We start from the raw sequence: 57,671 nt of genomic DNA, 5'->3' as shown, positions 1-57,671 counted from the left end.
CGGTGAACTCGTCCTCGGGCGCGCCGCCGGGCTCCTGGGTGCACAGGATCGGCGTGTAGCCGTGCTGGATCAGCGACTTCTCCATCGCCTGGGCGAAGGCCGGGAAGATCGGGTTGCCGAGCTCGGGGATCACCAGGCCGACCAGGCCGTTGCTGCGCTGGCGCAGCCGCTGGGGCCGCTCGTAGCCCATCAGGTCGAGGGCGGTGAGCACGGCCTGGCGGGTGGCCGGGGCGACCCCCGCCTTGCCGTTGAGCACGCGGCTCACCGTCGCCTCGCTGACTCCGGCCTGAGCAGCGATGTCAGCGAGGCGCGTGTTGTGCATGACCATCATTTTAGGCATTGTCCCTGGTCCACCAGGTGGCGGAGTCGGGGGCCAGCCGGATCGCGCCGCCGGAGGTCTTCGGTCCGCCGCTGGCCAGCAGCAGCCCGCCGTACGCCGCGGCGTGGTCGTGCGGGATCTCCACCCACTCGGCCGTCATGTTCAGGACGCAGGCGAAGGTGTCGCCGCGCCGGAACGCGAGGGTGCCGGGCGGGCTGTCGAGCCAGGTCAGCGTGCCGTCGCCCAGCTCCGGGCGCTCCCGCCGGAGGGCGAGGGCGGCCCGGTAGAGGCTGAGCATCGACGCGCCGTCCCTCACCTGGGCCTCCACCGACAGGTCGCGCCAGCCGGCCGGCACCGGGAGCCAGCTCTCCCTGATGCCCGGCGGGCTGAACCCGTACGGCGGCTCGCCCGCGTCGGTCCACGGCAGCGGCACCCGGCAGCCGTCCCGGCCGCTGTCGGGGTCGCGCAGCCGCTGGGGGTCCTGGAGGTACCGCTCCGGCAGGTCGAGAACCTCGGGGAGCCCCAGTTCCTCCCCCTGGTAGACGTAGGCGGAGCCGGGCAGCGCGAGCATGAGCAGCGCCGCCGCCCGTGCCCGGCGCAGGCCGCGCTCGCCGCCGCCGTACCGGGTGACGTGCCGCTTGACGTCGTGGTTGGACAGCACCCAGGTCGCCGGCGCGCCCACCAGCGCCGACGTGCGCACCGACTCGTCGATGACCTCGCGGAAGCGCGCGGCGTCCCACGGGGTCTTGAGGAAGTGGAAGTTGAACGCCTGGTGCAGTTCGTCCGGGCGGACGTAGTTGGCCAGCCGCTCGGGCGAGGGCGCCCAGGCCTCCGCCACGCCGATCCGCTCTCCCTCGTACGAGTCGAGGATGCGCCGCCAGGCCCGGTGGATCTCGTGCACGCCGTCCTGGTCGAAGAACGGCACGACCTGCGCGCCGATCATCTCGGCCTGCCCGGCGGCGCCCACGTCGGGCAGGCCGGGGGCCTTGACCATCCCGTGCGCCACGTCGATCCGGAAGCCGTCCACCCCCAGGTCGAGCCAGAAGCGCAGCACGTCGGCGAACTCCTCGTGCACCTCCGGGTGCTCCCAGTTGAGGTCGGGCTGCTCGGGGGCGAACAGGTGGAGGTACCACTGCCCGTCTCCGACGCGGGTCCAGGCGGGCCCGCCGAAGATCGACTCCCAGTCGTTGGGCGGCAGTTCGCCGGCGACGCCCTTGCCCTCGCGGAAGATGTAGCGCGCCCGCTCGGGGCTGCCCGGCGCGGCCCGCAGCGCCGCCTCGAACCAGGGGTGCCGGTCGGAGGTGTGGTTGGGCACCACGTCCACGATGATCCGCAGGCCGAGCCCGTGGGCGTCGTCGATCAGCGCCCGCGCGTCGGCGAGCGACCCGAAGATCGGGTCGACGTCCCGGTAGTCGGCGACGTCGTAGCCGAAGTCGGCCATCGGCGAGGGATAGAACGGCGTCAGCCAGATCGCGTCCACGCCGAGGTCGGACAGGTACGCCAGGCGGCTGCGCACGCCGAGCAGGTCGCCGACTCCGTCGCCGTTGCCGTCCGCGAAGCTGCGGACGTACACCTGGTAGATCACCGCGTCGCGCCACCACCGGGTGGTGACCGCCGGCGGCGGAACGGCGAGTTCGGTCATGGGGATCCCCCGATTCTCATGGTGGGTCACGCCTTCGTCGCGCCTGCCGTCAGGCCGGTGACGAGGTGACGCTGGACGAGCAGGAAGACGGCGGCCGCCGGGATCGCGATCAGCACCGACGCGGCGGTGAGCAGGCCCCACTCCGCCTTGTGCTGGCCGACGAACTGGCTCAGCCCGACCGCGAGCGTGTACTTGTCGTCGCCCGTCATGAACGCGGTCGCGTACGCGACCTCCGCCCACGCGGTGAGGAACGAGTAGAACGCGGCCACCGCCAGGCCGGGCTTGGCCAGCGGCAGGATCAGCCGCCAGAACGTGCCGAAGGGGGTCAGGCCGTCCACCCGGCCCGCCTCGTCGATCGACACGGGGACCGTGTCGAAGTAGCCCTTCATCATCCACGCGCAGAACGGCACGGTGGAGGTGAGGTACGCGACGACCAGCGACGGGAACTGGTTGATCAGCCCGAGCCCGGCCATCAGGTTGTAGATCGGCACGATGAGGATCGCCACCGGGAACATCTGCGTGATGAGCAGCATCCACATCACCGAGCGGAACCCGGGGAAGCGGAACCGGCTGACCGCGTACCCGGTGGTGGCCGACAGCAGCACGCCGAGCACGGCCGTGATGAGCGACACGATCACGGAGTTGGCGGCCCAGGTCAGGAACCTGGTCTCCCCCAGGACCTGGGCGTAGTTGGCGAGGGTGGGGTGATCGACCGGCGCGACCGAGGCGGTCTCGATGACGGTCCTCGGCTTGAGCGAGGTCAGCACCAGCCACGCGACCGGGAACACCGACACGATGCTCGCGGCGATCAGCGTGAGGTGCAGGGCGACCGACCTGACCGGGGTGCGCCGTTCGCGGCTCCACGTCCCGGCCGGAGCGGGAGCGGGTGCCGGGGCGGTCCCGGTGGCGGGTGCGGGGGCGGCGGGGCTCACCATGCCTCCCCCTGCCGCCGCAGCGCGCGCTTGTAGACGGTGGCGAGGACGACGAGCAGCGCGAGGATCACCAGGCCCCAGGCGGCGGAGCCGGAGTAGTTCCTGATGCCCTCGAACGCCTGGCGGTAGGCGTACGTCACGAGGATCTCCGTGGAGCCGCCCGGTCCTCCCTTGGTCAGCAGGAAGATGACCGGGAACTGGTTGAACGTCCAGATCGTGCCGAGCAGCACGACCGTGCTCGACACCGGGCGCAGGCTCGGCAGCGTGATGTGCCGGAACCGCTGCCAGGGGCTCGCGCCGTCGACCTCGGCCGCCTCGTACAGCTCTCTCGGGATGGACTGCAGGCCGCCGAGCAGCGCGAGCATCATGAACGGCACGCCGAGCCAGACGTTGCAGGCGATCACCGAGACCTTGGCCCAGAACGGGTCGTCGAGCCAGGCGACGCCGGCGAACCCGGCGGCCCGCAGCATGGCGTTGATCACCCCGAACTCGCCGTTCAGCAGGTAGCGCCAGATGAACGCGGACACGAAGGCCGGCACCGCCCAGGGCAGCACGAGCAGCATCCGGTAGAGCGACCTCAGCCGCAGCGGGCGGTTGAGCAGCAGCGCCAGGCCGAGGCCGATGCCCACGTGCAGGGCGACGCACACGACCGTCCACACGATCGTCCAGCCGAGCCGGCCGAGGAACTCGGCCGAGGTGAGGATGGCGGTGTAGTTCCGCAGGCCCACGAACTCGTAGGTGGACGGGATGACGTTCATCCCGATCGTGCGGCCCATGGTGGCCTCGGTCGCGTCGGTCAGCGACAGGTACACGCCGCGGGCGAGGGGATAGCCGACCAGCACCAGCGTCACGATGACGACCGGCGCCGTCATCGCCCAGGCGTACCAGTGACGCGACAGGAGGCGCCGCGCCCCGTTGCGGGGCGCGGCCCTTCTCGTCGCGACGACGTCAGCCGTCATCGCCTACAGGCTCCAGCCCTTGAGGATGCCCTGGTACGCGGTGGCGACGTCCTTGAGCATGGGCTCGGTGGTCGTCTGGCCGCCCGCGAGCTTCTGGTAGCCCTCGACCAGCGGCTGGAACAGCGAGGCGGCCTCGGGGATCCAGGGACGCTCGACGGCCGACTCCATCGGCTTCTGCCACTGGGCGATCTTCGGGTTGGCCGTCGCGTCGGAGGCGCTGTAGGCGGGCTGGCGGGTCGGCAGCAGGCCGAGCTTGCCGGCGATCTTCGCCTGGCTCTCCGCGCTGTCCATGAACTGGACGAAGAGGTAGGACGCGTCGAGGTTCTTCGAACCGGCGTAGACGGTGTAGTCGTGGCCGCCCAGCGGCGCGCCCGCCTTCGCCGAGCCGGCCGGAACCGGGGCGACGCCGAAGTTGTCCGGGTTGTCCTTGAACACCTTTCCACCGAGGTTGTCGGCGTTCGACCACGGACCGTTGAAGATCATCGCGACCTTGCCGTCCTTGAACGCGGTCTCCGCGTTCGTGTAGCTGTCCTGCAGCGCGGGCTTGACGGCGGCGCCGGACGTGATCAGGTCCTCGACGACCTTCACTCCCGCCACGCTCTGCGGGGACGAGATCGTGATCTTCTTGTTCTGGACGTCGACGAAGTCGCCGCCCTCGCCGTAGATGAACGGAAGCAGGAAGTAGGCGTCCACGTTCAGGGCGAGCCCGCCCGCTCCGGTCTTCGACTTGACGTCGAGCGCCGCCTTCTTCAGGTCGGCCATCGTGGCCGGAGGCTGGTCGTAACCCGCCTTCTTCAGCAGCTCCTTGTTGTACAGCAGGCCGAGGGTGTCGGTCACCTGCGGCACGCCGTACGTCTTGCCGTTGTACTTGCCGCTCGCGGCCGGGACCGGCAGGAACTCGTCGGGCTTGTCGACCGCCGGGGTGCCGTCGAGCGGCGCGAGGTAGCCGAGGGAGGCGAACTCCGCGACCCAGCCGACGTCGGTGCGCAGCACGTCGGGGGCACCCGACCCCGACTGCGCGGCGGTCTTGAACTTGTCCCGCGCGTCCGCGAACGGCACGTTGACGTACTCGACCTTGATCTTCGGGTACTTGGCCTCGAAGTCCTTGATGAGTTCCTGGAAGACCGGACCCTCGGTCGTGGCGTCCGAGGTGTCCCACCAGGTGACCGTGCCGGACACCTCGGCGGGAGCGGCGCTCCCGCCCGGCGCCGATCCCGCGTCGCCCGAGTCGTTGCCCGAGTCGTTGCCACAGGCGGTGACCGCCAAAGCCAGCGCCGCGGCGACCACCGCGGACGTGAGGACTCGCCTCATCTGTGTCGCACTCCTTGCTCAGGGGATTTGACCGGAAGGTAACAGGGGGCCCCAGGGGATGAAAGGCCTTACAGAAAGTTTCAGCAATTTCGTTACCTTTGACCCCTCCCGGAGCGCGTCAGGGAGGTCACGGCATAACCCTGACACGCGGCTTTAGCAAGGGGAAAGTTTGGAGTAACGGCAAGTTGCAGGCAGATGCCGGATCTTTCACGACACGTATGGACATGAGTGCCCGCGACGCGATGTACTACCTCATCATTTACATCGGCGGCTGGGGATCCGGGCTCTCCTGCCCGGGAGGAACGAGCTTGGAATGAGCACCGTCGTCCTCGACAACGTGACGAAGATCTACCCGGGGGGGTACCTCGCGGTCGACCGCATGAACCTGCGTGCGGACGAAGGCGAGCTTCTCGTCCTGCTCGGCCCGTCGGGCTGCGGGAAGTCCACGCTGCTGCGCATGATCGCGGGACTGGAGGAGATCACTTCCGGCGACCTGTGGCTGGGCGGGCAGCTCGCGAACCACCTCGCTCCCCGGGACCGGGACGTCGCGATGGTGTTCCAGAACGGCGCCCTCTATCCGCACCGGACGGTGCGCGGCAACCTGTCGTTCCCGCTGGAGATCGCGAAGGCCGACCCCACCGCGGCCAAGCAGCGGGTCGTCGAGCTGTCGCGGGCGCTGCACATCGACGAGACGCTGGACCGGCGTCCGGGCACGCTGTCCGGCGGCCAGCGCCAGCGCGTCGCCATGGGCCGCGCGATCGTGCGCCAGCCCTCGCTCTTTCTCATGGACGAGCCGCTCTCCAACCTCGACGCCGGCATGCGCACCGAGTTGCGCATGGAGATCTCCTCACTGGTCCGCGCGCTCGGGGTCACCACGATCTACGTGACGCACGACCAGGTCGAGGCCCTGACCCTGGCCGACCGCATCGCGATCATGAACAGAGGCGTGCTGCAGGACCTCGGCACCCCCGCGCAGGTCTACAACGACCCGGCGACCGCCTTCACCGCCGCGTTCCTCAACTCCCAGCAGCTCAACCTGCTCGCGGCGACCGTGCGCACCCCGCAGAACAAGTTCATCATGCTCGACTTCGGCCCTCACCAGATCACCATGCCGTGGACCGATCCACGCGCGTACGCCGTCTCCCAGCACACCGGCATGCAGATCATCGTGGGCATCCGGCCGGACGGGCTCGTCCCGGTGCCGGAGAAGACCGAGGGCCCGACCTTCTTCGGCCGGGTCAGGACGCTGGAGTACCACGGTCACGAGTGGCTCGCCTACCTGGAGGCCGGGATTCCCGCCGTCACCGCGCCGGAGCCGCCGGACCGCCGCCAGATGAACGGCACCAACGGCGGCGGCAAGGCGCGGTCGATAGTGCGCCGCCTGCTGAACGGCTCGCAGGCGCCGGAGGAGGAGGAACCGCCGCCGATCTCGACGTCGTCGGGCACGCACCGGCGCGCCGACCTGATCGTCCGGCTGGGCAACCGGCCGGTGTGGCGCGCGGGAGAGCACGGCCGGGTCGCCGTCGACGTCTCCCGCCTCATGCTCTTCACCATGGACGGCAACCGCATCGACCCGCCGCGCCGCTGACGCCGCGGCACCGCCGTCACGCCGCCGCCGGCCCGGCGCGAGGTCCGTAGCGCGCGCCCACGCCGTACGGCTCACACCGTACGGCTGACGCCGCCGGCCAGCACCGAGACGATCCCCGCCAGCCGGACGATCTTGTCGACCTCGGCCCGGTGGAACGCCGGGCCCTGGGAGCGGGCCACCACCAGGTGGACGCCGTCCATCGGCACGCTCACCAGGTGCAGGCCGCCCTCGTCGAACGCCGTGGCGCGCAGCGGGGTCAGCTCGGCCGCGGGCACCGACTCGGGCGCCTGCCAGCTCCCGTGGACGATCGCGCCGCCGGCCGAGTCGACGGCCACCGCCCACTCCGCGCTCACCAGGTCGGCCACCGCGTCCACGAGGGTGACGTACGCGCGGTCGGGGTCGCCGGCCACGTGGCCGAGAAGGTCGTAGTCGAGGCTCGCGCCGGGCACCTCCCGGGTCGGCCACACGCCCTCCACCCGTGTGCCGGGCACCACCCCGATGCGGTCGCGCAGTTCGGCGGGCTCGAACACGCCCGACCAGGAGACGGTGAAGTCGTCCACGGCCCGGCCCGCCTGCCGTTCGAGCACGGTGACCTGGAGAATGTCGGCGCCCATGACCCCGAACGCCCGCGCCACCTGGCCGAGCACCCCCGGCCGGTCGGGGAGCGAGACCCTCAGTCGCAGCAGCATCCCCACCACCTCCTCCTCGATCCGCGCGGGCCGACGCGACACCAACAGTGTCGGACACAGGTTTCACGGCTGTTACGGCGGCGGGTCACGGGACGACTGGAATGTTTCTGGAAATTTCAGCAATTGCTTGCACCATCGTGGGCAGGACAGTAGCTTCCGCGTCATGGTGACCCCCCAGCACCGGCGCGCGCCCGTCGCGGCCCTGACGGCCGCGGCACTCGCCTCGACACTGGCCGCCGCGCTTCTCGCCGCCCCTCCCGCCACCGCCTCAGCCACCGCCTCCGCCACCACCCCCACCGCTCCCGCCGTACCGCCGGACGCCGAACTCGCCCGGGACGCGCTCCGTGTGGATCTGTCCCGGGAGCGGCTCTACTTCGTGATGACCGACCGCTTCGCCAACGGTGACGCCTCCAACGACCGCGGCGGGCTGGCCGGCGACCGGCTGACGACCGGGTTCGATCCCGCGGACAAGGGCTTCTACCAGGGCGGCGACCTCGCCGGGCTGATCTCCAGGCTCGACTACGTCAAGGGGCTCGGCAGCACCGCCATCTGGCTCACGCCGTCGTTCAAAAACCGCCCGGTGCAGGGCGCCGGGGCCGGCGCCAGCGCCGGCTACCACGGCTACTGGATCACCGACTTCACCAGGATCGACCCGCACCTTGGCACCAACGCGCAGATGAAGAGCCTCGTCAAGGAGGCGCACAAGCGCGGCATGAAGGTGTTCTTCGACATCATCACCAACCACACCGCCGACCTCGTGGACTACGCCGAGAAGACGCACGGCTATCGCGGCAAGGCGGCCTATCCCTACGTGGACGCCTCCGGGCGGGTCTTCGACGACCGCGACTACGCCCTGCGCGACGACTTCCCGAAGGTCACCGCGAAGTCCTTCCCGTACACGCCGGTGGTGCGGGAGAAGTCGAAGGTGCCGTCCTGGCTGAACGACCCGACGATGTACCACAACCGGGGCGACTCGACCTTCTCCGGCGAGAGCTCCGAATACGGCGACTTCTCCGGCCTCGACGACCTGTGGACCGAGCGTCCCGAGGTCGTCAGGGGGATGACGGACATCTACCGGACGTGGGTGAAGGAGACCGGGATCGACGGTTTCCGCATCGACACCGCCAAGCAGGTCAACCTGGAGTTCTGGCAACGCTTCGCGCCCGCGCTGCACACGTACGCCGCGAGGCTCGGCAACGACAGGTTCTTCATGTTCGGGGAGGTCTACACCTCCGATCCCGCCGTGGAGAGCCGCTACTCCACCACGGGCACGCTCGACGCCACGCTCGACTTCGGCTTCCAGGAGGCGGCCCGCTCGTACGCGGCCGGCGGCGACGCCGCGGGCCTGAGCCGGCTGTACGCCGCCGACGACTACTTCACCGACGCCGACTCCAACGCCGCGTCGCTGCCGACGTTCCTCGGCAACCACGACATGGGCCGCATCGGCTACTTCCTCAAGCAGGCCGACCCCCAGGCCGGGGACGCCGCCCTGCTCGCCCGCGACCGCCTCGCCCACCAGCTCATGTATCTCACCCGCGGCCAGCCGGTGGTCTACTACGGTGACGAGCAGGGCTTCACCGGCGACGGCGGCGACAAGGACGCCCGGCAGACCATGTTCGCCTCGAAGACCGCCGACTATCTCGACGACGACCTCATCGGCACCACCGCCACCCACGCCGCGGACAACTACGTCACCACCCACCCGCTCTACACCTCGATCGCCGAGCTGGCCCGGCTCCGCGACCGCTATCCCGCGCTGGCGGACGGCGCACAGGTCGAACGGCTGGCCGACGGCGACGTCTACGCGTTCTCCCGGCTCGGCGCCGGGGAGCGGGTCGAGTTCGTGGTGGCGCTCAACAGCGGCACGGCCGCCAGAGCCGTCCAGATCCCCACGTACTCCGCCGTGACCTCCTTCACCCAGGTGTACGGGGGCACGCAGGCGCTCACCAGCGCGGCGGACGGGAGGCTCGCCGTGACCGTGCCGCCGTTGTCGGCCGTCGTCTACCGCGCGGGCAAGGTCCTCGCCGCCCCGGCGGCGGCTCCGCGGATCTCCGTCACACTGCCGGGGACGACGCTGCGCGGAACGGCGGATGACGGCCGCGTGCCGATCTCCGCGGAGGTGCCCGGCGACGGCTTCGCCCAGGTCACGTTCGCCGTGAAGGCCGGGGACGCGCCGTGGCGGGTGCTCGGCACCGACGACGCCCCCACCGGCCGCGTCTACCGGGTCTTCCACGACCTGACCGGCGTGCCGGAGGGCACCCCTCTCACGTACCGCGCCGTGGTCAAGGACGCGGCGGGCAGGTACGCGGGCGCCACGGCGACCGCGACGGCCGGTCCCGAACCCGCCGAGGAGGAGCCGGGCGCGGTGAAGCGCGACCACCTGGTGGTCCACTACCGGCGCGACGGCGGCGACTACGACGGCTGGGGCCTGCACGCCTGGGGAGACATCGACCAGACGGTCGAGTGGGGCTCGCCGGTCGCCTTCGAAGGCGAGGACGCCTTCGGCCGCTTCGCCTGGCTCAAGCTCAAACCGGGCGCCACCGAGGTCGGCCTGATCACGCACCGGGGCGACACCAAGGACCAGGGCGACCGGACGGCCGACCCCAGGCGGACGGGCGAGGTGTGGCTCACCGAGGGGAAGCCCGGGGTGTACGCCTCCCGGGCCGCCGCCCAGGGCTACGCCACGATCCACTACCGCCGCCCGGACGGCGCGTACGACGGCTGGGGCCTGCACCTGTGGGGCGACGGGCTCGCGGACGGCGCGGGCACCGAGTGGGCCACGCCGCGCCCGCCGGACGGCACGGACTCCTTCGGGGCCTTCTGGCGGGTGCCGCTGAAGAACGCGGACGCGCCGCTCGACTACATCGTGCACAAGGGTGACACGAAGGACCCCGGGCCGGACCAGTCGTTCGTCCCCGCCCGGCAGCCCGAGGCGTACGTCAACGCGGGCGAGAACGCGGTCCACGCGAGCGCGGCGGCGGCCCGGCACGTCGCGGTGTTGCACTATCACCGGGCCGACGGCGACTACGACGGCTGGGGCCTGCACTTCTGGGGCGACGCGGCCGGGTCGGTCGAGTGGGGCGACCCCCTGAAACCGGCGGGAAAGGACCTCTTCGGGGTGTACTTCGAGGTGCCGCTCAAGGACGGCGCGAGGTCGATCGGGTGGATCGCCCACAAGGGCGACGTCAAGGACCAGCAGGCCGACCAGTCGCTCGATCTCGCCGTCACCGGCAACGAGGCGTGGAAACTGTCAGGTGTGGACGGATACCTGCTGCCCCAGCCGCCGGCCTCCGGGGCGGACGCCGACCTGTCGAAGGCCACGGCCCAGTGGATCGACCGCGACACCGTGGCCTGGAAGGGCGAGGTCGCGGCGGCGAACCACTACGCGCTGGCCTACTCCCCCACGGGCGACATCGCGTACGAGAAGGGCGATCTCACCGGGGACGTCCATCTCGTCCGGCTGACTCCCGGCACGCTGACGGACGCGCAGAAGGCCGCCTGGCCGCACCTGGCCGCGTACGGCGCGCTGAAGGTGGACCCGCGCGACGCCGGTCTCGTGCGCGACGCGCTGCGCGGCCAGGTGGTGGCGGTCGAGCGCGGACCTTCGGGCGCGCTGCTGACCGCCACCGGCGTGCAGATCCCCGGCGTGCTCGACGACCTCTACGCCGGAGCCGCCAAGACCCCTCTGGGGCCGAGCGGCGGCACGCTGTCGGTGTGGGCGCCGACGGCGCGGAAGGTCGAGCTGGCCCTCTACGACGGCCCGTCGGCCGCCCGCCGGACCGTTCACCCGATGCGCAGGGACGACGCGACCGGCGTGTGGTCGGTCACCGGCCCGTCGTCCTGGCGGGGCAGGTACTACACCTATCTCGTCACCGTCTACGCCCCGGCCGCCGGGAAGATCGTGACGAACGAGGTGACCGACCCCTACAGCCTGTCGGTGTCGGCCGGGTCCGGGCGCAGCCAGATCGTGGACCTGGACGACCGGGCGCTGCGGCCGGACGGCTGGGCGGCGCTGCGCAAGCCCCCGGCGGTGCGGCAGGACCGGGCGTCGATCTACGAGCTGCACGTGCGCGACTTCTCCGCCTCCGACGCCACCGTCCCGGCCGCGGAACGCGGCACGTACAAGGCGTTCACCGAGACGGGCAGCGCGGGGATGACCGAGCTGCGGAGCCTGGCGAAGGACGGGCTGACCCACGTGCACCTGCTGCCGGTCTTCGACTTCGCGACCGTGCCCGACCTCGTGGCCGACCGCGCCGAGCCGGGCTGCGACCTCGCCGCGCTGCCGCCCGACTCCGACCGCCAGCAGGCATGTGTGATGGAGACGGCCGCCAAGGACTCCTTCAACTGGGGATACGACCCCCTGCACTACACCGTGCCGGAGGGGTCGTACGCGACCCACCCCGACCGCCGGATCAGGGAGTTCCGCGAGATGGTCGCGGGGCTGAACGGCGCGGGGCTGCGGGTGGTCATGGACGTGGTCTACAACCACACACACGCCGCCGGGCAGGACCCGGGCAGCGTGCTCGACCGCGTCGTGCCCGGCTACTACCAGCGGCTCATGGACGACGGCACGGTGGCCACCTCCACCTGCTGCGCGAACACCGCGCCGGAGCACGCGATGATGGGCCGCCTCGTGGTCGACTCGATCGTCACCTGGGCGAAGCAGTACAAGGTCGACGGGTTCCGGTTCGACCTGATGGGTCATCACCCCAAGGCGAACATCCTCGCCGTACGGAAGGCGCTCGACGCGCTCACGCCGGGCAGGGACGGCGTGGACGGCAGGTCGATCATCCTGTACGGCGAGGGCTGGGACTTCGGCGAGGTCGCCGGTGGCGCCCGGTTCGAGCAGGCCACGCAGGCCGCCATGGCCGGGACCGGGATCGGCACGTTCAACGACCGGCTGCGCGACGCGGTGCGCGGCGGCACGCCGTTCGACGCCGACCCGGGCGACCAGGGCTTCGGCTCCGGCCTCGCGGACCGGCCCGGCGACCGGCTCGCCCAGTACGAGGACCTGATCAGGCTGGGGCTCGCGGGCAACCTCCGCGACTTCACGTTCACCGGGTCGGCGGGCACGCCGGTGAAGGGCTCGCAGATCGACTACAACGGAAGCCCCGCGGGGTACGCCGCCACGCCGGGCGACGCGGTGTCGTACGTGGACGCGCACGACAACGAGACGCTGTTCGACGCGCTGGCCTACAAGCTGCCGAAGGACACCCCGATGGCCGACCGGGTCAGGATGCAGACGCTGTCGCTGGCCACGGCCCTGCTCGGCCAGGGCACGGCGTTCGTCCACGCCGGCAGCGAACGGCTGCGGTCCAAGTCGCTCGACCGCAACTCCTACGACTCGGGCGACTGGTTCAACCGGCTGCTGTGGGACTGCCGCCAGGGCAACGGCTTCGGGGCCGGCCTGCCCCCCGCGAAGGACAACGAGGTGCACTGGCCGTACGCGCGGCCGCTGCTGGCCGATCCCGCGCTGCGGCCGGACTGCGCGGCGATCGGGGCGGCCCGGGCCGGGTTCGGCGAGCTGCTGCGGATCAGGTACTCCTCCCCCGCGTTCTCGCTGGGCTCGGCGGCGGAGATCGCCCGGCGGGTGACGTTCCCTCCCTCGGGGACGCCCGGAGTGATCGTCATGCGGATCGACGCGGCCGGCGCCGACCCCGCGGTGAAGGCGCTCTACGTGGTCTTCAACGCCACCGGGAAGGCCGCCGCTCCGGCCGTGCCCGGCGTCAGGGGCGCCCGGGTCGCGCTGCACCCGGTGCAGGCGGCGTCGGCCGACCCGGTGGTGCGCCAGGCGGCGGCCGACCCCGCGAGCGGCGTCCTGCGCGTGCCCGCCCGCACGGTCGCGGTCTTCACCGACTCCGGCACCGCGCCCTCCACGAACACCGGGACCTCCACGAACACCGGGACCTCCGCAGAGACCCCGACCTCCACGGACACCGGGACGCCCGCCCCGGCCTGAAGCCCGGAGCCGCATGACCGGGCGCGCAGCCCCGCGCCCGGCTATGCGGCATAAATCCGACTTTGGATAGTTTTGGCGTTCTATTGCCACCGTTGCGAGTTTTTCGCCTAATGACCATGAGTAGCCTCGGGTGATGCTCGTTCCCAAGCACCCCCGCTCGCTCCGGGCCCGGCTGACACTGATCGCCGCCGGGCTCGCGGCGTGCCTGCTGATCCCCATCGCGGTCGTGCTCAACGTGCTCGTACGGCACGCGGTCGCCGAAGGGATCTGGAACGAGAGCCTCGACGCCGCGAGCCGCGTCGCGGCCTCGATCCGCGACGGCACCCTGACCGATCCCGTGCCGACCGGCGGCAACGGCATCGACCTGGTGGAGGTGGTCAGCTCCGACGGCCGCGTGATCGCGGCCAGCGCGGCGGCCAAGGGCGTCCACCGGCTGAGCCCGTTACACCCCGCCGCCGACGGCGACGTGACCCAGACGACCTCCTGCGCCCCCCACGGCCGCGACTGCATCTACGTGACGGTCGTGCGCGTCCTCCCCGGCCCCGGCTCCGACTTCGTCTACGCGGGCCGCGCCGCCCCGGCGATCCTCACCAGCCCCCTGGCCCTGCCGTTACTGGTCCTGCTGGCCCTGCTGCTCGCCGCGCTCTCGGGATGGGCCGCCTGGAAGTCGGCCGGCCGCGTGCTGCGCCCCGTCGAGGCCATCCGCTCGGAGCTCGCGGGGATCAGCGAGAAGAACCCCGGCTCGCGGGTGCCCGAGCCACCCGGCGACGACGAGATCGCCGTCCTCGCCAGGACCGCCAACGACACGCTGGCCCGGCTCGACACCTCGATCCAGCGGCAGCGGCAGTTCGCCGCGGACGCCTCGCACGAACTGCTCACCCCCATCGCCGGGATCCGCGCCCAGCTGGAGAGCGCGCGGCTGCATCCCGAGGACACCCCCGAGGCGGTCCTCGCGGCGCTGCGCGACACCGAGCGCCTGGAGGCGATCGTCTCCGACCTGCTCCTGCTCGCCCGCATCCCCACGGTCCCCGAGACCGCGAGGGAGGATGTCGACCTGTCGCATCTGGTCGTCGCCGAGGTCGACCGGCGGCCGGGGCGGTTGCCGACCCAGCTGCACGAGACGCCGGGGGTGGTGATCAGGGGCATGCGGCGGCACCTCGCCCGGGTGGTGGCCAACCTGCTCGACAACGCCGAGCGGCACGCGCTGACCCTGGTGTCCGTACGGATCGAGCGGGCGGAGGACGAGGCGGTCCTCTGCGTGCGCAACGACGGCGGGTGCATCCCGGAGGCGGACCACGAAAGGATCTTCGAGCGGTTCTACCGGACCGACGCGGCGCGCAGCCGCAGCCGGGGCGGCACCGGGCTCGGCCTCGCCATCGCCCGCGAGGTGGTGGAGGCCCACGGCGGGTCCATCCGGGTGGAGAACGTCGAGGACGGCGTGCGGTTCGTGCTGCGGCTGCCGCTGGCGCCCGATCACCCGGACGACCCGGACCCCGGCGGCCGGGACGCGCCGCCCGGCACCGCGGACACGCGTCACGGCACCGCGGACACGCCTCACGGCACCGCGGACACGCGTCACGGCACCGCGAACGCGCGACCCGGAACCGCGGACACCCAAAGTTAAGACCGGCGCCCCTGCGCGTTCAGCCGCGCAACCCCCAACGGGACAACCTGCTGGCTAGTTTTCTCGGCACCCCGCCCCCCAGAACCTCCGGGGTTCCCGATGTCGCAGGTGAAGGAGTCACTCGTGCGAGTGCTGGCAGTCGTCCCCGCCAGAGGTGGTTCGGTGGGAGTCCCGCTGAAGAATCTGGAGAAGGTGGGCGGCATTCCGCTCGTGGCCCGCGCGGTCGACGCCTGCCTGCGCGCCGAGCTCGTGGACGAGGTGGTCGTCAGCACCGACCACGACCTGATCGCCCGGGCGGCCGAGGCCGCCGGGGCGCGGGTGGTGCGCCGGCCCGCCGACCTCAGCGGCCCGACCGCCTCCAGCGAGTCGGCCGTGCTGCACGCCCTGTCCGAGACGCCGGGCGAGGACCCGGAGATCGTCGTCCTCGTCCAGTGCACCAGCGCGTTCATCGACCCCCGCGACCTCGACGCGGCCGTGGCCAGGGTGCTCGGCGGCGAGGCCGACTCGGTCTTCTCCGGCGTCGAGACCTACGAGTTCGTCTGGACCGGCGCCGGTCACGGGGTGAACCACGACCCGTCCGTGCGCCCGCGCCGCCAGGACCGCGAGCCCCACTTCCGGGAGACCGGCGCGTTCTACGTCATGCGTACGGCGGGCCTGCGCGAGCGCGGCCACCGGTTCTTCGGCACCGTCGCGGTCCAGCCCGTGCCCGCCCGGCACGCGGTCGAGATCGACGTGCCGGAGGACCTGGAGATCGCCCGGGCGCTCGCGCCGTTCGTGGACGAGCCGCTGCCCATCGACGTGGACGCGGTCGTCACCGACTTCGACGGCGTGCACACCGACGACCGCGCGTTCGTCGACTCCGAGGGCCGCGAGATGGTCGCCGTCAGCCGCTCCGACGGCATGGGGATCGCGCTGCTGCGCCGGGCCGGGGTGAGGACGCTCGTGCTGTCCACCGAGCGCAACCCGGTCGTCGCCGCCCGCGCCGCCAAGCTCGGCGTGCCGGTGGTGCAGGGCCTCGGCGCCAAGGACGCCGCGCTGCGCGCCTGGCTGGCCGCCGAGGGCCTGGACCCCGAGCGGGTCGCCTACGTCGGCAACGACGTCAACGACCTGTCCTGCATGGCGATGGTCGGCTGGCCGGTCGCGGTGCCCGACGCCCACCCCCGGGTGCGCGCCGCCGCCCGCGTCGTGCTGTCGGCCCCCGGCGGGGCGGGAGTGGTGCGCGAGCTGTCCGACCGGGTGCTCGCCGCCCGCCCGGCCGTCTCTCCCGAAACCGCCCCCGAGGCCGCACCCGCCCCCCTCTTCCCGGCGTACGGCGCGGCCCCGCTCGCGGAGCCCCGGCCGGTGCGGATCGGCCGGTCGCTGGTCGGGCCCGGGCAGCCGGTCTACGTGATCGGCGAGATCGGCATCAACCACAACGGCGACGTGGAGATCGCGCGGAGGCTGATCGACGTGGCCGCCGACGCCGGCTGCCAGGCGGTCAAGTTCCAGAAGCGGACGCCGGAGATCTGCGTGCCGCTGGAACAGCGCGACCAGATCCGGCAGACGCCGTGGGGCGAGATGACCTACATGGAGTACAAGCTCCGCACCGAGTTCGGCGCCGACGAGTACGCCCACATCGCCAAGTACTGCGAGGAGCGCGGCGTCGACTGGTTCGCCTCCCCCTGGGACGTGCCGTCGGTGGAGTTCCTGGAGAAGATGGACGTCGTCGCGCACAAGGTGGCCTCGGCCTCGGTGACCGACCACGAACTGCTCCGGGCGCTGGCGGCGACCCGCAAGCCGGTCATCCTGTCCACCGGCATGTCGACGCTCGAGGAGATCGACGCGGCGGTGGAGATCCTCGGCACCGAGCGCCTGGTGATGATGCACGCCACGTCCACCTATCCGCTGCCCCCCGAGGAGGCCAACCTCCGCATGATCACCACGCTGCGGCAGCGGTACGGCGTGCCGGTCGGCTACTCGGGGCACGAGCGCGGGCTGCAGATCTCGCTCGCGGCCGTGACGCTGGGCGCGGTCACCGTCGAGCGGCACATCACCCTCGACCGCACGATGTGGGGCTCCGACCACGCCGCCTCGCTGGAGCCGAGCGGCCTGGAGCACCTCGTCCGCGACATCCGCATCATCGAGGAGTCCCTCGGGGACGGCGTCAAGCGGGTCTACCCCGGTGAGGAGGCCCCGCGGGCCCGCCTGCGCCGGGTCACGGCGTGATCACCCTTTCCGTGATCGTGCCCGTCAGGGACGGCGAGGCGTACCTCGGGGACGCCCTCGCCTCCCTGGCGCGCAACCGGACGCGCGCGTTCGAGACCGAGGTCGTCGTCGTCGACGACGGCTCGGCCGACGCGACGGCGGACGTCGCCGAGGACTTCCGGCGCGACCTGCCGGGGCTCACGCTCGTCCGCAACGCGGCGCCGCTGGGGCTCGCCGACGCCCGCAACACCGGGCTCAAGCTGGCCTCCGGCCGGTACGTCACCTTCCTCGACGCCGACGACTGGCTCGCGCCGGGCTACCTGCCCCGGCTGGTCGCGGCGATCGACGGGCTGGGCTGCGACTTCGTCCGGGTGGACCACGTGCAGGCCGAGGGCCGCAAGCGGGAGACGCACCGGGCGCCGCAGCCGCGCCGCGGGGTCGTGCTCGACCCGCGCGAGGGCATCCTGCCGGCCGGGCTCAAGACCATGGTCGACTACCCCTACGCCTGGGCCGGGATCTACCGGCGTGAGCTGGGCGACCTGCTGACGTTCCCCTCGGGCCTGCACACCGCCGAGGACCGCCCGTGGATCTGGCGGCTGCACCGCCTCGCCCGGTCGTACGCCGTGGTGTCCCTCGCCGGGCTGTTCTACCGGCGGGGGCTCCCGGCCTCGCTCACCCAGATCGGCGACGAGCGGCAACTGCACTTCTTCGACGCCTACGACATCGTGCTGGACGAGACCGAGCCGCGCTACCTGCCCAAGGCGGCCCGCAACCTGTGCGCGCTGCTCGCCCACCACGCCGAGCTGACCGAACGGTTCACCCCGGCCGTACGGGCCCGGTTCGACGAGCGGGCGCGGGCGGCGCTCGCCCGGCTGCCGCGCGAGACGCTGACCGAGGCGGTCGGCGGCCTGGAGCCCGAGCGGGCCGCCCTGCTCGGCCCCTACCTTCCCGGAGGCCCGCGTGCCTGACCCGACGCTGTTCTACGCCTCCACGCTGTTCGGCGCGATGACGCTCGCCGCGGCGATCGACGAGGGACGGTTCGGCGGCGGGCCCCGGGTCCTGCTGGTGTCCAACAACGCGGCGATCCCCGAGGTGACCCCGGCGCTGGACGAGGCGCCGGGGTTCGCCGCGCTGCGCGGGACGTTCGACCGCGTGCTGTCCTGGAACGAGATCATCGCGCCGCTGCACCCGTCGGACTGGAAGCCTCGATCCATCGAGACGCCCATGCTCGGCCGCCTGCTGCGCGACCTGCTGGGCGAACCCGGCGAGCTGGTCCTGGAGTCGATCGCGGTGCCGCCGTCGCGGACGCTCGCGGGCCTGGTGAAGGACTGCCCGATCACCGTCTACTCCGACGGGCTGATGAGCTACGGGCCCACCCGCGACCCGTTGCCGCAGGAGATCGCCGGCCGGATCGGCCGGCTGCTCCACCTCGACCTCGTCCCGGGCCTCGCGCCCCTGCTCCTGGCCGAGTACGGCGTGCCGGCCGAGGCGCTCACGGACGCGTCGTTCACGGAGGTCGTGGGCCGGGTGACGGAGGCGGCCGAGGCGGCCCCCCGCGCCGAGGCTATGATCCTCGGGCAGTACCTGTCCTCGCTGGGCCTGCTCACCGCCGCCGAGGAGGCCGGGCTGCACGAGCGGATGCTGCGCGGCCTCGCGGCGCGCGGCCACCGCACGGTGCTGTTCAAGCCGCACCCCGCCGCCGGGCGGCGGCACGCCCGCGAGCTGCGGCCGGTCGCCGCGGAGCTGGGCGTCGAACTCCTGGTGGCGCCCGAGACGACGCCCGCCGAGGCGTGCTTCGCCGCGCACCGCCCCGATCTGGTCGCGGGGTGCTTCTCCACCGCGCTGGTGACCGCGCGGCGGCTGTTCGGCCTGCCCGTCGCGGCGGCCGGAACCGATCTCGTGCTCGAACGGCTCACGCCGTACGAGAACAGCAACCGGATCCCAGTGACGATCGCGGACGCGGCGCTGCCCCGGCTGGAGGCCGACGGCACGGTCGCCGAGCCGCCCGCCCTGGACCTGCCCGCCCTGGTTGGGGCGGTCGGCTACTGCATGCAGAGCGCCGCCCATCCCGGGTTGCGCGAGACCGCGGCGGCCTATGTGCGCGACCACGGCCCCGCACGCTATTTCAAGAAGCGCAGGCTGGAGGCGCTGGGGCTGATCGAGCCCCCGCCTCCCCCGCCCGCGCAGCCGGCCTCACGCCTGCGCCGCCTGCTCACCCGCTGAGCTTCGCCGACGCGCTGCGCAAGGCGAGCAAGGGCGACTTCGCCTGGTTCGGCGAGCAGGTCCTGGGCATCTCCGCGAGCTGGAGCTCGCCGGGCGCGGCGGCGACCCGGTGCCCGGACGGCCTGGTGAGGCTGGGGTACGAGGCGCTCGTCAGCGACCACCGTTACAGCGAGCGGATCTCCCGCGACTTCGGCGGTATGGTTTGCCTCACCTTCACCCGGGATGTCTGGGCCATGTCGTCGAGCCGTGCCGCTCTCTAGGGTTGGCGCATGATCACTCCCTGGGATCGGATTCGCGGCCACTGGTCGTCGCCGACCTGGCTCCGTACCCTCCACGTGACGGCGGGCGCCCCGATCGCGCTCGTGTCGATGGCAGCGATCCTGGCGCTGGGCGCGCTGTCGGTAGCGCTGGCGTGGACAGTCGTCGTCCCCCTGGTCGCGCTGCTGATCCTCACCTGGACGGTGCCGCTGCTCACCTGGCTGCAGCGCTCCCGGTTCGCCGCCTTCCTCGGCCACGGCATTCCCCCGATACCTCGTTTCCCCCGGGACGGGAGCCCGCTCAGACGGCTTCTCCTGCAGGGGCGCTCGCACAGCCTGTGGCGGCAGGTCGCCTATCACTTGGCGATCGGGCCCCTGATCGGCGTGGTGGGCTTCCTGAGTGGGGCCGTGGCGTGGTCGGCGTGCCTGGTCGCGGTCATCGTCGCCGTGCAACTCCTGATGGCCGGAGGCGGCTGGACCGCCTCCCTGCCCGCGGCGGCCGCGCTCGCGTTGTTCGTGGTGGTGCCGTGGCTGCTTAGGGGGATCACCGCGCTCGACGCGGTCGCGGCGCGTGCGCTGCTCGGTCCCAGCGTGAAAGACGAGCTGGCCCGGCGGGTGAAGACGCTGCGGGAGAGCCGGGCCGAGGTGATCGAGGCCGCCGACGCGGAACGCCGCCGGATCGAACGCGACCTGCACGACGGCACACAGCAGCGGCTTGTGTCGCTCGCCCTGAACCTCGGCATGGCCCGCACCGCCTTCACCGACCTGCCGGAGCCCGCACGGCAGGTCATCGCGCGGTCGCACGAGGAAGCCAAGCAGGCGTTGAAGGAACTGCGCGACGTCGTGCAGGGGCTGCACCCGGCCGTGCTCAACGACCAGGGGCTGGACGCGGCGCTGTCCGGTCTCGCGGCGCGTGTCCCCTTCCCCGTACGGCTCAGCGTTGACGTGAGGGAACGGGCCGCTCCCGTGATCGAGGCGGTCGCGTTCTTCGTGGTCTCCGAGGCGCTGACGAACGTCGCCAAGCACGCGCGGGCCTCCGAGGCCGACGTCACCGTGAGCCGCGACGCGGACATGCTCCGCATCGTCATACGCGACGACGGCTGTGGGGGTGCCGAGCCCACCAAGGGGTCGGGCCTGCGCGGCCTCGCGCAGCGGGCGGGATCGGTGGACGGGACCCTGCGCATCGACAGCCCGAGCGGTGGCCCGACGACGATCGAGGTGGAGTTGCCGTGCGTGTAGTGCTCGCCGAGGATTCCGTCCTTCTCAGGGAGGGCCTGGTCTGGGTCCTCGGATCAGCCGGCATCGAGGTCGTGGCCGCGGTGTCCGACGCCGAAGGGCTGCTGCGGGCGGTGGACGAACACGAGCCCGATCTCGTCGTCACGGACGTGCGGATGCCGCCGACGCACACGGACGAGGGACTGCGCGCGGCGCTGCTGCTGCGGCACCTGCGGCCGAAGCTGCCCATCCTCGTGCTCTCGCAGTATGTCGAGGAACGCTATGCGACTCGACTGCTGTCCACGGCGACGACCGGCGTCGGATATCTGCTCAAGGACAGGGTGGCCGACGTCGCCGAGTTCCTGGACTCGCTGCGGCGGGTCGCCGCGGGCGGCACGGCCCTGGACCCCGAAGTGGTCGCCCAGCTGCTGCTGCGCCGGCGCAGCGATCCGCTGGACCTGCTGACCCGCAGGGAGCACGAGGTGCTCGCGCTGATCGCGGAGGGACGGTCCAACGCCGGCATCGCCGAGGCCCTCGTGGTCTCGGAAAGCGCGGTCGGCAAGCACATCAACAACATCTTCGCCAAGCTCGGGCTTACCGGTGCCGAGAAGGATCACCGGCGAGTGCTGGCCGTACTGCGATTCCTGAAGATTCGAGAGGCGACATGATGAAGAGAGCGGTGCGGACCAGATGGATCGCCGCCGGCGCTGCGCTGACCGTGTCCGCGGTGGTGGCGATGGCGTTGGCGGCGTGGTCGGAGATCCGCGTTCCCCACGCCAGCGACTTCTCCTTCCCCGGCTCCTACCGGTCGTCGGTCCTCGATCAGCGGGGGACCGAGACGAGGACCGTGACCTACGCCGTCACGACATCCCGGATCATCGTGGATGTTCGGGGCAGGATCGACGTGCGGGTCGCTCCGGGGCTCCCCGGACGCCTCTCTGTCAGGCGGGAGACGACCTGGCACGGCGGCCCACCCTCGCTGAGCGAGTCCTGGGAGTCGGGGAAGACGCTGCGGGCCGAGGTGACCTGCTCCCGGGACCTGGGGCAGGCGGATACCGGCTGCCGCACCGTCTACACAGTTAGTGCGCCACCCGGTGTCGGCGTGCTGGTGATGACACCTGACCGGACGGTGCCGTGCCCGCCGGCCACGGCGGAGGTGACCTGCGCCGCCGCCTAGACATTCGGGGATCGGAGGGGAGGGCTGTGGGGGGTGCGGATGAGGAGGATCGCCTGCGCCTCGTCGCCGCCGAGGGCCGCGTAGACGTGGGGGGCGTCCGCCGCCCAGGAGAGGTGCTCCCCGGCGGCGGCGGTCAGCGGCGCGGCGGCCGGGCCCGTCCTGATCGTCCCCCGGATGACCGAGAGGTGCTCGGTGACCCCGGGCGGATGCGCGGGCGAGGTCTGCTCGGCCCCGGGGAGGATCCGCAGGCGGAACATCTCGTAGGTCGCGCCCGGCTCCCGGAACACCTCCAGCAGGGTGGAGACGACGGCCGCGCCCCGCACCGGTGAGGCGGCGCCGGCGGGAGCGCCGGGGTCCAGCGTGAGCGCGCTCATCGGGACCGACAACGCGGCCGCGATCGCGTACATCGTCTCCAGCGTGGGGTTGCGGGTGCCGTGCTCCAGCCCGGACACGGTGGCCTTGCCGACGCCGGCCCTGCGGGCGAGCTCCGACAGCGACAGCCCGCGTGCCTCCCGCAGCCCGCGCAGCCGCCGCCCGATGGCCGGATCGAACCGGCTTGTCCCGTCTGCACCCACCTGGTTATGGTGTCACCTGAAATCGTTCCGTAAACGGAACGATCGGGTCGCGGGGAGGGACGGGTGCGGAATCTGCAGCCGGTGCTCGCCGGACTGGTGAGCGCCGTCGTCGGGTACGCAAGCTCGTTCTCCGTGGTCCTCGCCGGCCTTCAGGCGGTCGGCGCCGACTCGCGGCAGGCGGCCTCCGGCCTGCTCGCGCTCTGCACCGGCATCGCCGTCTCCGCCGCCGTCCTGTCCGTGCGGTATCGGATGCCCGTCGCGATCGCGTGGTCCACTCCGGGCGCCGCGCTGCTCGTCTCGGCCGGGCAGGTGACCGGCGGCTACCCGGCCGCGATCGGGGCCTTCGCCGTGTGCGGGGTCCTGACCGTGCTCGCCGGGCTCGTCCCGTGGCTGGCCCGCGGCGTCGCCGCGATCCCCGGCCCCATCGCGGCCGCCATGCTCGCCGGCGTCCTGGTCCCGCTGTGCACCGCCCCGCTCCGTGCGATGGCCGACGTCCCGCTGCTGGCCGGGCCGGTCATCCTGACCTGGGCGGTGCTGATGCGGTACGCCCGGCAGTGGGCGGTCGCCGGGGCGCTGGCCGCGGCCGTGGCCGGGCTCGCGATCAGCGGCGCCGCGTTCCCCGCCGCGTCCCTGCGCCCCGACCCGGTGTTCACGATGCCCGCCGTGACCCTGCCGGCCCTCGTCGGCATCGCGCTGCCGCTGTTCCTGGTGACCATGGCGGGACAGAACGTGCCCGGGGCGGCCGTCCTGTCCACCTACGGCTACTCGGTGCCGCTGCGCGGCGCACTGGTGACGACGGGGCTCGTCAGCACGGCCGCCGCGCCGTTCGGCGGGCACGCCGTCAACCTCGCCGCCATCACCGCCGCCATGACCGCCGGGCCCGACGCCCACCCCGACCCGGCCCGCCGCTGGGTCGCCACCCTGGCCCTCGGCGCCGGGCAGCTCACGCTGGGGCTGGGCGCCGCCTTCGCCACCGCGCTCGTCGTGGCCTCACCCCCGGTCCTGGTCACCGCCGTGGCCGGGCTCGCGCTCCTCCCGGCCCTCGCCACCTCGCTCGCCACCGCCTTCACCGGGACGGACCGGCGGGAGGCGGCCGCGGTCACCTTCGTCGTCACCGCCTCGGCTACCTCCATCGCCGGCATCGGGTCGGCCTTCTGGGGACTGATCGCCGGATCGCTCGCGCTCCTGCTCACCCGGCGCCGTACGGCACCGCGGCCGCCCGAACAGCCGGCGGCGCCGACCGGGCCCGCGCCGCACGCGGAGACCTCGGCGGCGCGCCCGGCTTAGGTGACGGACGTCCCGGCGATCGAGAATCACCGGCCTGGAGTGTGGAGCCGGGCCCACCGGCGCCGGGCCCGCCCGCGCGCCGTCATGAGGTGGTCAACGGCTTCGGGCAGGAGCCATCGGGGCGACGCCGAGGCCGGCGAGCACTGCCTCGCCGCGCCCGGCATGGTCACCGCCGGCGAGCACCATGGTCCGCGCGGACTGGTAGCGGCAGCCGGCGGCGTCGAACGCGTCGGCCGTGGCCAGCAGCGCCTCCTGGTCGCCGTCGAACAGGGCTCCGGCACGCTCCACGATGGCGCCGGCGACCGGGTTGCCGGCCACGATGGTCCGGGCCTCGTCCAGACGGTCGCGGGCGTCGGGGCTCCCGGCGAGCACGGCGGCCTCGGTGCGGAGCGCGACGTACCAGTGGTGCCAGATCCAGGTGACCCACTTCCACACCTGCCCGGCCTCGGGGGCCATCCGTTCCAGCGCCTCCGGCGCCTGCCCGCGGTGCAGCAGGAGCAACGCGTCGAAGACGGCCCCGTAGCCGTAGGCGCCCTCCAGCGGGGTGCCGAGCTGTCCCAGGATCTCCTGCCATTCGCGCCGGGCCCTCTGGTCGTCGCGCATGCCGTGGATCATCGCCACACCGGCCACCGCCGGGCGGAGGATCGACCGGGCGGGGCTGCCCGCCCGCCGCCACGCGTCGAGGAACCGCACGCTGCCGGTGAGCACCTCACCGACGTTGCCCGCCAGCGCGTCGACCATCAGCAGCCGGCACGTGGCGCGGTGACCGACCTCCGCGAGCGATGGGTGGTCGGCCAGCCGGCGTGCCCATCGGCGGGCGCCCGGCACATCCCCCGCGCCGAGGCCGGCCTCGGTGACCATGGCGAGCGCGTCGATCAGCTCGTGAGTGCCGGACGGCGAGATCGGCAGGGACGACAGGAGCGTGATCCGGCGCCGGGCCGTGCCGGCGGCGCCGAAGGCGTCACCAGCCCAGCTCAGAGCGCCGGTCAGCGCGTCGAGCGCCGCCGACTCGGCGAGCGGGTCGCCGGACCGGCGGGCGAGCTCGACCGCGCGCTCGGCGCGCGCGATCGTCTCCGGCACCTCGTTCTCCGACGGGCCCTGGGCGGCGCCGAACGCGTCGGTGAGCACCCCCGCCTCGGCCAGCGCCACCGCCGCCCGCGCGGCCGGATCGTCACCGGCGCGCTCCCGCGCCTCACCGACCAGCGCGAGCGCCTCCTCCCGGGGCGGGAGCCGCACGAACGTGGTCGAGAACCGGAACGCGACGGTGGCGGCGGTCGCCAGGTCGGCGGCGGCGCCGGCGCCGTCCCCCGACCTGCGGGCGGCATCCGCGGCCGCGCGGCGCAGGCGGTACATGTCATCACCGATCGTCCGGCAGCCGGCCACGGCCGCGGCCTGCCGGAGCATCGACGCGCTGTCGGCGGGGTCACCGGCGAGTTCGGCCGCCTGCTCGTAGCGCCGCTGGGACTCGCCGGTCAGGTGACGGGTGAAGGTCAGCTCCGCCAGATGCCGGGCGAGCTCGTACGCGTCCGCGCGCCGCTCCGGCCGATCGGCCGCCCACGCCAGGGCCGCGCGGAGGTCGTCGGCCACCAGGTCGAACCGGGCCCGCCAGTCCGCTCGTACGACCGTCAGGCCGGCGGCCTGGGTCAGGCACCAGCGCAGGTGCCGGGACCGGGCGTCGGCCAGCTCACCGGCCTCGGCGAGGCGCTCCGTCCCGTACTGCCGGATGGTCTCCAGCGCCCGGTACGCGGTCCCGGCCGGGGACGCGGTGACCATCAGCAGGCTCTGGTCGGCGAGCCGGGCCAGGCCGTCGGCGACGATGCCCTCGTCGGCCGTGCCCGCCTCGGCCGTGCCTCCCTCGAACCGGGCCACCTCCGCGGCCGCCGCGGCGGTGAACGGCGCCATGAACACCGACACCTGGCGAAGCAGCGCCCGGTCGGGCGGCTCCAGGAGTGCGTGGCTCCAGTCCAGTGCCGCCCGCACCGAGCGGTGCCGTTCGTCGGCGCGGGAGCCGCCGGTGAGCATCCGCAGCGGGTGGGACAGGGCGGCGGTGATGCCGTCGAGCCCGAGCGTGGGATACCGGGCGGCGGCCAGCTCGATCGCCAGCGCCATTCCGTCCAGCCGCGCGCAGATAGCGGCGATCTGGTCGCGCAGCGGAGGATCCAGCGGCCAGCCGACCGCCGCCGCCCGCTCCATGAACAACGCCACCGCGTCCGACTCGCCGTCGACGGCCAGCGACAGAGGCGGAACCGGATAAATCCGCTCGAACGGCACCATCAGCCGGGCCCGGCTGGTCGCCAGCACCGTCACCCGAGGGCACGTCGCCAGCAGCCGTCCGAGAAACAGCGCCACCCCCTCCGTCACGTGCTCGCAGTTGTCCAGCACCAGCAGCACATGACGGTCGGCCAGCGCGGCGACCACGGAATCGGTCATGTCACGGCCGGGCTGCTCACCGAGACCGACCGCCCCGGCGACCGCGGTAGCGATCATGCCCGAATCGGTGACCGGGACGAGGTCGACGAACCACACCCCGTCGGAGTACTCGCCGGCGGCTTCCGCCACCACCGCCAGCGCGAGCCGGGTCTTGCCCACTCCGCCGGGGCCGACGGCGGTCACCTGCCGATGCGCCTTGATCATTTCGGTCAGCGCGGCCCGCTCGCTCACCCGGCCGACGAACGAGGTCAGCGGGGCCGGCAGGACCGGCGCCGGATGCGAAGGAGCGGCACCGGCCGCCTCGGGCGCACGCCGGGCGAGCGCCCGCCGATCCGGCGCCCGCAGCTTGCGGAGCAGCGAGGAGACGTGACTCTCCACGGTCCGCACCGAGACGCACAGCCGTGCCGCGATCTCGGCGTTGCTGAGATGGGCGCCGACCAGTTCGAGCACATCGGCTTCCCGAGGTGAGATCTCCGCTCCTGTACCCATTGGGCTCATTTTGGCGTATCCGCTCCGCCTCCCCATCCGCGACGGCCACCGGCCTCGATCCGTGGCCCCGATCCGTAACCCCGATCCGTGGCCGGTTCCGTGGTCAGCACGGATGTGGCCCCGCCAGGCCGGGAGGAAGCTGTGACCACGCATCCAGCGGGCCGATGTGACCCACCACCACAGGAGTGACCATGACCGACGTCTCCCCCAACGTGATCAGGACCGTGCTGCACCCCGTGTCCGACCTGGCCAGGGCCAAGGCGGTGTACGCGGCCGTGCTCGGCATCCCGCCGCAGGCCGAGTCGCCCTACTACGTCGGCTTCGACGTGGAGGGCCAGCACATCGGACTGGTGCCGGACGGCGGACCGCAGGGCATGACCTCGCCGGTGGCCTACTGGCATGTACCGGACATCGAGGCGAAGCTGGCCGAGGTGATCGCCGCTGGGGCCATCGTGAAGGAGGCCGCGCACGAAGTGGGGGGCGGCCGCCTGGTGGCCACCGTCACCGACCCCGACGGCAACGTCCTCGGGCTCCTGCAGGACCGGTGAGCCGCCGGCCTCCCCCTGCCGATCCCCGGCCCGGCCGCCACCACGCCGAACCCACCTCACTGAAAGGACCCGCCATGACCTCCTTCACGTCCATCACCCTCGAAGTTCCCGACCCCACGGCCGCCGGCGCCTTCTACGACGCCTTCGGTCTGGGCCCGTACGTGAACGTACGCACCTCGGACGCGCCGTCGACCGGCTTCCGCGGGTTCGCGCTGTCGCTCGTGGCGTCGCAGCCGGGCGACGTCGACGCCCTCATCGGCGCCGCCCTCGACGCCGGCGCCACGACACTGAAGCCCGCCGCGAAGGGGTTCTGGGGCTACGGCGGCGTCGTACGCGCCCCGGACGGGGCGATCTGCAAGATCGCGACCTCGAACAAGAAGGACACCGGCCCCGCCGCCCGGCACGTCGGCCAGGTCGCGCTTCTGCTGGGGGTGGCGGACGTCAAGGCCAGCAAGCGCTTCTACGTCGACCGCGGTCTGGCCGTGGCCAAGAGCTTCGGCGGCAGGTACGTCGAGTTCGACACCCCGGCGTCGGCCGTCACGCTGGCGCTCTACCCGCGCCGCGCCCTCGCCAAGGACACCGGCGTCTCCCAGGAGGGCACGGGATCACACCGGATCGTGATCGGCGGTGACGCCGGGCCCTTCACCGACCCGGACGGGTTCGTCTGGGAGGCGGCATCCGCCTGAGACAGAGGCAGGCCGACACCGCTCTTCTGAACGGCGGGAGAGCGGCAGGCTTCCGGCCCGCAGCCGCCAGATGTCGTATCACCTGCGGCTATTTCTAGGCGTTATATGGCTGGACGGCGTTTCAGCCGTGTTAGGCCGGGAGTCATTCCCACTGTCAAACATCCCCAGTGGACGTTCGCCTCGACGCCACCACTGGGGAAATCATGGATCCCGCCGTCAGCCGCCGCGCCTTCCTCCTCGCCTCCGGAGCGACCGCCTCAGGCGTCGCACTGGAGATCGCCCTCCCCGCCGCCCCGGCCGCCTCCTCGGTCGTGACGTCCTCGGTCGTGACGTCCTCGGCCACGACGCCGATGACGACGGTCCGCACCGTCGCCCGGCCGCACGGCGCCGGCGCATACCGGAGGCTGGCCGACGGCCCCGGCTGGCGGCGGGTGACCCGCACCGACCTGGCCGACGCCGGGAAGGACAGAGCCGAACGCCGTACGGTGCTGGCCTGCTTCGTCCAGTTCACCGACCTGCACATCACCGACGCGCAGAACCCCCAGCGCTACGAGTTCCTGCGCGCCGGAGACCTGGGCTCCTGGCGCCCGCAGGAGGCGCTGACCGCCGTCGGCGCCGTCTCGCTGATCGAGCAGATCAACACCCTGCGGTACGGCCCGGCCACCCGCGCTCCGATCGGTTTCGTCATGACCACCGGCGACAACACCGACAACAACTCGCGGATCGAGATGGAGTGGTTCCTCACCGCCATGACCGGCGGCCGCTTCACCCCGAACACCGGCGACCCCGGCGCGTACGAGGGCGTGCAGAACTCCGGCCTGGGCCTCTACTGGCAGCCCGACTCCGGCCTGCGCGACGTCGACAAGCGGGCCGGATTCCCGCACCTGGAGGGCTTCCTGAAGGCGGCCGTCCGCGAGGTGAGCAGCCCCGGCCTGGCCGTGCCGTGGTATTCCACCATCGGCAACCACGACCAGCTCTTCGGCGGCGCCTACTCCGGGGCCGGCGGCTTCTTCGCCGACCTGGCGACCGGCTCGCGCAAGCTCTTCGACCTGCCCGCGTCCGAGGCCGGCGCCGTCTACCGGGCGCTGCGCCGGGGCGACCCCACGGGCGCCCGCTTCCGAGCCGCGTGGAAGCGCTACCGGGGCCGGACCCGCACGGTCACCGCCGACGAGCGCCGCGCCCCCCTGAGCCCGCACGCCTACGTCGCCGCCCACCTCGACCCGGCGTACACCGGCTCGGGACCCGTCGGCCACGGCTACACCCGGGACAACCTCGACAGCGGCCGGCTGGACTACTCCTTCCGGATCGCCGACGGGGTCGTCGGCATCAGCCTGGACACCACCGACCGCGGCGGCGACTACCGCGGATCGGTCGGCACCCGGCAGCTCGCCTGGCTGGAGCGGACCCTGAAGGCCCACGCCGACGACACCGCGCTGATCTTCAGCCACCACCCGAGCTGGGCCATGACCAACCTCACCCCCAACCCGGCCCGGCCCGGCGAGAAGCGCCACAGCGGGCAGGAGCTGCTGGCGGTGCTGAGGAAGCACCGCAACGTGGCCGCGTGGATCAATGGGCACTCCCACCTCAACAGGATCGTCCCCCATGGCGGCCTCTGGGAGATCTCCACCGCCTCCCACGTCGACTACCCCCAGCTGGCGAGGGTCGTCGAGCTGGCCGACAACCACGACGGGACGCTGTCGCTGTTCACCACGCTGGTGGAGTCGGCCGCGCCGCACCGCACCGACTTCACCGACCTGTCCCAGAGCGGTCTGGCCGCGCTCTACCGCGAGCTCTCGTTCAACTCCCCCGGCATCCGGAGCGGCCTCGCGGGCCTGCCGGGCGATCGCAACACCGAGCTCCTGCTGAAGAAGCACTGAAGCGGGGCCGACTGGCGGGGACCGGCAGGCGACGGCGCGGAACGCACATCCCGCAGGACCTGCCTCATGGCAAGTGTTGTCGTAGACGGCCGGTTGCCGGAGCGTAATCTTGTCAGTGACAAGTTGGGTCGGGCGGCGTGACGCCCCGGACCCGGGACGACTCCGCCGACCGGCCAGTTCCCGCTACGCGACAAGGACGACCATGTCAGAATCACCCGTCGCCGCCCCGTTCACCGCACCGTACTTCCAGAATCCCCATCCCACGTACGAATGGCTCAGGGACCACCATCCCGTCCACCCGGTGACCGTCCCGGGGACTGGCGTGCGGGTATGGCTGATCAGCCGTCACGACGACGTGCGCGCGGCCTTCACGGACGAGCGGATCAGCAACGACGCCAGGTGGGCGACCGAGCGGTTCCGTAAGGCCGGACTGGTCCTGGGCGCCGGTGGGGACATCGACCGCTCGATGTCCACCGTGGATCCGCCCGAGCACACCCGCTACCGGAAGCTCGCGGCGAGCACCTTCACGGCGGCCCGCGTCCGGCGCTGGGAGCACATCGTGCAGGAGATCGTGGACGACCTGCTCGACGACCTGCTCGACGACCTGTCCGGCGATCCTCGGCCGGAAGCCGCGGTCGACCTTCTGGACCGCTTCGCGACACCGATGGCCGTGTCGGTCATCTGCGAGGTGATGGGCATACCGTCCGCTGACCGCAAGAGCCTGCGCGAATGGGGCGACGTCATCTTCACCGCCGATCCGGCGCGCCGGGGCGAGGCGGTGGACGCGGCCGCGGCGCTGGCCGGCTACATGCGGGAGCTGATCGCCGCCAAGCGGAAGAGGCTGTCCCCCGACCTGATGTCCGCGCTGATCCTCGCCCACGACGGCGAAGGACTGACGGAGACGGAGCTTGTGGCGTCGTGCGCCGGCCTCGTCATCGCGGGTTACGAGACCACCATCGGCCTGACCGGGACGGCCGTGCTCACGCTCCTCGACAATCCCGGGGCGCTGCGGGAACTGCGCGACGACCCGTCCCTGGCGGGCGCCATGGTGGACGAGGTCCTGCGTTACGACGGCGCCGCCACCACCTCGCTGTGGCGATTCGCGAAGGAGGACATCGAGATCAGAGGGACGACGATTCCCGCCCACGACGCGATGTTCCTTCTCATCGGATCCGCGAACAGGGATCCTCGACGGTTCGCCGATCCCGACACCTTCGATCTGCACCGGGCCGACAAGCAGAGCCTCGCGTTCGGCCACGGGATTCACCGGTGCGTCGGCGCGGCCCTGGGGCGCCTCGAACTCAGGGTGAGCGTCGCCGCCGTGCTGGAGCGGTTCTCCGGCATCGAGCTCGCGGTGGACAGGAGCGAGATCCGGTACAAGCCCCTGGTGGGAATACGCGGGCCCATGTCGCTCCCCCTGATTCTCCGGCCCTGAGTCACCCGCCGCACGAGGTCTCACTTCGTACGCGGCGATTTCACCTGCTCCGGGGCCGTCCATAAGGCGGCGCCCGAAGTCGTGACCCCCGAACGGCCTGTTCCCGTGAACATGGGGCTTTAGCGAACCACAAGAAATTCGCAAGACATGGCGTGACCGTCACGATGCCCGCACCTCCCCGGGCACGCACGGCTCGCCCTCCGCGCGACGCCGCGCCCGGCGAGCTCGCCATGATCCTCGCGAGCGTGCTCAGCCCGGGCCGGCCGCGCCGCGTCCGAACGCGCGACCTCCTCCCCCGGCGCCCGGCGCCCGGCGCCGCGACCATGCCGCCCGTCCGGCTCTCCGCGGCCCCCGAGACCTGCCCGCGGTCCGGGGGCCGCCGCGGGGAGTACGCGCGTCCCCGGAGGCCGCGGCACCGCGCAGTCGCGCACAATCAGCTCCTAATTCAGCTCCAAGTCGGATTCAGGAGACTCTCATCCGTCAGGTCCCGTCAACCGGGCGAGGAGGGTTACCGAAGTAACGAGGGCGAATTCCTCCTGTCACAGAATCATGACATTTGTTGCAAAAGCCCTATAAGGGATATTTTATGCATCAAGAGGATCCCGAAGCAGTCGTATCTACTGGCCGACAAGGTGGGGGCATGGATTTCCGCGTCCTGGGACCCTTCGAAGTACGTGACGACAGCGGGGCCCTCGTCGGCCTCGGCGGCCCACGACAACGAGCCGTCCTGGCCCGGCTGGTGCTGGCCGCGGGAGCGGTCGTCTCCACGGACACCCTGATCGACGATCTCTATCAGGGCACGCCGCCCACGACCGCCCTGGCATCGCTCCACGTCTACGTGTCGAACCTGCGCCGGGCCATAGAGCCGGGGCGGGCGCCACGCACACCCCCGCGGCTTCTCGTCGCACGACGGCCGGGCTACCTGCTGGACACCTCCGGCATCGACGCGCTGCGACTGGCCGAGCTCGTCGCCGACGCCGAACACCGCCCGCCCGAGCAGGCCCTGCCCCGGTTGGACGAGGCTCTCGCGCTCTGGCGCGGCACGCCGTACGGCGAGTTCTCCGGCGAGCTCTGGGCGGTCACCGAAGTGAACCGCCTGTGCGAGTTGCACCTGGTGGCGATGGAACGCCGCGCCGAGGCACAGCTGGATCTCGGCCGTCCGCAGGCGGTGATCAACGATCTGGAGGCCCAGACCAGCAGGCATCCGCTCCGGGAACGTCTGTGGTGGCTGCTCGCCCTCGCTCTCTACCGCTCCGGCCGGCAGGCCGACGCCCTCGGCACGCTGCGCAGGGCCAGAGGGCTCATCGTCGCCCAGCTCGGTCTCGACCCCGGCCCCGAGCTGCAGACCCTCGAAGACGACATCCTCCGGCAGGCCCAGTCGCTGGCGCACGCGCCGAACCCCGCCTCGCCGAACCCCGCCTCGCCGAACCCTGCCTCGCCGAGCCATATCTCGCCGGCCCCCGCCGCGCCGCCCGTCGTCCTCGCCAAGGCCCCGCCGCCGCCGAGGATCGGCCGGGACCGGCAGCTCGCGGGGATGGAGGGCCTCCTCCACCGCGGCGACGTGAACACCATCGTGGTGAGCGGCGAGCCCGGCATAGGAAAGACGTGGCTCCTGGAGGCGTTCCGCGAGCGCTGCTCCGAGCTCGGCCGTGTCGCGCTGTGGGGCGGCTGCCAGGAGATCGAGGGAGCCCTGCCGCTCTGGCCCTGGATCCAGGTGCTCAGGTCTCTCTCCCAGGTCCATCCGCCTCTGGACCGGCAGGCGCTCACCGGCCTGCTCGACGAGGAGGCGCCCGCGGGCTCCACCGTGGGCGCGAAGATGCATCGGCACCGCGCCATCGCCGACTGGCTCGTCGCCACCGCGCGGATCCAGCCGCTCGTCATCATCTTCGACGACCTCCACTGGGCCGATCTCGCCACGCTCGAACTGCTCGGCGACGTGATGGCGCTCATCAGGGACTCGCGCGAGGCTGTGCCCCTCACGATGGTCGTGGCGTTCCGGGACAGCGGTGACCTCTCCGCGGTCGAGCGCGTCGTGAGCCGGCTCGCCCGTCACGACCTGCTCCGTCTCCGCCTGGCCGGGCTCGACGCGGCCGCCGTGCAGGCGCTGGCCGCCGCGACGGGCTCCCGGCTCGACGACGAGACCGCGCGCCGGCTGACCCTGCGTACCGGCGGCAACCCGTTCTTCATCCGTGAGACGCTGCGGATGCTCGCGCACGGCCACCCGCTGGACGGGCTGCCCGACGCGGTCGCCAGCCTGATCCGCCAGCGGCTGGCGGAGGTCGGCCCGCAGGTGACCGACGTGCTGAGGGTCGCCGCGGTCATCGGCAGGGAGTTCGATCCCGACGTCGTCGCCCAGATCTGCCGGACGGGCTCCTACGACCTGCTCGATCACGCGGTCAGGGCCGGGCTGATCCTGGCCACGGCCAACCGGATGGCCTTCACCCACGACCTGGTCAGGGAGACCCTCATCCGTGGGATCCCTCCGTTGCGCAAGGCGACCATCCACCGCGAGGCGATGAACGCGCTCGCCACGCGTCCGGCGGTGGACCTCGCCGTCATCGCCCACCACGCGATCGAGGCGGGTCCCGCCGCGTACGCCGAGGCGGTGCACTGGGCGCGGGCGATGGCCGAGCAGGCGACCCTCCGCCTCGCCTACGAGGAGGCCGCCATGTGGTGGTCCCACGCGGTCAAGGCCCACGGCGCGTCCGCCGGTGATCCGGCCGACCACGTGGAGCTTCTGCTCCGGCAGGCGAAGGCGCTGCTCGAAGCGGGAGACGCCCTCGGCGCCAGGAAGGTGCGCGCCCAGGCGATACGCACCGCCGACCGGGCCGGCGACCGTGCCACCGGCGGGGGCGGCCCCCTGCTGGTCGCTCGCGCGCTGACCGCGCTGGACGCCCCGTCGATCTGGAACCTGCGCAATCCCTACCAGGAGGTGGAGCTTCAGCTGGTGCACCGGTTCGAGCTCGCGCTCAGGACACTGCCGGAAAGCGACAGTCCCGAACGGGCCCGCCTGCTCGGCGGGCTCGCCCAGGAACTGTACGACGGCACCGACGACACGCGCTGCGACCTCTACTCCGCGGAGGCCGTCGAGATGGCACGGCGGCTCGACGATCCGCAACTGCTGATGCGGATACTGAACGCGCGCTACCTGTCGCTCCCGAGCAGCATCTACGTGGAGCAGTCCCTGGACATCGCCGAGGAGATCGGGGCGCTCGCGCGGCGCACGCAGACGCCCGAGTTCGAGCTCCTCTCGGAGATGATGCTCACCTACCGCCGCATGGAGCTGTTCGACCTGACGGGAGCCGACCAGGCGGCCGCCCGCTGCGACGAGATCCTCAACCGGATGCCCCTGCCGTGGCCGCGCTTCCAGCACACGGTGTGGCGCGCGGGGCGTCTCGCCGTCGCCGGGCGGTTCGACGACGCCGAGGCCGTGTACGCGGCCGCGGAGCGGCAGGCCGAGCACATTGGCATGTGGTATGCCGGATCGATCGTGGCCCTGGGCCGCGTCCTCCTCCACTACCAGCGCGGGACGATAGCCGACGCGGAGCCCCTCGTCGACGCGATCGCCGACGTCCACCCCAGCGCGGAGCAACTGCTGCGGGTGCTCATGCTGTGCGCGCAGGACAGGCTGGAGGAGGCGCAGAAGCTCGCGGCCGGAGGATGGGTGCCGCCGCCACTCGACTGGGCCTGGCTCACCCTGACCTGCCTTCAGGCGGCGGCGCAGGCGGCGGTCGGGGACGTCGAGGCGTGTGAGGCCACCTACACCGTCCTCGTGCCCTACGGCGGGCGAGTGTCGGTGGGGGCCTCCATCGCCTTCCTCGGGCCGGTGGACTGGTTCCTGGCGTTGCTCGCGTCGACCGTGGGCGACCCGGCCTCCGCCACGCGCCATCTGCTGCGGCTCGGACGGCTGGCGGGCCGAGCCGGCCTGACCATGTGGCGCAACCGCGTGATGGCGGTCGCCGGTCTGGCGATCTCACCCGTGTGGTGGGACGCGACGGTCGTGAGAGCCGGCTGACGCCCGGGTCACCGGCGTTCCGGCCGCCACCGCGGGTCGTCTCACCGCGCCTTGCCGCCGGCCTCCAGATCGGCTCGCGCGAGGTCCCAGCACTCCGTCAGGAACTCGGCGGAACAGGCCAGCGCGGTCTTCCCCACCGCGGTCATCCGGCCGAGCGCGTCCGGGTGCCCGGTCAGGCAGGAGCCGAGACGGTGCCGCCGCAGACTCAGCTGGCCGCCCTGCCGGCCGATCAGAGCGGCCAGGAAACCACAACAGCCCGAATCACGCCCGAAGACCCGCCGGCAGTTCTCCAGGAGAGCGGGACCGGCCGTCACCAGCACCCGCGCGACCTCGTAGTCGACGGCGGCCCCGCAGTAGGGGGCCGGACCGCGGACGACGTTCTCACGGAGCCGCACGTAGAACTCGGCGGCGGCCGGCGGGGGCGTCGCCAGGAGGGCCTCCACGTCAGGCCGCTCGCCGTACCGCACCTGCCACCAGTCCGCCGCGGCGTGGACCGACTCCAGCAGCATCGCCACGGTGTCCATGCCGGGTGAGTCCGCGCCAGGCGCGTCCGCGTCCGGCGCCTCCCCCGGCCGCCCCGTCTCCGCCGGGCGGTTTCCCGGGCTCTCGTCCAGGAGCCACCATCCCTCGTGCCGGCTCAGGTAGACGCCGTGCGCACCGGCACGCAGGAACCACCGGGCGAACAGATCGCTCTCGCAGTCAGGCGCCAGCAATCGGGCCAGAACCCGGTCTCCGGTCACGAGGCGGCGCTCCGGCTCCAGCGCCGCCTCGTAACGGTCCAGGGCCTCCTCCATCGGTCACCCCCTCGACGTCCGGAAGCGGGTGATCCGGCGGCACAGTGCTCCCGGCCCGCGGACTCGGCCGCGCACCTGCGGATCTCCGGGTCGGCCTCTCTCCTGATCGCCTCCGGAGCGGGGTCCGTGATGACCCACCCGGGCACCGGCGTTCCGTGCCAGGCGTGGAGCGCGTGTCCGTCAGGCCAGGACAGCGCGGGCCCGGTCGCGCTGTGGAGGCGCTCCTGCTCGTCCCGCCACAGGACCGCGGGCCGTTCGGACAGGACGACGCCGTCCGCCGACGGGATCCACCAGCCGACGTGGCGGGCGACGGCGGCGAACGCCTCGAGCCGCTCGTCCCGCATCCGCGTGACGCGGAGCGCGCACGTGTAGAGCGCGATCCAGTACGCGTCCCGCCAGACGTCCTGGACCCCGCCCAGATGACCGCACGACAACGAGGGGAACCGGGCGTCGAGCCGGCTCAGGACAGGGCCGCGCAGCCGCACCCCGAAGCGGTGCCACAGAGGCTCCCTGAGCCGGGCCGCGATCTGGGTGCGGAGCTCGTCCCACGTCCGCGTCCCGAGTTCGTCCCGAAGGCGGCGGGCCAGCCGGTCCTCCAACCCGCTCCACGGACTGCTCCGGTGCCGGCGCCGCAGCTCCCGGCGCAGTTCCGCCACGAGCCCGGGTGACGACGACTCGTCCGGGAGACGAGGCGGGCCCGGGGCGGGGGCGTCGCCGACGCAGGCCCGCAGGCAGGCGACCGGAGAGCCGGCCCACACGATCCGGCCCGGCGGCTCCATCCGCATCACCGCGTACGCCTCGCGGACCGCCCGCTCCGCCGCGCTCCGGTCGGCCGGGTCCGTCGACAGGCCGATCTCCGTCCACGTCGCACAGACGTCGGCGACAAGGGCCTCGTGTTCCTCGGTGAGGACACCATCGGATCTCCGCGGTGCCTGAGCATTCATCCGGTCTCCAGCGGGAGCGACATCGGGTTTCGCGTTCCGGTACGTTCACGGGAACGCGGCCGGTTCCCGCACCCAGGCTCGCCCGGCGCCCTAGTCGGCCACTTGGACACGCTCCCCCTGGCCCTTAAAGGATCTAAAGCCGCCTGATCGCGGCTCCGTCCGGCAGGCCGGCGGGCGGCGGCACAGCCGGCCCGGGATCGAGGGACATCGCTCTCACAGCGGGCCTTCCGTAATATCGACCGGGTGAGCGACCCGGCCGGCAAGCAGCCCTATCATCACGGCGATCTGCGGCGCGCTCTGATCGACGCCACCCTGGAGGCGATCGCCGAGGACGGGCTGGACGGGTTGAGCCTTCGTGAGCTGGCCCGGCGGGCGAACGTGTCCCACGCCGCTCCCGCCCACCACTTCCGTAGCCGGGCCGGGCTGCTCACCGCGATCGCGGCCGAGGGCTACCACCTGCTGGCGGAGGAGCTGGAGCGGGCGCGCGGCGAGGACGTCACCGAGCGGGCGGTCGCCTACCTGCGGTTCGCCACCACCCGTCCCGCGCATTTCGCGGTGATGCGCGCCCCCGAGCTGTGCCTCACCCGGGATCCCGAGTATCTGACCGCTCGCGAACGAGTCGCGGAGCAGCTGCTCCACCCGCCCGACGGGACGACCGCGCTGGCCGCCTGGGCGCTGGCTCACGGCCTCGCCAACCTGCTGCTGGAGGGGAACGTGCAGCCGGACCCCGGAAGCGACGTCGAGTCCCTGGCTCGCGCCCTGCTGCGCCACCTCGCCTGAATCCGGCCGTCCCCCGGCCCGGCTCCGCCAGGCGTACGCGATCTTGTCATCGACAAGATTGAATCTCGCAGTGGATCCTGTCGATGCGTGTCCACCGGCCGGCGCGGCAGCCCGGCCCAGGCATCCCGCCCACACGCAGTCAACCCGGCCTTCGACCGCCGCTCCCGCACGCCACCGGCGTCCGGATCCCCCTGTCACCCGCGTCACGGCCGCCGGGCAAGCGCGCGGCGGACCACGTGGCCGGCCGGCCCCCTCGTTCACGGCATGCGACTCCGCCCTCAGGAGGCAAGGCACATGCGCCTGGCCGAGCCGAGGACGTTCCCGCGCATCCTCGCCCAGGCGATCAACGTCGCCACCGCCCCGCGCCCCTGCGCCGCGTACGTGTCGGTGCCCGCCGACCTCGCCCGGATGGCCGCCGGGGACGAGAAGGCGGCCGTCCCGGCGTGGCGGCCCGCGTTCGACCTCCCCCGCGGGCACGCGCGGCACGTGCTGCAGGCTCTGGCCAGGGCGAGGCGTCCCCTGATCTACCTCGGCAGCGGCGCCCGGGAGGCGCTGGCGGGGGGCCGGGCGGAGTTCCACGAGCTCGTCCACGCGTTGCGGGCCCCGGTCGCGACCAGCCTGCGCGGAAAGGGGCTGTTCCCCGAGAGCGACGAGCTGTCCCTGGGGGTGCTGGGCATGGCGGGGAGCGAACGCGCCAGGGCCTACGCGGAGGCGGGAATCGACACGCTGGTCGTGATCGGCAGCAGCCTCGGCGAATGGGCGACCCGCGGCTACGACCAGAGCTTCACGACCGCCTCGACCTATTTCCACGTGGACCTGGACCCCTCGGTGTTCGGCCAGTTCCTGCGCGGCGGCGAGCACATCCAGGCGGACGCCGCGACGTTCCTGCGCGCCCTGCGCAGCGAGATGCCGACCTTCACGGAGGCCCCCCTGGCGGTCCCCGTCCCGCAGCGGCAGCCGACGCCCCCTCCGGTCTCCCGGGAGACCCCGATGTCGCCGGTGTCGGTCATGCTGGCGCTGAACGAGACTCTGCGCGGCGAGGACGACCTCTACATCGACATCGGCAACTGCACCGGGTGGGCCGCCCACCACCTCGTGATCGACCCACCGGCGCGCATCTTCTATCCCTGCGGCCTGTCCTCGATGGGCTGGTCGTGCGGCGCGGTCGTCGGCGGGAAGATCGGCGACCCCCGCCGGACGGCCATCGCCCTGCTGGGCGACGGAGCCTTCCTGATGAACGGCAGCGAGGTGCGAACCACCGCCAAGAACGGGGTGGGGGCCGTCTACGTCGTCCTCGACGACGGCTACCTCGGCATGGTCAACCACGGGGAGCACGCGCAGGGCGGGGGTGTCGTCCCCCTCGACGACGACTACTACTTCCTCGGCGGGGCCGACCTCGCGCGGTTCGCCGAGTCCCTCGGCGCCGACGCCCATCCGGCGGCCGATCCGGACGGCCTGCGGGAGGCTCTGCGAGCGGCCAGGACGGGGGCGGCGAAGCGGTCGCGGCCTCAGGTGGTCGTGGCGAGGATCGACCACCGGGTGATCCCGCCCTACGGCGAGCGCTTCACCTCGATCGCGGGGGACGGCTCATGACAGGCGGAGCGCACCCCGAGATCGGCGTCGCGGAGGTGGGATCGGCGCTGCCGACGGTGGTCACGCGGACGCTCCCCGCGCTCGGTCCCTCCCCCGAGAGCCCGCTGTTCACCGGCGGCCGTACCCGCACGGTCCTCGCGCCGGGCGAGACCGCCGAGGATCTGGCGGTGGCCGCCTGCCGCCGTGCGCTGGAGGAGGCCGACGCGCCCGCCGCGCAGGTCGATCTCCTCTCCGGCTATGTCACCGTCCCCGAGTTCCTGAGCCCCAACGGGCTGTATGGACGCCCCGCCCGACCTCGTGCACAGGCTGCTCGACCGCAACGGCGTCCCTCCCGGGAAGGTGACGGTGATCGGCCACCAGGCGTCGGACCTCCTGCTCGACCACTGGAGGCGCCGGTTGCACCCCGCCCGGGTCTTCGACACGCTGGACCGCTACGGCAACCTCGTCATCGCCTCCGCCGCCGTCACTCTCGACGCCTACGCGGGCCTCATCGACACGCCGTACCTGGTCCTGTTCGGCCTGGGCATCGGCTCGTACCAGATCGCGATGCTGATCAGGATGTGATCGGGCGACCTGCCCACCGGATCTCGAAATCACCCTGCCGCGTTTAGTTTTCTTTAGTGGATCGACCGCGACGAAGGTATCTTGACAGTGTCAGGTATGGTCGGATTATGATTGCGCCCGTCGACCCGACGATGTTTTTCCGGGCATCGAGAGGCGAGCCGTCGCAGGGTTGACAGCGGCCGTTCATCACTCTTTCCTCCACCGCCTTCCCTACGTTTACATTCGCCTGCCACCGCGCCCGGAAACAATTCACGGGCGGAATCGGCCACAGGGAGTTGACAGCCATCATGCAGGACAACATCTGGACCGATTTCGCCAGAAGTTACGACCAGATGATTCCCGAGCTGAACTGCTACCAGCAGATGCTGAGAAAGATCCTGCGCGACACCGAGGGCCGCCGGACCGTCATCGACGCCGGCTGCGGAACCGGACTCGTCAGCCAGGCCCTGATCGACCGCGGCCACGAGGTCGTCGGTTTCGACAACAACGCCGCCATGCTGCGCCTGGCCCATGACAAGAAGGCGGCCGCGCCGGGCGAGGCCCGCGACCGGTGGACGGTCATGGACGGGCACGTGGAGCGGTTTCCGGCCGCGGTCGCCCGGGACGCGGACGCGGTCGTGCTCAACAACGTCCTCTTCTACGTCCGGGACGCGGAATCGGCGCTCCGCGAGGTGTTCTCCCATCTCAGGCCGGGCGGCGTCGTGATCGCGACCGGCCCGAAACGCCGCCCGGACCTGCAGAAGGTCCTCCGGCACTCCATCGAGGAGTGGCAGACGGAAGGCCGTTACACCGACGCACTCCAGGCCGCGGTGGCCCACCACACGACCTGCGCCCGGAAACTGACCACCGATCCCGGCGAGATGGTGACGTTCTTCCAGGTGGACGAGCTGGTCGGCACATTGCGACGGCTGGGTTACTCATGCCCCCTGGTGGCGGACGGCGACGACTACTACGGCGAGAACTACTACGTCTGCATGCAGAAATGAGGTTTCGAGTGGAACCCTTCACCGGGAACCCGAGATTCCAGCGCAACCTGGGAATTCTGGACGAGGAATCGATGAAGCGGGTCGCGGACACGCATGTCCTGGTCGCCGGCGTGGGCGGCGCGGGCGGTCAGTGCGCGGCGGACCTGGCCCGCCTCGGCTTCGGCTGGGTGACGCTGGCGGACTTCGACGTCTACGAGATACACAACGCCAACCGCCAGATCGGCAGTTTCGACAGCACTCTCGGCCGCCTGAAAATCGACGTCGTCGGAGACATGTGCCAGGACATCAACCCGGAGTTGCGAATCCGTAAGGTCGCGGAGGGAGTGACGGAGGACAACGTCGACTCCCTGCTCTCCGGATTCGACGGCAAGCCCGTGGACTACGTCGTGGAGGCGATCGACATCGTCGGCGCCCGGGCCAAGGAACGACTTCACCAGGCGTGCCGGAAGCGGGACGTCGTCATCATGACCGCTCTGATGCTCGGATTCGGAGCAGCGCTGCACGTCTTCCAGCCGGACGCGCCTCTCTACGAGGACCTGTACGTGCTTCCGGACGGGCGCATCGACCTACCGAAGATCATTCCAGGGCTCGGCGGCTACGTCGTGCAGGAGTACTGGGATGCCTGTTTCGCCGGACGCGGGCACGCGCCCACCTGCGTGGTCGGAGCCACCACCGCGGCCGGGATGACGGTTAGCGAGATCATGCGCGCCGTCCTCCTGGGGCGGGACCAGATGGTCTCCTACCCGGAATACCTGTATGTGGACTTCTTCGAACACCGTTACGTCCGGGGCTCGGTCACCTCCGCGTGAACGCGATGACCACGCCTTTCACGCTCACGCGACCCGAGAAGGACGGCCCGGCCGTGCTCTGGGGCGGAACGTGCCCGTCGGGCAGCCTCAAATACCTGACCTACGAGTCGTACCTCGACGCGGTTCCGGAAGGCGTCCGGGGGCTCGTCGAGATCTCCGGGGCGTCGACGGCGCTCGCCCTGGACCTGATCGGGCGAAGGGCGGGCCTGCCCACGGTCGCCGTCACGGACGCCGACGGCCGTGACCACCTGACGAGGCGCGGCTTCCGCGGCGAGATACGGACGATCACGAGCATCGAGGAAGGCCGCGAGGTGTGCCTGCGGTACGAGCGGGCGGGCTGGTGCTGGCCGAGGCAGTTCACCGACGACGCCCTGGTGGGACGCGTGGAGCTGTGGGCGGCGCGCCTGCTGCGGCGGATCCGCGCGGACTGGCCCGAGGTCCGCCACCTGGTCTGCGGATTCGGCACCGGCGCCACCGTCGCGGGACTGCACCGTGTCTTCACCCCCGCCGGGTACGCGGTCACCGGCGTGCAGGCGAGGGAAGGCGACCACGTTCCCGGCTGGAGGAACTACGCCCTGCAGAACCTGGGAGATCAGGACCTCTTCCACCGCTACCGGAAGGAGGTTCCCCTAGCCACCGCGTGCGGCGGCGAGAGCGCGCTGGGTTCGCTCCTGACGTACGCCAACGCTCACGCGGCTCCGGAACAGGTGCTGGTCATCTCCCATGACGGCCGTCCCCGGCCCCGGCATTGAGACCTGTGGAGGCTCCACCATGCTCGGCGAGATCCTTGAGACAGGCCGCGGGTCGACGACCACCGCGGTGCTGGACGACGTCCTCCGGAGATCCCAGGACTGGTTCGCCCGGCGGCGGCTGACGCTGCGATACGACGAGGACGTCTCCGGTTGGGCCGGTCACATGCGGACAGCGGATCGGAGCGAGGGCACGAATCCCACGTTCGACCCGGAGCACAGTCCCGTCTCCGCGGCCAACAGCTACTGGCTGGACGTGCGGGACCGCGACGGACGAACTGTGGCCTGCATCGCGGTCCGCGTGATCCACACCGCCGACTTCGCCCGGCACATCAGCTCGATGAGGTTGTGGTACGACCCGGTGCCCGCGGAACTGGAAGGGCGGCTGGATCTGGTCCTGCCTCCGGAGACCCCGGTCATCTCCGGCGCGGTGGCGCACTACGGCGGCCACTGGGTCCACCCGGACTGGCGGAGGAACGGGTTGCCCGGCGTCCTGCTCCCCCTGGCCAAGATCCTCACGGCGGAGCTGTTCGGAAGCGACTGGGACACGGGAATCGTGCTCCTGGACAGTGCCCGGAAGCGAAGCCTTCTCGCCGCGTACGGCTTCGCGAGGACCGAGATCTGCTATTCCGGCTTCTTTCCTCCCCGGAATCGCGACGAGACCTTCTTCCTGGTGTACAGCACCCGGGAAGAGACCCTGCGCGCCCTGCCCGCGGCGATCTCCGGGCTCCGCGAGGAGGCGCAGGCGGGAGGTGTCAGGCGGCCGGCCGGGTGACGAGGGACGGGAACGGCGGGGCGGCGGGCGGGATCCGGAGGATCCGGTCGGGAGGGAACGGCGTCCCAGGGCCGTCCGGGGTTCGTCCCCGTGCCGTCGTGGCTGCTCGTCGTCACCCAGAGCCAGCCGTCCGGGCCGACGGCCACGGTGCGCCGACGCCCGTACGTGCCCTGGAGCTCGGCCACGGGCGTGCCCGCTCCGCCGGGCGCCGGCACCGCCCACAGCCGCGTTCCGCGCAGCGCCGCGGTGAAGAGCGTCCCGTTGGCGTACGCGAGGCCGCTGGGCGACGCCTCGGCCGGGCGCCAGCTCACGAGCGGGTCGCGCAAACCCGCCTTGCCGCACGCGCCCTGGCAGGCCGGCCAGCCGTAGTTGCCGCGCGGCTCGATGGCGTTGAGCTCGTCCCAGGAGTCCTCGCCGAACTCGGTGGCGTACTGCCGTCGGGGCCGAAGGCGATCCGCCCGCCGTTGCGGGTCTGGGCGCGGGGGATGCCGCTGAGGACGACCTGCTGCGCGTCGGGGTAGTTCCACCGGAACCGGACCACGCGGTTGTCGGAGGCGGTGGTGAGGTAGACGTAGACGAACAGGTCCTGCGGGAAGGCCGGGGAACGGGCGATGCCGAGCAGGCCGCCGTCGCCCGTCACCGACACGTTCCGGACGGTGGTCACCCGCACGGGGGTGGCTCCGGGGGTCACCCGCATGATGTTCGCCGTGGCGCGTTCGGTCACGAGGGCGGTGCCGTCCGGCAGGAACGCCGCGGGCTTGCCCGCACACCGCCGACCTGCGCGTACGCGGCCCTCCTCGACGTGGGCGCGGGAAACTTTCACCGCCACGGCAGGCTCGGGAGTTCCCGGACATGCGCCGCGTGCCCCGCTGGGAGAGGGAGGCGACTCGGCTCGTCGCCCGGGCGTCATCCCGCGGGGGCCGGCCGCCTGTCAGCCGAGCTCCTCGGCCAGCGCGACGACGATGCCCTCGGGGCCGCGGATGTAGCAGAGCCGGTAGGCGTCCCCGTACTGCGCCACCTCGCCGACGAGCTCGGCGCCGTGGGTGCGCAGGCGGGCGATGACGTCGTCGATGTCGTCGACGGCGAACATGACGCGGCGATAGCCCAGCGTGTTCGCCGGGGCGTCCTTCGGCACCCCGGCGACCGCCGTGGGCATGTGGTACTTCGCCAGCTCGATCCGTCCGTGGCCGTCCGGAGTCCGCATCATCGCGATGTCGACCCGCTGGTCGTCGAGCCCGACGAGACGGGCCGCCCAGCGCCCCTCGATCAGCGCCTTGCCCTCCAGCTCCATGCCGAGTTCCGCGAAGAACGCGACCGCGGCGTCGAGGTCGTCGACGACGATGCCGACGTTGTCCATCCGCTTGATCGTCATGGTGGTCCTCCTCTGTCGCGCGGCCTGTTCGTGGCCGCCGGTCTTCCCTGGGACGGAGCGGGCGCCGCGTTCTCGACATCCTCCACGATCCCCCGGGCCGCGTTCGGCAGACCTCAGCCCGGGTGACCCGTCCGGCGCGGGCCGGGTGCCGTGCGCGTGAGGAAGGCGGCCAGCGTGCGGTCGTAGCGCCCGCGGTCGGTGCTCCAGATCTCCGAATGACCGGCGCCGGGGAACTCCTCGTACTGGATCGGCCAGTTCATCGCGCCCGACGACCTGGCCAGCTCACGCGCCGTCTCCACCGGGTGCTCCTGGTCGGCGTCGCCCATGAGCAGCAGCGTGGGCGGCTTCACCCGCGGCGGGTGGCCGAGCAGGTCGATCGCGGCGATGTCGAAGCCGCCGCGCCAATCGATGACCTTCTCCGTGATCGGCACCACGAACGACGGCAGGTGCATCCGGGCGGCGGCGAACTCGCCGGTCCGCCGGCTGCTGATCTCCGGGTTCTCCAGCACGACGGCCGAGACGACGTCCGCCAGGGGAGATCGGGTGAGAAACCGGCCGACGATCGCGCCGCCCATCGAGGCGCCGTAGAGCACGATGTGCCGGGCGCCCATGGACCGCGCCTTGCCTGTCGCGGCCTCCAGGTCACGCCACTCCGACTCGCCCTGGTGCAGGAACCCGTCCGGGGACGCGGGCGCGCCGAGGTCGTTGCGGTAGGTGATGTCGAGCACCGGCATGCCGACCCTGTGCATGGTGGCGATGGCGTGAAGGCTGGAGTTGCGGTGGGCGTTGGCGCCGTGCACGGTGATCGCCCAGGTGTCGCCGCGCGCGGGCACGTACCACGCGGGCGCGTCGCCCAGCTCGGTCGGCACCATGACCTCCGTGAAGTCGAGGCCGAGCGCCGTCTTCGGGTCGCCGCTGTAGGTCATGTACATCGACGCGCGGATCCCGGTCGGCGGGGTCTGACCGCTGACGCGCACGCGCTCCACCCGGCCGGCCGATCTCCTGACGATGTCGCCGACCATGGCGGAGCCGCTGCTCCAGTTGAGCGACCACGTGCCGGGGCGGGTGGTGGCGGCGGACGCGGTGACGGTGACGGTCCCTTCCGTCACGCCAAGGACGACCTCGGGATAGGCGATCGTCTCCGGGTGGTTCGGCACCAGGGCGATATCACTGACATACCAGGCACCCGCTCCCAGCCCTCCGACCGATAGGACCGCCAGCGCGGAGGCGGCCACGAGCAGCTTTCGCTTCATGCCCTCATGCTGGCCGTACGGCACGGGCCGGGGGATCGCCCGTGGGAGCGGGATCCCGCCTCACTCCTGAGAGCGGGGCGTGACCAGTCCCGACTCGTACGCGAGCACCACCGCCTGCACCCGGTCGCGCAGGCCCAGCTTGGCCAGCACGCTGCTGACGTGCGTCTTCACCGTGTGCTCCGTGACGAACAGCTCGGCGGCGATCTCCGCGTTGGACAGGCCCCGCGCGACCTGGCACAGCGTCTCCCGTTCCCTGGCGGTGAGCGCGGCCAGCCTGCCGTCGCCGGCCCAGCGTGCGACGGCTGGGGGTGCGGCGGCGGAGCGTGAGCGGCGCACGACGTCGCTGATCAGCCTCCTGGTCACCGTCGGCGCGAGCAGCGACTCGCCCGCCGAGACGACCCTGACCGCCTCCACCAGCTCGGCCCGCCGCATGTCCTTGAGCAGGAAGCCGCTCGCACCGGCGCGCAGCGCGTCGTAGACGTACTCGTCGAGGTCGAACGTGGTCAGCACCAGCACCTTCGCGGCGGTCTCACGGCAGATCCCGGCGGTCGCCGCGATGCCGTCGACCCTCGGCATCCGCACGTCCATCAGCACCACGTGCGGTTGGAGTTCACGGGCCGCACTCTCCGCCTCGGCGCCGTCGGCGGCCTCACCCACCACCTCGATGTCGGGCTGCTCCGCCAGCATCATGGTCAGACCGTCGCGTACGAGGGTGTGGTCGTCGGCGATGAGCACCCTGATGCTGTTCCGCGTCCGCACGCCTCAGTCTACGAGGCCGGCGGGCGCGCGGGAGTGCCCGCGTCCGTGAGAGCGCCGGCGAGCGGCAGGCTGGCGGCGACGCGGAAGCCCGTCCCCTCTGAGCCGGTGACGAGCCGGCCGCCGGCCACCGCCACCCGTTCGCGCATGCCGATCAGCCCATGCCCGCCCGGCCCACGCTCGGCGCTCGCGCCGCGCCCGTCGTCGTGGACCTCCAGGTCGAGGGCGTCGTCCCGCCACGTGACGCGGACCCGCACCCTGGTCGCCCCGGCGTGCCTGACGGTGTTCGACAGTGCCTCCTGGACGATCCTGTACGCGGTGACGGCGAGGTCGGAGTGACAGGGACGGGGCTCGCCGCGCTCCTCGAAAGTGGCGTCGAGCCCGGCCTGCCGCACCCCCTCGACCAGGGAGGGGACGGATTCGATGCCGGGCTGCGGGTGGCGCTCGGCCTCCTCCGGCCTGAGCGCGAGGAGCACCCTGCGGAGCTGGGACAGGCCGTCCCTGGTGGTCGCCGATATCGTCTCGAAGATCCGCTCGGCCCTGGCCGGGTCCGTGCGCAGTGCCACGGGCCCGGCCTCCGCCTGCAGGACCACCAGGCTCATCGCATGGGCGACGATGTCGTGCATCTCCCGTGCGATCCGCTCCCGTTCGCGTACGGCGGCGACCTCCCGCTCCTCGGCGAGCCGCCGCGCGCGCTCTTCGAGGACGGCGATGCGGTCCCTGCGCGCTCGCGCGCCGGCGCCCAGCGCGTACGCGACGACGAACGCCGCCGCCGTGGGCCCGTAGCTGAGCGGCTGGTGATGCTGCAGGATCGCTGCGGAGGCGAACCCCGCGATGGTGCCGAGCACTCCGACCAACATCCGCGGGGGCGGGGACAGCGAGGCGAGGCCGTAGGTCGCGATCAGCGACGCGCCGGGGATCCCGCCCATCGAGCCGGTGAGGAAGAGGGCTCCGGTGCTGATGCCCGTCACGGTGCTCACGAGCAGGGGGAACCGCCGCCGCCACAGGAGCGGCAGCGTGTTCACCGCGGCCAGGACGGCCACCCACCACTCCAGGCGACGGCTGAGCACGGCCATGATCATGATGCTCAGGAAGCACCCGATCGCGAGCGCCGCGTCGACCACCGAGGGAGGAACACGACGCATTCCGTCAGTATCCCCGGCGCCCGGCGGCCACGGCCTCACTCCTGAGAGTGAATCCGGGTGGGCGAGGTGTCGCCGGGATCACGGCGGCGCCCCTGGCCGCCACGTGGTTCGTCCTGCGTGCGGGTCATCCGGGCGCCTTGCGGCTGAGGTGCTCCCAGGCGCGGTGCTCCGCCACCCGGTCCTTGAGGCCCTGCTGAACGATGTCGTACGACGCGGCGCCGACGATGAGACGCCGGGGCGGCTCCGGCAGACCGGCCAGCTCCATGATCACGGGAGCGGCGGTCTCCGGGGCGGGGCCGGCCTCGTCGCCCCACATCTCGATCAGCCTGTCGCGCAGCTCCTGATAGTGCGGGCTGGGCTCGGTCAGCGTGGTGCCCGTGGTGAACAGTCCCGTGTCGTAGCCGCCCATCTGCACGATGGTGACCTTGACGCCGAACTGCCCGGCCTCCCCCGCCACGGCCTCGGAGACCGAGTCGAGCGCCGACTTGGCGGCCGCGTACAGGCCGACCATGGGGAAACCGCCGCCGGTGCCCATCGTCGTGACCTGCAGGACGCGGCCGGACCTCTGGGCGCGCAGATGCGGCAGCACGGCCTGGGTCACCCAGATCGCGCCGAACAGGTTGACGTCGAAGTGCGCTCTGATCTGCTCCTCCGTCGCCTCCTCGACCATGCCCAGGAGCATGACGCCGGCGTTGTTGACCACGACGTCGAGCCTGCCGAAGGCCGCGACCGCCCGCTCCACGCCCTCGAACACGGCCACCCGGTCGGTGACGTCGAGCGGCAGCGGCACCAGGTCTCCGGGATACCTCCGGACGAGGCCGGCGAGCGGCTCGACGTCGCGCGCGGCCCCGACCACCCGGTCACCCGCGCGCAGCGCCGCCTCGGCGAACGCCCGTCCCAGCCCTCGTGACGCGCCCGTGATGAACCACACCCGGGTCATGAGCTCCACCTCCTCCTTCTCGGATGCACCCCCAGGAGGCAAGACGGTACGTCTCGCCTCGCTTTGAGTCAAGACGGAACGTCTCGTCTCAGAGTGATACAGTCCGGGCATGGCCAAGCAGCCCGACCCCGCCCGCCGCAGCCAGCGCTCCCGGCAGGCCATCCTCACCGCGGCCCGCGAGCTGGTCTCCGAGGTGGGATACGCCAAGCTGACCATCGAGGCCATCGCGGCCCGGGCGGGCGTGGGCAAGCAGACCATCTACCGCTGGTGGCCCTCCAAGGGCGCGGTGATCCTGGACGCCTTCCTGGCGCTCAGCGAAAGCGGGCCGGAGCAGGACATCACGCTGCCCGACACCGGCGATTTGGAGGCCGACCTCAGGGCGGTGATGCGGGCGACGGTGGCCGAGTTCGCGGATCCGGACTTCGAGAGGCCGATCCGCGCGCTGAACACCGAGATCATCAACGACCCTGCCCTGGCCGCCCTGTACCTCGAGAAGCTGGCCGGCCCGGTGGACGAGGCCAAGAAGGCCCGGCTGCGCAGCGCGCAGCGAGCCGGGCAACTCGCCGCCGACGCCGACCTCGATCTGGCGCTCGAACTGCTGTACGCCCCCCTCTACCAGCGCTGGCTGCTGCGCTCCGGCCCGCTCACCGCGCAGTACGCCGACGCCCTCGTCGACGCCTTCCTCAAAGCCATGCGGCCGACAGGACCGAGCTGAACCTGCCAGTGCTCCTAGGCTGGTCTCACACGCGATGGACAGGGGGCCGATGTGGCCGGAACGACGCCGACCGGGACGACGCTGGCCGAGGTGATGACCGAGCTGGCCGAGCTCGACGACCCGAAGGCGCGCGAGGCGAACGAGAGACGCGGTGACGACCACGGCGTGAACCTCGGCAGGCTGCGCGCGCTCGCGAAGCGGCTGAAGACGCAGCAGGAGCTCGCGTGCCGGCTCTGGGAGACAGGCGACACCGCGGCGAGGCTGCTGGCGATCCTGATCTCCCGTCCGAAGGCGTTCGAGCGTGACCGGTTGGACGCCATGCTGCGCGAGGCGCGCGCGCCGAAGGTGCACGACTGGCTCGTGAACTACGTGGTGAAGAAGAACCCGCACGCCGAAGAGCTGCGCCTCGCCTGGTCCGCCGATCCGGATCCCGTGGTCGCGAGCGCCGGCTGGGCGCTGACCACCGAACGCGTGGCGAAGAAGCCCGAGGGCCTCGACCTCGCCGGACTGCTCGACGTCATCGAGGCGGAGATGAAAGACGCCCCGGATCGCCTGCAGTGGGCGATGAACCACTGTCTGGCGCAGATCGGGATCGAGCACGCCGAGCACCGCGCCCGTGCGATCGACATCGGCGAGCGCCTGGAGGTGCTCAAGGACTACCCCACTCCCCCGGGCTGCACATCCCCGTACGCACCCATCTGGATCACCGAACTCGTGCGCCGGCAGCACGGCGAGTAGGCGGGTCCGCGCTCACGCCGCGCCGCCCTTCTCGCCGGACGGGCGTCAAGGGGCGCTGTTGCCGGCTCCGGGGATGACGGTGGCCAGAAGGCGCTTGTCCGGTTTGCCGTTCGGCGCCGTCGGCACCTCGTCGAGGACGGTGATGGTCGCCGGAACGCAGGCGTCGCCGAGCCGCTCGCCGACCAGCGTCCGCAGCGAGCCGAGGTCGGGGATCCGGTCCGCCGCCGGCACCACGAACGCGTGCACCGCCTCACCGGTGTCCTCGTCCGGGGCGCCGACCACGTACGCCTCCGCGACGTCGGGGGAAGTCGCCAGGGCCCGCTCGATCGGGCCGGCGTAGTAGAGGTTCGCGTTGACGATGATGACGTCCCGTGTCCGCCCGGCCAGGTACAGTCGTCCGTCCTCGTCGAAGTGGCCCAGGTCCCGGGTGCGCACCCACCCGCCGACGAACACCTCCGCGGTCTCCGCCGGGTCGGCCCAGTAGCCGACGGCCTGCGCGGGGGTACGGACGTACAGCTCGCCGTCGACACCGGGCGGGACGGGCCGGCCGTCCGCGTCCCGGATCTCGACGTCGACGGCGTCGGGCGGGAACCCGACCGACGGGGGGACGTCCTGCGGCGTGGCCATGGAGATCGTGCCGGTCTCGGTCTGCCCGTAGCCCTGGAACACGACCGGGCCCAGCACGTCGAGTGCTTCGCGGAGCCGGGACGCCTCCATCGGCGACCCCGACACCATGAGCGCCCGGAGGCTGCTCAGGTCGGCCGGGGCGGTGCGCTGGGCGGCGACGAGCTTGTACAGGCGAGGCACGGTGATGACGCTGGCGGTCGCCCGATGCCTGGTGATCGCGTCGGGAAACGCCGGCGGGTCGGCGACGACCATGGTCCCGCCCGCGGCGAGCGTGAGCACGCCGTACTCCATCATCACCTGGCTGCCCAGCGACCCGAAGACCAGGTAACGCTGCAGCCGGGAGGCCAGTTCGCGGATCGCGGGCGGCCACGCCGCCGGGCGGGCCGTCCACGCCGCGTCCATGGCGGCGTAGGTCTGCGCGCAGGCCTTGGGCGTGCCGGTGCTCCCGCTGGTGTAGACGAGCCGGGCGACGTCCTCCGGCCGCCCGGACAGGCGCAGCGGACCGTCCTCGCCGGGCGCGGACAGCAGCTCGGCGATGGTCAGCGTGCGCCGTGCGTGCGCCGGCCCGGTGGCCGCGTCGGTGACGACCGCGGCGATGTCCTGGTGGAGCACGTGGCGTAGCTGGCCGTCGGGCAGTCCGGGCCGCACGCCGACGGCCCGGGCGCCCACGACGTAGGCGGCGATCGTCGCGGCGAACGCCTCCGGGGTGACGCCGAGCATCATGGCGAGACCGTCCCCGGGCCCGACGGCCGCGGCGCGCAACCCGGCCGCGATCCGCCGGACGAGGCCGAGCATCCGCGCGCCGGTGACGGCACGGGCGCCGTGCTCGAAGACGGGCCGGTCCCCGGCCGCGGCCAGGAGGTCCAGAACGGCCCGCGGGTACGGCTCAGCCGACGTCGGCAAGGCACTCCTTGACGAAGACCGCCAGGGGCTGCTGGTGCACCTCCGGCAGGTTCCAGTGGTTCTCCAGGTTCTCCGCGAGGTGGTGGACGCCGGCCGGCACGCCGTCCCGGTAGTGCCGCACCACCGGGTGCAGGTAGCTCGCGTCGTGGGCGTTGACGGCGTCGTTCTCGACGACCCTCGGGATCGAGATGTCGAACGGGTCGACGGCGTCGTGGCCCTCGCCGTACTCCAGGGTGACGACGAACGTGTGCCGGGCGCGGCCGAGGCCGCCTTCGGCCACGTACGCCACCGGGACCTCCTCCTGGTACCGCGCGGTGGCTCCGTTCCCGGTGCCGGTCACGGTGACGACGTCGCCGAGCACGCCGAACTGCTGCCACAGCGCCGACGAGCGGTTGACCCGGGCGATGATCGCGTCACCGATCGCCTCGGGCGTGGGCTCGACCTGCTCGGCCGGCCAGGTCGCGCCGTGGTGACGGGTGGTCAGGATCCGGTAGAGCGCGCGCACGCCGTACCGGAAACCGTGGATGAACCCGCTGGTGGCCTTCTTGAAGTCGCGTTGCTGGGTGAGCGTGCCGGCGAAGTACAGGTCAGGCACGTTTACGGACTCGTACGCCGGCGTCTGCTCGGGGAAACGGTCGTTGATGACCAGCGTGGGCCGGCACCCGTCGTCGAACACCGAGGCGTCGAACCGGAAGCCGGTGCACACGACCACCCGGTCGTAGAACAGCTCGCGCAGCGCCTCCACCGTGCGGGCATAGCGGAACATCACCCGGTAGCCGCCGTCGGCACGGCGTTCGATGCTCTCCACCGTGCCGTCGAGGACCGTGTTCTGGGACTTCAGCTGGTAGCTGTCGAGGAAGTTGTTGTTCACCGCGCGCAGGTGCCCGACGAAGTGCGACTGCCAGGCCATCCTGACCGAGTGCGGCCCGGCGACGTGGATGACCGCGGCCTGGTCCATGAGCGCGTCGGCGGTCTCGAACGCCGAGTTGCCCTTGCCGATCACCAGCACCCGCTGGTCGGTGAAGGACCGCGGGTCGGTCTCGAACGTGTCGTAGCGTTCGGCGAGCTCGATGCCCGGGATCGGCGGGACGTACAGCTGGGAGACTCCGGTGGCCACGACCAGCCGCCGCCCCCGCCAGGTGCGTCCGCCGCGGTCGGTGGCGATGAACCCGTCGTCGTCCCGGCCGATCCGGACGACGTCGACGTCGTAGTGCGCCCGGACGCCGGTCGCCGCCGCGTAGTCGGACAGGTAGCGCACGAGATCGTCGGCCTGCGGGAAGTACTTCTCGCTGTAGCGGGTGAACAGCAGCTCGGGATCGTCGCTCAGCAGCGAGTTCCAGTCCATCCGCAGCCGCAGTTCCGGATCGTCGTACCCCGTGTGCACCTTGTTGATCGAGATCAGCTGGCGGTGCCGCGGGTAGCGGGTGAAGAAGGTGCCCGGGCCCGCTCCGCGCTCCAGGACGACATAGTCGTGACCGCCGTGTTCGAGCAGTGCGGCGAGCTGCAGCCCGGCCGGTCCGGCCCCGATGATCAGGTAGTCATGCGCCATGAGCCGGAAGCTACGGACGAATTCTCATAGGATTCTGAGAATCGGCTGCCTACGGTCCCGGCATGTCCGCCGTCGAAGGCACCATCAACCTCAGCGCTCCGCTGCGCTCAGCCGACCTGCGCCGCGCCGCGACACCGGTGTCCGTCGTGGTCGACGCGGCCGTCCGGGACCGCGTCGAGCGCGGCCGTGGCTTCCTCCGCGACGTACGGGAGGAGGAGCGCCCGGTCTACGGCGCGACCACCGGATTCGGCGCCCTGGTCGGGTTCGCCGGCCGGGAGGAGGAGGCGGACCAGTGTGACAACACCCTGGCCCACCTCGGCGCCGGGCAGGGGCCGGATCTGCCCCATGACGTGAGCCGGGCCGCGCTCCTCGTGCGTGCGTGGTCGCTCGCCCAGGGGGCGTCCGGGGTTTCGGCGCACGTGGTCGACGGGCTCGCCGCGATGTTCACGACGACGTTCGTCCCGGCGATCCCCCGCTACGGCTCGGTCGGCGCGAGCGGGGACCTGATCCCGCTCGCCTATGCCGCCCAGGCGCTGCGCGGCCGGGGACAGGCGTATCTCGACGGCTCGCGGATGCCCGCGGCCGAGGCGCTGCGCAATGCCGGGCTGACCCCGTTGACGCTCGACGGCCGGGACGCCCTCGCGCTCGTCAACGGCACCTCCCTCACCACGGCCGCGACCGCCCTGGCCCTGGACAGCGTCCGGTCCTCGCACCGCGCGCTGCAGGCGCTCACCTGTCTGCTGGTCGATCTGCTCGGCTGCGACCCGGGCTTCCTCCACCCGCGCCTGCTCGACGCGTACGGCCATCCCGGCGCGACCGACGTCGCCGACGGCATGCGCACGACCCTCGCCGGGATCGTCCCGGCCGGCACACGTGCGCTGCAGGAGCCCTACAGCATCCGCTGCTCCCCGCAACTGCTGGGCGCCGCCGAGGACGCCCTGCGCTACGTCGACGGTGTCGTCGCGGCCGACCTGTCCAGCGTCAGCGACAACCCGCTGTTCTTCCCCGACGACGACCTGGTCGTGCACGGCGGCAACTTCTTCGGGCAGCCGGCCGCGTTCGCCGCCGACGTCCTGGCGATGGTCACCGCCCAGCTCGGCAACCTCGCCGAGCGGCAGCTCGACCTCCTCGTCGACCCGGCCCGCAACGGCGGCCTGCCCCCCATGCTCGCCGCCGGACCCGGCCGTCAGCACGGGATGCAGGGGGTGCAGCTCGCCACGACCGCGTTCGTCGCCGAGATCCGCCGCGCCGCCGTGCCGGCCGGCATGCAGAGCCTGCCGACCAACCTGCACAACCAGGACGTGGTGCCGTTCGGCACCCAGGCCGCCCTGCGCGCGTACGACATGGCCGACCTGCTGCGGCTGCTCTGCGGGTCGCTGGCGGTGGGGCTGCGGCAGGCGGCGCACGTCGGCGCCCGCCACCCCACGGCCTCGGGCTGCGCGGCGCTCCTCGACGCCCTGACCGAGGCGGTCCCCGCGGTCGATCCCGACCGTCCACTGGACGCCGACGTCCGCAAGGCCGCCGACCTGCTCACCGCGACACCCCCTCTCTGAGATACCCCGGCGCGAGCAAGCACGGCCTCCTCGGAACGCGTGCGCCTCCACCCCGCGACGAGCGAGGCTCCCACCTGCCATTACGAGGCTTGGTCGCCAACCAGTCGTGGCGAGGGCAGCACGTCGGCTTGCACCCCCACCTTGATCACATGTAGTTACTTGTCAACCACAGAGAGTAAGGATGACAAGGTGAACCGCACACTGTGTCAACGGCGCGGCCTCGCCGGCCGAGCCAGGGCCGTGGCGACGGCGACCCTCGCCGGGGCCTTCATGATCCCCCTGCTCGCGGCGACCAGCACGGCCTCCCAGGCGCAGGCCGCCGTCTCCGGCGCCACCATGAGCAGGCCTGGCCACCAGGCCGCAGCAGCGCCCTGCGTGCGGCAGGGGCAGGCCGACTACCCGGTCGAGTACTACTGGAAGAACGCGTTCGGCATGCGGCTGGGCAGCGGCTCGATCTCGGTCGTCACCTCGCCCTCGCTCTGGGGTGGTCAGATCGCCCCGGGCAGCACCTTCACCCTCACCCTGACGCACCGTACGGCGCAGTGGCCGCTGCTGGTCCGGACCTACACCACGATGTGGGACGTGTCCTCCCTGCTCGCCAACGCCCAGGTGGTGGGGCCGGTGAGCAACGGGACTCTGAGCGGCAACACCCTGAGCGTCACGTCGCCGGGCACCAAGACCGACCCGGGGCCAACAGTCGTCACCTTCCGGGTCAGGCCGGGCACCGCCGGGCGGAGCATGACCATCCGCCCGAGCGGGATCAGCAGCGTCATCGCCGCTCCCGGTCAGCTCGGCAACAACGCCTCCGCCCCGCCCATCAACATCGTCAACGGGCAGTCGATCTCGCCCACCAACGCGGCCGACGACACCGCCGCCACCACGGAGAACACCGCCGTCACCGTACCGGTGCTGGCCAACGACACCGCGACGGCGCCGGCGATCAGCCAGGTGACCCAGCCCGCCAACGGAACGGTGCGGATCTCCGGCGACAAGCTGGTCTACACACCCGGCAAGGACCGCGCGGGCACCGACACCTTCACCTACACCATCGAGACCGCCTGCGGCAGCAGCACCGCCACCGTCACCGTCGCCGTCACCTGCACCCGCAAGCCCGTCGACCTGGTCAACGGCAGCTTCGAGGCGCCTGTCGTGAACCGGTACGACTGGAACATCCCCGACGCCTCCACCAACCCCGGCGTCGGATGGCGGACGACCGCCTCCGACCGCAAGCTGGAGTTCTGGAACAGCTCCAGCGGCGTCCCGGCCGCGGACGGCCGGCAGTTCGCCGAGCTCAACGCCAGTGAGCCCTCCACGCTCTACCAGGACGTCCCCACGGTTCCCGGTACGGTGATGACCTGGTCGCTGTATCACCGTGGCCGGTCGGGAACCGATGTGATGCGGGTCCTCATCGGCGCACCGGGCGCCACCACCGCGCAGATCCCTGATGGGGCCACCTCGACCGACATCTCGGACGGCAACACCGCCTGGGGCCGTTACACCGGCACGTACGTCGTGCCCCCAGGGCAGACCGTGACCCGCTTCGCCTTCGAATCGGTGTCGGCCGCCGGTGGGAACCCGGCGATCGGCAACTTCCTCGACGGCGTCGTCTTCCAGACGCCGCCCTGCCTGCCCATGACCGCCAATGCGACGTCCAGCAAGGCGGCCACGGCGCGTCAGTCCTGACGCGCCGGATCACCCGCCCGCATTGATCCAGGCAGCGGGATCGGTGGTCCGATCACTATAAGTCACGCTTCCGGCCGAGGTAGGGGAACCGGCCGCGAGCGGAGGGGGGCGGTGCGCGTGCGCACCGCCCCCTTCCCTTCATGCCGAGGACCCCTTCCGCGGGGCCCTGCTCGCCGGCCGTCTAGAACGATCCATGTGCGAGTTCCGCCGAAGGCTGTAACCATCACCGGAGCCATCGTCAGGCGACGGGAAGGTGGATGACGTGAGCGAGCCCGCGATCCGGCCGAACGAGACGACGGTGCCGTTGATGCCGTGCGCGTCGGTCGAGGAGACCTTGGCGTTCTACGAGGCACTGGGGTTCGAGGCGACCTACAAACAGAGCAGGCCCTACGTCTATCTGGCGTTGCGGTGGAGCGGGATCCATCTGCACTTCGGCCCGGCGCCCAAAGACCTGGATCCGGTCCGGGAGGAGTCCGGAGGCTGCCTGGTCCTGGTCGACGCCGTGGCGCCGTACCACGCGGCGTTCGTCGCGGCGATGCGCCGGGTCCACGGGAAGGTGCTGAGTTCCGGCCTTCCGCGTATCACCCGCTACCGGCCCGGCGCGTCCCGGTTCACGCTGATCGATCCTTCCGGGAACTCGATCATATTCATCCAGCGCGACGAGCCGGGCGAGGTGGAGTACGGCGGCTCGAAGAAGCTGACAGGCCTCGCCAGGGCTCTCGACAACGCCCGGATCCTGCGCGAGTTCAAGAACGACGACCTCCAGGCCTTCCGTGCGCTCAAGTCCGCGGTGCGCAGGCACGGCGCGGACGCCCCAGCGGCCGAGCGGGCCATCGCCCTGTGCCACCTCGTCGACCTGGCCACGATTCTCGGTGAGCCCGCCGATCCCTGGCTCTCCGATCTGCGCGGCCTCGAGCTGACCACTGACGACAGGCGGCGCGTCGAGTCGGAACTCGCCCATCTCGACGGCCTGCGGGAATGGCTCCCGTCAACTTCTCGGCCGTAAACAAACGACCGAGCTT

At 72.0% G+C, this 57,671-nt stretch carries 45 protein-coding genes and 1 pseudogene (1 of these 46 running past the window's edge); 27 read left to right on the top strand and 19 right to left on the bottom strand.

The window, feature by feature from the left end; translation table 11 throughout:
• The 5 genes in view from Mam01_RS24135 to Mam01_RS24115 are tightly spaced (at most 26 nt apart) and all read right to left on the bottom strand, a layout consistent with a single transcriptional unit that may run on beyond the window.
• Positions 1 to 322, bottom strand: the 5' end (the start) of a protein-coding gene (locus tag Mam01_RS24135; RefSeq protein ID WP_204287492.1) for a LacI family DNA-binding transcriptional regulator. It extends 701 nt beyond the left edge of the window; 322 of the gene's 1,023 nt are visible here — the first part of the coding sequence; the start codon lies at positions 320 to 322; the stop codon falls past the left edge of the window.
• A gap of 10 nt (positions 323 to 332) precedes the next feature.
• Complete coding sequence (locus Mam01_RS24130; RefSeq protein WP_204287491.1) at positions 333 to 1,961, bottom strand: glycoside hydrolase family 13 protein; 1,629 nt, start codon at positions 1,959 to 1,961, stop codon at positions 333 to 335.
• Positions 1,962 to 1,987: 26 nt separating this feature from the next.
• Complete coding sequence (locus Mam01_RS24125; RefSeq protein WP_204287490.1) at positions 1,988 to 2,896, bottom strand: sugar ABC transporter permease; 909 nt, start codon at positions 2,894 to 2,896, stop codon at positions 1,988 to 1,990.
• Complete coding sequence (locus Mam01_RS24120; protein WP_150934938.1) at positions 2,890 to 3,852, bottom strand: carbohydrate ABC transporter permease; 963 nt, start codon at positions 3,850 to 3,852, stop codon at positions 2,890 to 2,892. Before Mam01_RS24120 ends, Mam01_RS24125 begins: the two co-directional genes overlap by 7 nt.
• A gap of 3 nt (positions 3,853 to 3,855) precedes the next feature.
• Positions 3,856 to 5,163: an extracellular solute-binding protein gene (locus Mam01_RS24115; RefSeq protein WP_204287489.1), complete on the bottom strand. Its 1,308-nt coding sequence runs from the start codon at positions 5,161 to 5,163 to the stop codon at positions 3,856 to 3,858.
• Between the two features lie 313 nt (positions 5,164 to 5,476).
• Here Mam01_RS24115 and Mam01_RS24110 point away from each other — a divergent pair, with 313 nt between their 5' ends.
• Complete coding sequence (locus Mam01_RS24110) at positions 5,477 to 6,751, top strand: ABC transporter ATP-binding protein (protein WP_150934936.1); 1,275 nt, start codon at positions 5,477 to 5,479, stop codon at positions 6,749 to 6,751.
• A gap of 71 nt (positions 6,752 to 6,822) precedes the next feature.
• Here the strand turns inward: Mam01_RS24110 and Mam01_RS24105 are convergent, their stop codons facing one another.
• Positions 6,823 to 7,440 (bottom strand): ACT domain-containing protein, encoded by a 618-nt coding sequence (locus Mam01_RS24105; RefSeq protein ID WP_150934935.1) that lies wholly within the window; start codon positions 7,438 to 7,440, stop codon positions 6,823 to 6,825.
• A 163-nt stretch (positions 7,441 to 7,603) separates the two neighbouring features.
• Here Mam01_RS24105 and pulA point away from each other — a divergent pair, with 163 nt between their 5' ends.
• From pulA to Mam01_RS24065, 8 genes are all read left to right on the top strand, one after another.
• The gene (pulA, locus tag Mam01_RS24100; protein WP_239101559.1) at positions 7,604 to 13,399 is read left to right on the top strand and encodes a pullulanase-type alpha-1,6-glucosidase; all 5,796 of its coding nucleotides are present in this window, start codon (positions 7,604 to 7,606) and stop codon (positions 13,397 to 13,399) included.
• Positions 13,400 to 13,532: 133 nt separating this feature from the next.
• Positions 13,533 to 15,023: a sensor histidine kinase gene (locus Mam01_RS24095; protein WP_204287488.1), complete on the top strand. Its 1,491-nt coding sequence runs from the start codon at positions 13,533 to 13,535 to the stop codon at positions 15,021 to 15,023.
• Between the two features lie 123 nt (positions 15,024 to 15,146).
• Positions 15,147 to 17,228: an N-acetylneuraminate synthase family protein gene (locus tag Mam01_RS24090; RefSeq protein ID WP_239101558.1), complete on the top strand. Its 2,082-nt coding sequence runs from the start codon at positions 15,147 to 15,149 to the stop codon at positions 17,226 to 17,228.
• Complete coding sequence (locus Mam01_RS24085; protein ID WP_204287486.1) at positions 17,225 to 18,175, top strand: glycosyltransferase family 2 protein; 951 nt, start codon at positions 17,225 to 17,227, stop codon at positions 18,173 to 18,175. The genes Mam01_RS24090 and Mam01_RS24085 overlap by 4 nt, the downstream gene beginning before the upstream one ends.
• The gene (locus Mam01_RS24080; protein WP_239101557.1) at positions 18,168 to 19,430 is read left to right on the top strand and encodes a polysialyltransferase family glycosyltransferase; all 1,263 of its coding nucleotides are present in this window, start codon (positions 18,168 to 18,170) and stop codon (positions 19,428 to 19,430) included. The genes Mam01_RS24085 and Mam01_RS24080 overlap by 8 nt, the downstream gene beginning before the upstream one ends.
• Positions 19,431 to 19,699: 269 nt before the next feature.
• The gene (locus Mam01_RS24075; protein WP_204287485.1) at positions 19,700 to 20,926 is read left to right on the top strand and encodes a sensor histidine kinase; all 1,227 of its coding nucleotides are present in this window, start codon (positions 19,700 to 19,702) and stop codon (positions 20,924 to 20,926) included.
• Positions 20,917 to 21,570 carry a response regulator transcription factor gene (locus Mam01_RS24070; RefSeq protein WP_204287484.1) on the top strand — a complete coding sequence of 218 codons (654 nt, stop codon included), beginning with the start codon at positions 20,917 to 20,919 and terminating at the stop codon, positions 21,568 to 21,570. Before Mam01_RS24075 ends, Mam01_RS24070 begins: the two co-directional genes overlap by 10 nt.
• Positions 21,571 to 21,581: 11 nt before the next feature.
• Complete coding sequence (locus tag Mam01_RS24065; protein WP_204287483.1) at positions 21,582 to 22,079, top strand: hypothetical protein; 498 nt, start codon at positions 21,582 to 21,584, stop codon at positions 22,077 to 22,079.
• On the opposite strand, the gene Mam01_RS24060 is transcribed toward Mam01_RS24065, so the two are convergent.
• Entirely contained in the window at positions 22,076 to 22,654 is a 579-nt protein-coding gene (locus Mam01_RS24060; RefSeq protein WP_204287482.1) for an XRE family transcriptional regulator, read from the bottom strand. The genes Mam01_RS24065 and Mam01_RS24060 overlap by 4 nt on opposite strands.
• A gap of 63 nt (positions 22,655 to 22,717) precedes the next feature.
• On the opposite strand from Mam01_RS24060, the gene Mam01_RS24055 reads away from it, so the two are divergent.
• Positions 22,718 to 23,941 carry a benzoate/H(+) symporter BenE family transporter gene (locus Mam01_RS24055; protein WP_204287481.1) on the top strand — a complete coding sequence of 408 codons (1,224 nt, stop codon included), beginning with the start codon at positions 22,718 to 22,720 and terminating at the stop codon, positions 23,939 to 23,941.
• A gap of 93 nt (positions 23,942 to 24,034) precedes the next feature.
• Here Mam01_RS24055 and Mam01_RS24050 read toward each other — a convergent pair whose 3' ends face one another.
• Positions 24,035 to 26,860 carry an ATP-binding protein gene (locus Mam01_RS24050; protein WP_204287480.1) on the bottom strand — a complete coding sequence of 942 codons (2,826 nt, stop codon included), beginning with the start codon at positions 26,858 to 26,860 and terminating at the stop codon, positions 24,035 to 24,037.
• A gap of 191 nt (positions 26,861 to 27,051) precedes the next feature.
• On the opposite strand from Mam01_RS24050, the gene Mam01_RS24045 reads away from it, so the two are divergent.
• From Mam01_RS24045 to Mam01_RS24025, 5 genes are all read left to right on the top strand, one after another.
• Complete coding sequence (locus tag Mam01_RS24045) at positions 27,052 to 27,408, top strand: VOC family protein (RefSeq protein WP_150934929.1); 357 nt, start codon at positions 27,052 to 27,054, stop codon at positions 27,406 to 27,408.
• 74 nt (positions 27,409 to 27,482) lie between these two features.
• Entirely contained in the window at positions 27,483 to 28,094 is a 612-nt protein-coding gene (locus Mam01_RS24040; RefSeq protein ID WP_204287479.1) for a VOC family protein, read from the top strand.
• Between the two features lie 203 nt (positions 28,095 to 28,297).
• Positions 28,298 to 29,971, top strand: a complete 1,674-nt coding sequence (locus Mam01_RS24035; RefSeq protein ID WP_204287478.1) for a TIGR03767 family metallophosphoesterase — start codon at positions 28,298 to 28,300, stop codon at positions 29,969 to 29,971.
• 202 nt (positions 29,972 to 30,173) lie between these two features.
• Positions 30,174 to 31,406 carry a cytochrome P450 family protein gene (locus tag Mam01_RS24030; RefSeq protein WP_204287477.1) on the top strand — a complete coding sequence of 411 codons (1,233 nt, stop codon included), beginning with the start codon at positions 30,174 to 30,176 and terminating at the stop codon, positions 31,404 to 31,406.
• 640 nt (positions 31,407 to 32,046) lie between these two features.
• Entirely contained in the window at positions 32,047 to 35,421 is a 3,375-nt protein-coding gene (locus tag Mam01_RS24025) for an ATP-binding protein (RefSeq protein WP_204287476.1), read from the top strand.
• 41 nt (positions 35,422 to 35,462) lie between these two features.
• Here Mam01_RS24025 and Mam01_RS24020 read toward each other — a convergent pair whose 3' ends face one another.
• Complete coding sequence (locus tag Mam01_RS24020) at positions 35,463 to 36,215, bottom strand: hypothetical protein (protein ID WP_204287475.1); 753 nt, start codon at positions 36,213 to 36,215, stop codon at positions 35,463 to 35,465.
• Complete coding sequence (locus Mam01_RS24015) at positions 36,158 to 37,159, bottom strand: DUF6745 domain-containing protein (RefSeq protein ID WP_204287474.1); 1,002 nt, start codon at positions 37,157 to 37,159, stop codon at positions 36,158 to 36,160. Before Mam01_RS24015 ends, Mam01_RS24020 begins: the two co-directional genes overlap by 58 nt.
• A gap of 243 nt (positions 37,160 to 37,402) precedes the next feature.
• On the opposite strand from Mam01_RS24015, the gene Mam01_RS24010 reads away from it, so the two are divergent.
• From Mam01_RS24010 to Mam01_RS36880, 7 genes are all read left to right on the top strand, one after another.
• Positions 37,403 to 37,939: a TetR/AcrR family transcriptional regulator gene (locus tag Mam01_RS24010; RefSeq protein ID WP_204287473.1), complete on the top strand. Its 537-nt coding sequence runs from the start codon at positions 37,403 to 37,405 to the stop codon at positions 37,937 to 37,939.
• A 294-nt stretch (positions 37,940 to 38,233) separates the two neighbouring features.
• Positions 38,234 to 39,532, top strand: a complete 1,299-nt coding sequence (locus Mam01_RS24005; protein WP_204287472.1) for a thiamine pyrophosphate-binding protein — start codon at positions 38,234 to 38,236, stop codon at positions 39,530 to 39,532.
• A gap of 276 nt (positions 39,533 to 39,808) precedes the next feature.
• The gene (locus tag Mam01_RS24000; protein WP_204287471.1) at positions 39,809 to 40,096 is read left to right on the top strand and encodes a 3-oxoacyl-[acyl-carrier-protein] synthase III C-terminal domain-containing protein; all 288 of its coding nucleotides are present in this window, start codon (positions 39,809 to 39,811) and stop codon (positions 40,094 to 40,096) included.
• Positions 40,097 to 40,383: 287 nt separating this feature from the next.
• Positions 40,384 to 41,082 (top strand): class I SAM-dependent methyltransferase, encoded by a 699-nt coding sequence (locus Mam01_RS23995; protein WP_204287470.1) that lies wholly within the window; start codon positions 40,384 to 40,386, stop codon positions 41,080 to 41,082.
• Positions 41,016 to 41,891: a ThiF family adenylyltransferase gene (locus Mam01_RS23990; protein ID WP_307820116.1), complete on the top strand. Its 876-nt coding sequence runs from the start codon at positions 41,016 to 41,018 to the stop codon at positions 41,889 to 41,891. The genes Mam01_RS23995 and Mam01_RS23990 overlap by 67 nt, the downstream gene beginning before the upstream one ends.
• 5 nt (positions 41,892 to 41,896) lie before the next feature.
• Positions 41,897 to 42,643 (top strand): pyridoxal-phosphate dependent enzyme, encoded by a 747-nt coding sequence (locus Mam01_RS23985; protein ID WP_204287468.1) that lies wholly within the window; start codon positions 41,897 to 41,899, stop codon positions 42,641 to 42,643.
• Positions 42,644 to 42,662: 19 nt separating this feature from the next.
• Entirely contained in the window at positions 42,663 to 43,415 is a 753-nt protein-coding gene (locus tag Mam01_RS36880; protein ID WP_239101556.1) for a hypothetical protein, read from the top strand.
• 152 nt (positions 43,416 to 43,567) lie between these two features.
• Here Mam01_RS36880 and Mam01_RS37715 read toward each other — a convergent pair.
• The 7 genes and pseudogenes from Mam01_RS37715 to Mam01_RS23955 form a co-directional block, all read right to left on the bottom strand.
• Positions 43,568 to 43,801 (bottom strand): annotated as a pseudogene (locus Mam01_RS37715) (PQQ-dependent sugar dehydrogenase); the annotation flags it as partial.
• Positions 43,723 to 44,238, bottom strand: coding sequence for a PQQ-dependent sugar dehydrogenase (locus Mam01_RS36875; RefSeq protein ID WP_239101555.1), 516 nt, complete (start codon positions 44,236 to 44,238; stop codon positions 43,723 to 43,725). The pseudogene Mam01_RS37715 and the gene Mam01_RS36875, both read right to left, overlap by 79 nt.
• A 108-nt stretch (positions 44,239 to 44,346) precedes the next feature.
• Complete coding sequence (locus tag Mam01_RS23975) at positions 44,347 to 44,772, bottom strand: VOC family protein (protein WP_204287569.1); 426 nt, start codon at positions 44,770 to 44,772, stop codon at positions 44,347 to 44,349.
• 128 nt (positions 44,773 to 44,900) lie between these two features.
• The gene (locus Mam01_RS23970; protein WP_204287467.1) at positions 44,901 to 46,040 is read right to left on the bottom strand and encodes an alpha/beta hydrolase family protein; all 1,140 of its coding nucleotides are present in this window, start codon (positions 46,038 to 46,040) and stop codon (positions 44,901 to 44,903) included.
• A 60-nt stretch (positions 46,041 to 46,100) separates the two neighbouring features.
• A complete protein-coding gene (locus tag Mam01_RS23965; RefSeq protein WP_275409071.1) occupies positions 46,101 to 46,799 on the bottom strand; it encodes a response regulator in 699 nt (232 codons plus the stop codon).
• An 8-nt stretch (positions 46,800 to 46,807) separates the two neighbouring features.
• A complete protein-coding gene (locus Mam01_RS23960; RefSeq protein WP_204287466.1) occupies positions 46,808 to 47,941 on the bottom strand; it encodes a sensor histidine kinase in 1,134 nt (377 codons plus the stop codon).
• Positions 47,942 to 48,065: 124 nt separating this feature from the next.
• Positions 48,066 to 48,881: an SDR family NAD(P)-dependent oxidoreductase gene (locus Mam01_RS23955; protein ID WP_204287567.1), complete on the bottom strand. Its 816-nt coding sequence runs from the start codon at positions 48,879 to 48,881 to the stop codon at positions 48,066 to 48,068.
• Between the two features lie 109 nt (positions 48,882 to 48,990).
• Between Mam01_RS23955 and Mam01_RS23950 the strand changes: the two genes are divergently transcribed.
• Entirely contained in the window at positions 48,991 to 49,596 is a 606-nt protein-coding gene (locus Mam01_RS23950; protein ID WP_204287465.1) for a TetR/AcrR family transcriptional regulator, read from the top strand.
• A gap of 93 nt (positions 49,597 to 49,689) precedes the next feature.
• Positions 49,690 to 50,334: a DNA alkylation repair protein gene (locus tag Mam01_RS23945; RefSeq protein ID WP_204287566.1), complete on the top strand. Its 645-nt coding sequence runs from the start codon at positions 49,690 to 49,692 to the stop codon at positions 50,332 to 50,334.
• A gap of 45 nt (positions 50,335 to 50,379) precedes the next feature.
• Here Mam01_RS23945 and Mam01_RS23940 read toward each other — a convergent pair whose 3' ends face one another.
• Together Mam01_RS23940 and Mam01_RS23935 are read right to left on the bottom strand one after the other, a co-directional pair.
• Positions 50,380 to 51,864, bottom strand: a complete 1,485-nt coding sequence (locus Mam01_RS23940) for a class I adenylate-forming enzyme family protein (RefSeq protein WP_204287464.1) — start codon at positions 51,862 to 51,864, stop codon at positions 50,380 to 50,382.
• Entirely contained in the window at positions 51,848 to 53,413 is a 1,566-nt protein-coding gene (locus Mam01_RS23935; protein ID WP_204287463.1) for an NAD(P)-binding domain-containing protein, read from the bottom strand. Before Mam01_RS23935 ends, Mam01_RS23940 begins: the two co-directional genes overlap by 17 nt.
• Before the next feature lie 62 nt (positions 53,414 to 53,475).
• Between Mam01_RS23935 and Mam01_RS23930 the strand changes: the two genes are divergently transcribed.
• The 3 genes from Mam01_RS23930 to Mam01_RS23920 all read left to right on the top strand — a co-directional run bounded on the left by Mam01_RS23930 (position 53,476) and on the right by Mam01_RS23920 (position 57,655).
• Positions 53,476 to 54,966 carry an aromatic amino acid ammonia-lyase gene (locus tag Mam01_RS23930; protein WP_204287462.1) on the top strand — a complete coding sequence of 497 codons (1,491 nt, stop codon included), beginning with the start codon at positions 53,476 to 53,478 and terminating at the stop codon, positions 54,964 to 54,966.
• A gap of 189 nt (positions 54,967 to 55,155) precedes the next feature.
• On the top strand, positions 55,156 to 56,649 hold the full coding sequence (locus Mam01_RS23925; RefSeq protein ID WP_204287461.1) for an Ig-like domain-containing protein: 1,494 nt from the start codon (positions 55,156 to 55,158) through the stop codon (positions 56,647 to 56,649).
• A 262-nt stretch (positions 56,650 to 56,911) separates the two neighbouring features.
• Positions 56,912 to 57,655, top strand: a complete 744-nt coding sequence (locus tag Mam01_RS23920) for a DUF8817 family protein (protein WP_204287460.1) — start codon at positions 56,912 to 56,914, stop codon at positions 57,653 to 57,655.
• Positions 57,656 to 57,671: the final 16 nt, after the last annotated feature.

This window comes from Microbispora amethystogenes (genome assembly GCF_016863015.1).
GTDB lineage: Bacteria > Actinomycetota > Actinomycetes > Streptosporangiales > Streptosporangiaceae > Microbispora > Microbispora amethystogenes.
The sequence above is the reverse complement of the archived record's forward strand: the minus strand, read 5'-3'. Positions and strand labels throughout refer to the sequence as shown.

Coding starts and splice junctions, on each gene's coding strand:
- Mam01_RS24020 (WP_204287475.1), bottom strand. CDS start 36,215: ATGGAGGAGGCCCTGGACCGTTACGAGGCGGCGCTGGAGCCGGAGCGC.
- Mam01_RS23975 (WP_204287569.1), bottom strand. CDS start 44,772: ATGGACAACGTCGGCATCGTCGTCGACGACCTCGACGCCGCGGTCGCG.
- Mam01_RS23990 (WP_307820116.1), top strand. CDS start 41,016: ATGCCCCCTGGTGGCGGACGGCGACGACTACTACGGCGAGAACTACTA.
- Mam01_RS23995 (WP_204287470.1), top strand. CDS start 40,384: ATGCAGGACAACATCTGGACCGATTTCGCCAGAAGTTACGACCAGATG.
- Mam01_RS24050 (WP_204287480.1), bottom strand. CDS start 26,860: ATGGGTACAGGAGCGGAGATCTCACCTCGGGAAGCCGATGTGCTCGAA.
- Mam01_RS24015 (WP_204287474.1), bottom strand. CDS start 37,159: ATGAATGCTCAGGCACCGCGGAGATCCGATGGTGTCCTCACCGAGGAA.
- Mam01_RS24025 (WP_204287476.1), top strand. CDS start 32,047: ATGGATTTCCGCGTCCTGGGACCCTTCGAAGTACGTGACGACAGCGGG.
- Mam01_RS23930 (WP_204287462.1), top strand. CDS start 53,476: ATGTCCGCCGTCGAAGGCACCATCAACCTCAGCGCTCCGCTGCGCTCA.
- Mam01_RS24075 (WP_204287485.1), top strand. CDS start 19,700: ATGATCACTCCCTGGGATCGGATTCGCGGCCACTGGTCGTCGCCGACC.
- Mam01_RS23945 (WP_204287566.1), top strand. CDS start 49,690: ATGACCGAGCTGGCCGAGCTCGACGACCCGAAGGCGCGCGAGGCGAAC.
- Mam01_RS23955 (WP_204287567.1), bottom strand. CDS start 48,881: ATGACCCGGGTGTGGTTCATCACGGGCGCGTCACGAGGGCTGGGACGG.
- pulA (WP_239101559.1), top strand. CDS start 7,604: ATGGTGACCCCCCAGCACCGGCGCGCGCCCGTCGCGGCCCTGACGGCC.
- Mam01_RS24035 (WP_204287478.1), top strand. CDS start 28,298: ATGGATCCCGCCGTCAGCCGCCGCGCCTTCCTCCTCGCCTCCGGAGCG.
- Mam01_RS23950 (WP_204287465.1), top strand. CDS start 48,991: ATGGCCAAGCAGCCCGACCCCGCCCGCCGCAGCCAGCGCTCCCGGCAG.
- Mam01_RS23935 (WP_204287463.1), bottom strand. CDS start 53,413: ATGGCGCATGACTACCTGATCATCGGGGCCGGACCGGCCGGGCTGCAG.
- Mam01_RS24000 (WP_204287471.1), top strand. CDS start 39,809: ATGGACGCCCCGCCCGACCTCGTGCACAGGCTGCTCGACCGCAACGGC.
- Mam01_RS24040 (WP_204287479.1), top strand. CDS start 27,483: ATGACCTCCTTCACGTCCATCACCCTCGAAGTTCCCGACCCCACGGCC.
- Mam01_RS24130 (WP_204287491.1), bottom strand. CDS start 1,961: ATGACCGAACTCGCCGTTCCGCCGCCGGCGGTCACCACCCGGTGGTGG.
- Mam01_RS24120 (WP_150934938.1), bottom strand. CDS start 3,852: ATGACGGCTGACGTCGTCGCGACGAGAAGGGCCGCGCCCCGCAACGGG.
- Mam01_RS24095 (WP_204287488.1), top strand. CDS start 13,533: ATGCTCGTTCCCAAGCACCCCCGCTCGCTCCGGGCCCGGCTGACACTG.
- Mam01_RS24005 (WP_204287472.1), top strand. CDS start 38,234: ATGCGCCTGGCCGAGCCGAGGACGTTCCCGCGCATCCTCGCCCAGGCG.
- Mam01_RS24105 (WP_150934935.1), bottom strand. CDS start 7,440: ATGCTGCTGCGACTGAGGGTCTCGCTCCCCGACCGGCCGGGGGTGCTC.
- Mam01_RS24045 (WP_150934929.1), top strand. CDS start 27,052: ATGACCGACGTCTCCCCCAACGTGATCAGGACCGTGCTGCACCCCGTG.
- Mam01_RS24125 (WP_204287490.1), bottom strand. CDS start 2,896: ATGGTGAGCCCCGCCGCCCCCGCACCCGCCACCGGGACCGCCCCGGCA.
- Mam01_RS23985 (WP_204287468.1), top strand. CDS start 41,897: ATGACCACGCCTTTCACGCTCACGCGACCCGAGAAGGACGGCCCGGCC.
- Mam01_RS24115 (WP_204287489.1), bottom strand. CDS start 5,163: ATGAGGCGAGTCCTCACGTCCGCGGTGGTCGCCGCGGCGCTGGCTTTG.
- Mam01_RS24030 (WP_204287477.1), top strand. CDS start 30,174: ATGTCAGAATCACCCGTCGCCGCCCCGTTCACCGCACCGTACTTCCAG.
- Mam01_RS24110 (WP_150934936.1), top strand. CDS start 5,477: ATGAGCACCGTCGTCCTCGACAACGTGACGAAGATCTACCCGGGGGGG.
- Mam01_RS23970 (WP_204287467.1), bottom strand. CDS start 46,040: ATGAAGCGAAAGCTGCTCGTGGCCGCCTCCGCGCTGGCGGTCCTATCG.
- Mam01_RS36880 (WP_239101556.1), top strand. CDS start 42,663: ATGCTCGGCGAGATCCTTGAGACAGGCCGCGGGTCGACGACCACCGCG.
- Mam01_RS23960 (WP_204287466.1), bottom strand. CDS start 47,941: ATGCGTCGTGTTCCTCCCTCGGTGGTCGACGCGGCGCTCGCGATCGGG.